This window comes from Brevibacillus invocatus (assembly GCF_003710915.1).
Lineage (GTDB): Bacteria > Bacillota > Bacilli > Brevibacillales > Brevibacillaceae > Brevibacillus > Brevibacillus invocatus.
On sequence record NZ_RHHR01000015.1, the window covers coordinates 287,305 to 339,862 of the forward strand.

The 52,558-nt window shown below is 48.3% G+C and carries 55 protein-coding genes, 2 pseudogenes, 1 riboswitch and 1 other annotated feature; of the genes and pseudogenes, 32 read left to right on the forward strand and 25 right to left on the reverse strand.

The window, feature by feature from the left end:
* Positions 1–20 precede the first annotated feature (20 nt).
* Together EDM52_RS11965 and EDM52_RS11970 are read left to right on the forward strand one after the other, a co-directional pair.
* On the forward strand, positions 21–962 hold the full coding sequence (locus EDM52_RS11965; RefSeq protein ID WP_245996817.1) for a GNAT family N-acetyltransferase: 942 nt from the start codon (positions 21–23) through the stop codon (positions 960–962).
* A 39-nt stretch (positions 963–1,001) separates the two neighbouring features.
* A complete protein-coding gene (locus tag EDM52_RS11970; RefSeq protein ID WP_122909202.1) occupies positions 1,002–1,838 on the forward strand; it encodes a pentapeptide repeat-containing protein in 837 nt (278 codons plus the stop codon).
* A gap of 28 nt (positions 1,839–1,866) precedes the next feature.
* On the opposite strand, the gene EDM52_RS11975 is transcribed toward EDM52_RS11970, so the two are convergent.
* The 7 genes and pseudogenes from EDM52_RS11975 to EDM52_RS12005 all read right to left on the reverse strand — a co-directional run bounded on the left by EDM52_RS11975 (position 1,867) and on the right by EDM52_RS12005 (position 6,586).
* On the reverse strand, positions 1,867–2,382 hold the full coding sequence (locus EDM52_RS11975; RefSeq protein ID WP_183185018.1) for a DUF6843 domain-containing protein: 516 nt from the start codon (positions 2,380–2,382) through the stop codon (positions 1,867–1,869).
* A gap of 19 nt (positions 2,383–2,401) precedes the next feature.
* Positions 2,402–3,112 (reverse strand): annotated as a pseudogene (locus EDM52_RS11980) (amidohydrolase family protein); the annotation flags it as partial.
* A gap of 116 nt (positions 3,113–3,228) precedes the next feature.
* A complete protein-coding gene (locus EDM52_RS11985) occupies positions 3,229–3,936 on the reverse strand; it encodes a DNA alkylation repair protein (protein ID WP_122909204.1) in 708 nt (235 codons plus the stop codon).
* 89 nt (positions 3,937–4,025) lie between these two features.
* Positions 4,026–4,595: an SF0329 family protein gene (locus EDM52_RS11990; RefSeq protein WP_122909205.1), complete on the reverse strand. Its 570-nt coding sequence runs from the start codon at positions 4,593–4,595 to the stop codon at positions 4,026–4,028.
* A 231-nt stretch (positions 4,596–4,826) separates the two neighbouring features.
* A pseudogene (locus EDM52_RS11995) lies at positions 4,827–5,144 on the reverse strand (DinB family protein); the annotation flags it as partial.
* A gap of 201 nt (positions 5,145–5,345) precedes the next feature.
* Positions 5,346–5,654, reverse strand: coding sequence for a hypothetical protein (locus EDM52_RS12000; protein WP_122909207.1), 309 nt, complete (start codon positions 5,652–5,654; stop codon positions 5,346–5,348).
* 419 nt (positions 5,655–6,073) lie between these two features.
* Positions 6,074–6,586, reverse strand: coding sequence for a VOC family protein (locus EDM52_RS12005; RefSeq protein ID WP_122909208.1), 513 nt, complete (start codon positions 6,584–6,586; stop codon positions 6,074–6,076).
* A 153-nt stretch (positions 6,587–6,739) separates the two neighbouring features.
* On the opposite strand from EDM52_RS12005, the gene EDM52_RS12010 reads away from it, so the two are divergent.
* On the forward strand, positions 6,740–7,561 hold the full coding sequence (locus EDM52_RS12010; RefSeq protein WP_122909209.1) for a helix-turn-helix domain-containing protein: 822 nt from the start codon (positions 6,740–6,742) through the stop codon (positions 7,559–7,561).
* A gap of 170 nt (positions 7,562–7,731) precedes the next feature.
* Here EDM52_RS12010 and EDM52_RS12015 read toward each other — a convergent pair whose 3' ends face one another.
* The 4 genes from EDM52_RS12015 to EDM52_RS12030 form a co-directional block, all read right to left on the reverse strand.
* A complete protein-coding gene (locus EDM52_RS12015) occupies positions 7,732–8,064 on the reverse strand; it encodes a transposase (RefSeq protein ID WP_122909210.1) in 333 nt (110 codons plus the stop codon).
* A 74-nt stretch (positions 8,065–8,138) separates the two neighbouring features.
* The gene (gene rlmD, locus EDM52_RS12020) at positions 8,139–9,533 is read right to left on the reverse strand and encodes a 23S rRNA (uracil(1939)-C(5))-methyltransferase RlmD (protein ID WP_122909211.1); all 1,395 of its coding nucleotides are present in this window, start codon (positions 9,531–9,533) and stop codon (positions 8,139–8,141) included.
* 126 nt (positions 9,534–9,659) lie between these two features.
* Positions 9,660–10,517: an alpha/beta fold macrolide esterase gene (gene mle / locus EDM52_RS12025; protein WP_122909212.1), complete on the reverse strand. Its 858-nt coding sequence runs from the start codon at positions 10,515–10,517 to the stop codon at positions 9,660–9,662.
* 334 nt (positions 10,518–10,851) lie between these two features.
* Positions 10,852–11,067 carry a hypothetical protein gene (locus EDM52_RS12030; RefSeq protein ID WP_122909213.1) on the reverse strand — a complete coding sequence of 72 codons (216 nt, stop codon included), beginning with the start codon at positions 11,065–11,067 and terminating at the stop codon, positions 10,852–10,854.
* Between the two features lie 421 nt (positions 11,068–11,488).
* On the opposite strand from EDM52_RS12030, the gene EDM52_RS12035 reads away from it, so the two are divergent.
* On the forward strand, positions 11,489–11,830 hold the full coding sequence (locus tag EDM52_RS12035) for a hypothetical protein (protein WP_122909214.1): 342 nt from the start codon (positions 11,489–11,491) through the stop codon (positions 11,828–11,830).
* Positions 11,831–11,930: 100 nt separating this feature from the next.
* On the opposite strand, the gene EDM52_RS12040 is transcribed toward EDM52_RS12035, so the two are convergent.
* The gene (locus tag EDM52_RS12040; RefSeq protein ID WP_122909215.1) at positions 11,931–12,302 is read right to left on the reverse strand and encodes a winged helix-turn-helix transcriptional regulator; all 372 of its coding nucleotides are present in this window, start codon (positions 12,300–12,302) and stop codon (positions 11,931–11,933) included.
* Between the two features lie 146 nt (positions 12,303–12,448).
* Between EDM52_RS12040 and EDM52_RS12045 the strand changes: the two genes are divergently transcribed.
* Positions 12,449–12,970 carry a DJ-1/PfpI family protein gene (locus EDM52_RS12045; protein ID WP_122909216.1) on the forward strand — a complete coding sequence of 174 codons (522 nt, stop codon included), beginning with the start codon at positions 12,449–12,451 and terminating at the stop codon, positions 12,968–12,970.
* A gap of 16 nt (positions 12,971–12,986) precedes the next feature.
* Here EDM52_RS12045 and EDM52_RS12050 read toward each other — a convergent pair whose 3' ends face one another.
* Positions 12,987–14,276 carry an eCIS core domain-containing protein gene (locus EDM52_RS12050; protein WP_221175546.1) on the reverse strand — a complete coding sequence of 430 codons (1,290 nt, stop codon included), beginning with the start codon at positions 14,274–14,276 and terminating at the stop codon, positions 12,987–12,989.
* A 282-nt stretch (positions 14,277–14,558) separates the two neighbouring features.
* Positions 14,559–14,828 (forward strand) — a binding site (T-box leader).
* Between the two features lie 83 nt (positions 14,829–14,911).
* Between EDM52_RS12050 and ilvA the strand changes: the two genes are divergently transcribed.
* From ilvA to EDM52_RS12065, 3 genes are all read left to right on the forward strand, one after another.
* The gene (gene ilvA / locus EDM52_RS12055; RefSeq protein ID WP_122909218.1) at positions 14,912–16,159 is read left to right on the forward strand and encodes a threonine ammonia-lyase IlvA; all 1,248 of its coding nucleotides are present in this window, start codon (positions 14,912–14,914) and stop codon (positions 16,157–16,159) included.
* A gap of 183 nt (positions 16,160–16,342) precedes the next feature.
* Positions 16,343–16,504 carry a protein YhfH gene (gene yhfH, locus EDM52_RS12060; protein WP_122909219.1) on the forward strand — a complete coding sequence of 54 codons (162 nt, stop codon included), beginning with the start codon at positions 16,343–16,345 and terminating at the stop codon, positions 16,502–16,504.
* 190 nt (positions 16,505–16,694) lie between these two features.
* Positions 16,695–17,222: an ankyrin repeat domain-containing protein gene (locus EDM52_RS12065; protein WP_122909220.1), complete on the forward strand. Its 528-nt coding sequence runs from the start codon at positions 16,695–16,697 to the stop codon at positions 17,220–17,222.
* Between the two features lie 93 nt (positions 17,223–17,315).
* On the opposite strand, the gene EDM52_RS12070 is transcribed toward EDM52_RS12065, so the two are convergent.
* Positions 17,316–17,630 carry a hypothetical protein gene (locus tag EDM52_RS12070; protein WP_183185020.1) on the reverse strand — a complete coding sequence of 105 codons (315 nt, stop codon included), beginning with the start codon at positions 17,628–17,630 and terminating at the stop codon, positions 17,316–17,318.
* Between the two features lie 147 nt (positions 17,631–17,777).
* On the opposite strand from EDM52_RS12070, the gene EDM52_RS12075 reads away from it, so the two are divergent.
* From EDM52_RS12075 to EDM52_RS12095, 5 genes are all read left to right on the forward strand, one after another.
* Positions 17,778–18,335 carry a hypothetical protein gene (locus EDM52_RS12075; RefSeq protein WP_122909221.1) on the forward strand — a complete coding sequence of 186 codons (558 nt, stop codon included), beginning with the start codon at positions 17,778–17,780 and terminating at the stop codon, positions 18,333–18,335.
* Between the two features lie 96 nt (positions 18,336–18,431).
* On the forward strand, positions 18,432–19,004 hold the full coding sequence (locus EDM52_RS12080; RefSeq protein ID WP_122909222.1) for a biotin transporter BioY: 573 nt from the start codon (positions 18,432–18,434) through the stop codon (positions 19,002–19,004).
* Positions 19,005–19,122: 118 nt separating this feature from the next.
* Positions 19,123–20,469, forward strand: a complete 1,347-nt coding sequence (locus EDM52_RS12085) for a cytochrome P450 (protein WP_122909223.1) — start codon at positions 19,123–19,125, stop codon at positions 20,467–20,469.
* Positions 20,470–20,609: 140 nt separating this feature from the next.
* Positions 20,610–21,146, forward strand: coding sequence for an RNA polymerase sigma factor (locus tag EDM52_RS12090; RefSeq protein WP_245996818.1), 537 nt, complete (start codon positions 20,610–20,612; stop codon positions 21,144–21,146).
* The gene (locus EDM52_RS12095) at positions 21,127–22,827 is read left to right on the forward strand and encodes a YcdB/YcdC domain-containing protein (protein ID WP_122909225.1); all 1,701 of its coding nucleotides are present in this window, start codon (positions 21,127–21,129) and stop codon (positions 22,825–22,827) included. The genes EDM52_RS12090 and EDM52_RS12095 overlap by 20 nt, the downstream gene beginning before the upstream one ends.
* 201 nt (positions 22,828–23,028) lie before the next feature.
* On the opposite strand, the gene EDM52_RS12100 is transcribed toward EDM52_RS12095, so the two are convergent.
* The 3 genes from EDM52_RS12100 to EDM52_RS12110 all read right to left on the reverse strand — a co-directional run bounded on the left by EDM52_RS12100 (position 23,029) and on the right by EDM52_RS12110 (position 25,870).
* Complete coding sequence (locus EDM52_RS12100; RefSeq protein ID WP_122909226.1) at positions 23,029–24,408, reverse strand: sensor histidine kinase; 1,380 nt, start codon at positions 24,406–24,408, stop codon at positions 23,029–23,031.
* A complete protein-coding gene (locus EDM52_RS12105; protein ID WP_122909227.1) occupies positions 24,409–25,128 on the reverse strand; it encodes a response regulator transcription factor in 720 nt (239 codons plus the stop codon). It abuts the gene before it with no gap.
* A 214-nt stretch (positions 25,129–25,342) separates the two neighbouring features.
* Entirely contained in the window at positions 25,343–25,870 is a 528-nt protein-coding gene (locus EDM52_RS12110) for a C40 family peptidase (RefSeq protein ID WP_122909228.1), read from the reverse strand.
* A gap of 4 nt (positions 25,871–25,874) precedes the next feature.
* Positions 25,875–26,013: riboswitch (cyclic di-AMP (ydaO/yuaA leader) on the reverse strand.
* A 316-nt stretch (positions 26,014–26,329) separates the two neighbouring features.
* Between EDM52_RS12110 and EDM52_RS12115 the strand changes: the two genes are divergently transcribed.
* From EDM52_RS12115 to prpE, 7 genes are all read left to right on the forward strand, one after another.
* Complete coding sequence (locus EDM52_RS12115; RefSeq protein ID WP_122909229.1) at positions 26,330–26,740, forward strand: LiaF transmembrane domain-containing protein; 411 nt, start codon at positions 26,330–26,332, stop codon at positions 26,738–26,740.
* A gap of 132 nt (positions 26,741–26,872) precedes the next feature.
* Entirely contained in the window at positions 26,873–27,586 is a 714-nt protein-coding gene (locus EDM52_RS12120; protein WP_122909230.1) for a PspA/IM30 family protein, read from the forward strand.
* A 96-nt stretch (positions 27,587–27,682) separates the two neighbouring features.
* Positions 27,683–28,240: a class I SAM-dependent methyltransferase gene (locus tag EDM52_RS12125; protein ID WP_122909231.1), complete on the forward strand. Its 558-nt coding sequence runs from the start codon at positions 27,683–27,685 to the stop codon at positions 28,238–28,240.
* Between the two features lie 35 nt (positions 28,241–28,275).
* The gene (liaF, locus tag EDM52_RS12130; RefSeq protein ID WP_122909232.1) at positions 28,276–29,136 is read left to right on the forward strand and encodes a cell wall-active antibiotics response protein LiaF; all 861 of its coding nucleotides are present in this window, start codon (positions 28,276–28,278) and stop codon (positions 29,134–29,136) included.
* Positions 29,137–29,149: 13 nt separating this feature from the next.
* On the forward strand, positions 29,150–30,301 hold the full coding sequence (locus tag EDM52_RS12135; protein WP_122909233.1) for a sensor histidine kinase: 1,152 nt from the start codon (positions 29,150–29,152) through the stop codon (positions 30,299–30,301).
* Between the two features lie 9 nt (positions 30,302–30,310).
* Positions 30,311–30,940 (forward strand): response regulator, encoded by a 630-nt coding sequence (locus EDM52_RS12140; protein ID WP_122909234.1) that lies wholly within the window; start codon positions 30,311–30,313, stop codon positions 30,938–30,940.
* A 96-nt stretch (positions 30,941–31,036) separates the two neighbouring features.
* Positions 31,037–31,858 carry a bis(5'-nucleosyl)-tetraphosphatase PrpE gene (prpE, locus tag EDM52_RS12145; RefSeq protein WP_122909235.1) on the forward strand — a complete coding sequence of 274 codons (822 nt, stop codon included), beginning with the start codon at positions 31,037–31,039 and terminating at the stop codon, positions 31,856–31,858.
* Positions 31,859–31,880: 22 nt separating this feature from the next.
* On the opposite strand, the gene EDM52_RS12150 is transcribed toward prpE, so the two are convergent.
* Positions 31,881–32,672 carry an N-acetylmuramoyl-L-alanine amidase family protein gene (locus EDM52_RS12150; protein WP_122909236.1) on the reverse strand — a complete coding sequence of 264 codons (792 nt, stop codon included), beginning with the start codon at positions 32,670–32,672 and terminating at the stop codon, positions 31,881–31,883.
* 151 nt (positions 32,673–32,823) lie between these two features.
* On the opposite strand from EDM52_RS12150, the gene EDM52_RS12155 reads away from it, so the two are divergent.
* The 7 genes from EDM52_RS12155 (at position 32,824) to EDM52_RS12185 (ending at position 43,202) form a co-directional block, all read left to right on the forward strand.
* The gene (locus EDM52_RS12155) at positions 32,824–33,054 is read left to right on the forward strand and encodes a YneF family protein (RefSeq protein WP_122909237.1); all 231 of its coding nucleotides are present in this window, start codon (positions 32,824–32,826) and stop codon (positions 33,052–33,054) included.
* Between the two features lie 21 nt (positions 33,055–33,075).
* On the forward strand, positions 33,076–33,258 hold the full coding sequence (locus EDM52_RS12160; RefSeq protein ID WP_122909238.1) for a hypothetical protein: 183 nt from the start codon (positions 33,076–33,078) through the stop codon (positions 33,256–33,258).
* A gap of 182 nt (positions 33,259–33,440) precedes the next feature.
* The gene (locus tag EDM52_RS12165; protein ID WP_122909239.1) at positions 33,441–36,128 is read left to right on the forward strand and encodes an ATP-binding protein; all 2,688 of its coding nucleotides are present in this window, start codon (positions 33,441–33,443) and stop codon (positions 36,126–36,128) included.
* 37 nt (positions 36,129–36,165) lie between these two features.
* The gene (locus EDM52_RS12170) at positions 36,166–37,008 is read left to right on the forward strand and encodes a CheR family methyltransferase (RefSeq protein ID WP_245996823.1); all 843 of its coding nucleotides are present in this window, start codon (positions 36,166–36,168) and stop codon (positions 37,006–37,008) included.
* A complete protein-coding gene (locus EDM52_RS12175; RefSeq protein WP_122909241.1) occupies positions 36,962–38,965 on the forward strand; it encodes a response regulator in 2,004 nt (667 codons plus the stop codon). The genes EDM52_RS12170 and EDM52_RS12175 overlap by 47 nt, the downstream gene beginning before the upstream one ends.
* 461 nt (positions 38,966–39,426) lie before the next feature.
* Positions 39,427–41,184, forward strand: coding sequence for an ABC transporter ATP-binding protein (locus EDM52_RS12180; RefSeq protein ID WP_122909242.1), 1,758 nt, complete (start codon positions 39,427–39,429; stop codon positions 41,182–41,184).
* Entirely contained in the window at positions 41,181–43,202 is a 2,022-nt protein-coding gene (locus EDM52_RS12185; protein WP_122909243.1) for an ABC transporter ATP-binding protein, read from the forward strand. Before EDM52_RS12180 ends, EDM52_RS12185 begins: the two co-directional genes overlap by 4 nt.
* A 62-nt stretch (positions 43,203–43,264) precedes the next feature.
* Here EDM52_RS12185 and EDM52_RS12190 read toward each other — a convergent pair whose 3' ends face one another.
* Positions 43,265–44,032 (reverse strand): TSUP family transporter, encoded by a 768-nt coding sequence (locus tag EDM52_RS12190; RefSeq protein WP_122909244.1) that lies wholly within the window; start codon positions 44,030–44,032, stop codon positions 43,265–43,267.
* Positions 44,033–44,227: 195 nt separating this feature from the next.
* On the opposite strand from EDM52_RS12190, the gene EDM52_RS12195 reads away from it, so the two are divergent.
* Positions 44,228–44,836 carry a superoxide dismutase gene (locus tag EDM52_RS12195; RefSeq protein ID WP_122909245.1) on the forward strand — a complete coding sequence of 203 codons (609 nt, stop codon included), beginning with the start codon at positions 44,228–44,230 and terminating at the stop codon, positions 44,834–44,836.
* Here the strand turns inward: EDM52_RS12195 and EDM52_RS12200 are convergent.
* Positions 44,767–45,444 carry a GNAT family N-acetyltransferase gene (locus EDM52_RS12200; protein WP_122909246.1) on the reverse strand — a complete coding sequence of 226 codons (678 nt, stop codon included), beginning with the start codon at positions 45,442–45,444 and terminating at the stop codon, positions 44,767–44,769. The two genes, EDM52_RS12195 and EDM52_RS12200, sit on opposite strands and share 70 nt — an antisense overlap.
* A 101-nt stretch (positions 45,445–45,545) precedes the next feature.
* Positions 45,546–46,739: a macrolide family glycosyltransferase gene (locus EDM52_RS12205; RefSeq protein WP_122909247.1), complete on the reverse strand. Its 1,194-nt coding sequence runs from the start codon at positions 46,737–46,739 to the stop codon at positions 45,546–45,548.
* A gap of 253 nt (positions 46,740–46,992) precedes the next feature.
* Here EDM52_RS12205 and EDM52_RS12210 point away from each other — a divergent pair, with 253 nt between their 5' ends.
* Entirely contained in the window at positions 46,993–47,790 is a 798-nt protein-coding gene (locus EDM52_RS12210; RefSeq protein WP_122909248.1) for a dioxygenase family protein, read from the forward strand.
* A gap of 28 nt (positions 47,791–47,818) precedes the next feature.
* Positions 47,819–48,256 carry a carboxymuconolactone decarboxylase family protein gene (locus EDM52_RS12215; RefSeq protein ID WP_276330112.1) on the forward strand — a complete coding sequence of 146 codons (438 nt, stop codon included), beginning with the start codon at positions 47,819–47,821 and terminating at the stop codon, positions 48,254–48,256.
* Between the two features lie 81 nt (positions 48,257–48,337).
* Here EDM52_RS12215 and EDM52_RS12220 read toward each other — a convergent pair whose 3' ends face one another.
* Both EDM52_RS12220 and EDM52_RS12225 read right to left on the reverse strand, forming a co-directional pair.
* Positions 48,338–48,883 (reverse strand): pyridoxamine 5'-phosphate oxidase family protein, encoded by a 546-nt coding sequence (locus EDM52_RS12220; protein WP_122909250.1) that lies wholly within the window; start codon positions 48,881–48,883, stop codon positions 48,338–48,340.
* A gap of 154 nt (positions 48,884–49,037) precedes the next feature.
* Complete coding sequence (locus EDM52_RS12225; protein ID WP_122909251.1) at positions 49,038–50,033, reverse strand: metal-dependent hydrolase; 996 nt, start codon at positions 50,031–50,033, stop codon at positions 49,038–49,040.
* Positions 50,034–50,193: 160 nt separating this feature from the next.
* Between EDM52_RS12225 and EDM52_RS12230 the strand changes: the two genes are divergently transcribed.
* Together EDM52_RS12230 and mutY are read left to right on the forward strand one after the other, a co-directional pair.
* Positions 50,194–50,481, forward strand: a complete 288-nt coding sequence (locus tag EDM52_RS12230) for a hypothetical protein (RefSeq protein ID WP_122909280.1) — start codon at positions 50,194–50,196, stop codon at positions 50,479–50,481.
* A gap of 15 nt (positions 50,482–50,496) precedes the next feature.
* Positions 50,497–51,582: an A/G-specific adenine glycosylase gene (gene mutY, locus EDM52_RS12235; protein WP_122909252.1), complete on the forward strand. Its 1,086-nt coding sequence runs from the start codon at positions 50,497–50,499 to the stop codon at positions 51,580–51,582.
* Positions 51,583–51,649: 67 nt separating this feature from the next.
* Here mutY and EDM52_RS12240 read toward each other — a convergent pair whose 3' ends face one another.
* Both EDM52_RS12240 and EDM52_RS24670 read right to left on the reverse strand, forming a co-directional pair.
* Positions 51,650–51,808 (reverse strand): YrzI family small protein, encoded by a 159-nt coding sequence (locus tag EDM52_RS12240; protein WP_122909253.1) that lies wholly within the window; start codon positions 51,806–51,808, stop codon positions 51,650–51,652.
* Between the two features lie 140 nt (positions 51,809–51,948).
* Positions 51,949–52,101 (reverse strand): hypothetical protein, encoded by a 153-nt coding sequence (locus EDM52_RS24670; RefSeq protein ID WP_183185021.1) that lies wholly within the window; start codon positions 52,099–52,101, stop codon positions 51,949–51,951.
* Between the last annotated feature and the right edge of the window lie 457 nt (positions 52,102–52,558).

Consider the following 52,558-nt stretch of genomic DNA (forward strand, 5'->3'; position numbering starts at 1 on the left):
GAGGTCGTGTTTTCCGTTTTGTGGTAAAATTCAAAACAGGCTTGCCATTGAGCCTTCAGAGAATGAACAAGGGGGCTGCGATTTTGCAGGAGATGATATACGCCAAGGGCTATCGACATGACGAAACGCTTCGTAAGAGCTTTTGTGCCTTGGCCAACGCGACTTTTGGCATTGATTTTGAAGAGTGGTACCAGAAAGGCTTTTGGAATGAGCGTTACATCCCTCATTCTTTCGTATGGCAGGGCCAGGTAGTGGCAAATGTTTCAGTGAATCTTCTTTCACTCGTAATCAATGGCGAGAAGAAGAAAGCGATCCAAATAGGAACGGTCATGACCCATCCCGACTATCGCAGACAGGGCTTGTCAGCTCGCCTGATGAATCAAATAGTGGAAGAATACGAGAATGAATATGAAATCATGTACCTTTTTGCCAATGAGTCTGTGATGGATTTCTACCCCAGGTTTGGATTTCGCAGGGTAGAAGAGCTCCAGTTTTCAGCGGATATCAAGCCGCGCCCAGCAGTAGACCAGACAGGCTTGCGACAGCTAGAAATCTCACGTCATGAAGACCTGGATTTTATAGCTCGCTTTGCTTCGCAGAGACGCCCTGTGTCGCAACGGTTCGGGACAGAGGATAGTGCGGGTATCTTTATGTTTTATGCCTTGTACGTCTACGGTCAGGATCTCTATTACCTGGAAGAAGAGGATGTGATCGTGATGTATCGGCATGAGAACGAGTGCCTGCACATGTACGATCTGGTCAGCAAAAAGGAAGTCGATCTGAAAGCGATCGTAGAGAAGCTAGCGAGCGTAGACACGACAAAGGTCGTTTTTTATTTCACACCGGAAGACGAAGGGATCGTAACAGATCGGACTGCATGGGATAATGGCCTTTTTGTAAGGGTCAATGGGGATCAGCTGTATCCGGTGAAAGTGAATCATCCTTTGACGTCTATTGCCTGAAAATAGAGGTTGAAAACCTCTGCGAAGGGAGCTTACAGAATGAAAGAGAATAATCGATTGACGCTGAAAGCAGACTGCGAAAACTGCTTTGGATTGTGCTGTGTCGCGCTGCCCTTCGCAGCTTCGTCAGATTTTGCCATCGACAAGGAGGGCGGGACGGCCTGTCAAAACCTGCATCCTGATTTTCGCTGCGGGATTCACAGCAGCCTTCGGGAGAGAGGCTTTCGTGGATGCACGGTGTACGATTGTTTTGGGGCGGGGCAACAGGTTTCCCAAGTGACGTTTGGGGGGAGCAACTGGCGGAAAGCTCCCGGCTCTGCGAAGCAAATGTTTGAGGTATTCCCGATCATGTGGCAGCTTCATGAGCTGCTCTGGTACGTCAGTGAAGCCCTTACCCTGCAGCCAGCCCGACCTATTCATACGTCACTCCAAGCGATGTTCGAGAAAACCAAACGATTCGCTGAACTCCCTGCAGATGATCTTAAAAAGCTCGACGTTGCAGCACATCGTGCCGAAGTGAATGAATGGCTTTTAAAGGCCAGCGAGCTCGTCCGGGATGAAGCCAGAAGAGGATTCAAAGGAATGAAAGGTAATCAGAAGAAGTACGGCAGGGGAGTGGATCTGATCGGTGCCAAGCTCAAAGGAGCAGATCTTCGCTGTGCAAATTTGCGAGGGGCATACCTGATTGCTGCTGATCTCAGAGGGGCTGACCTGCGAGTAGCGGATGTCATCGGTGCTGACTTCCGAGATGCGGACCTTCGGGGTGCTGACCTCACCGAATGTATTTTTCTCACCCAAGCCCAGCTCAACGCAGCGAAAGGCGACGGCGAGACCAAGATCCCGCCATCGCTTTCCCGTCCGGAACATTGGTCTTAAGGTTTCGTGACTGGTAATGAATGTGGAGCTATCCTTCTAACTGGGGACATCGTCGTTCTTCAACTTCTTCGGAACCAAATATTTGATAAAAGTGTTTTTGCTCAAACCCTCCCTGTTCCTGTACAGAGCCCGTAGCACCGAAGCGTATGTCTTCCTGCGGCAGCTCATCGATTTTCTTTCCATACCTGTCAACGTAAAAGGCTCTTGTGCGGTATGCACCGGAGCTGTTTTTATTTACCCATCCAAATTCCATCGGAGAGGACGTGCGAATCACACCGTCCTTTGGAACGCTGTAGATGATTTCATTGTTCACGATCTGCAAAGGAAGTGCGTCTTTATGGTCGTAGTAAATCACGACACAGCCTTCAAAATCCATCGGCAATAAAAAGGTTTGATCTACCCCCTTTTGCCCCACGCCCTTCGTGAAGATGAACGCGGCGATGCCTGCGAAGAGCAGGATGAACACTATAGCGACACTTATTTTGATTTTTGCCATGGTGGTCAATTTTTTGATGAGCACGGTGGTCAACATTTTGATTGACATTCACACTTTGTCTACAGTCTCAAAAAACAGCCAAAACGGAGGGGGAGGGGCATGTTTTGGCAATCAGCTTTCCATTTCTAAAGGAATACGTAACGACCGCTTGCTTGCGAATGGCTTCATATTCATTTTCTGCAGACAAGACAATGAAATTAGCTGGTTTACCTTTCTCAATTCCGTAATTCTCTTCAATGTGTAGTGTTTTGGCACTATTTTTCGTAATGAAATCAATGGAATTGACAATTTGCTCATAGCCCATTAATTGCGATGCATGGATGCCCATATGCAAGACTTGAAGCATGTTTCCTGTTCCTAGCGGATACCATGGGTCAAAGATGTCATCGTGGCCAAAGCAAACGTTGAGTCCTGCTTCCTGCAACTCTTTTACTCTTGTAAGTCCTCTGCGTTTTGGATACGTATCAAATCTGCCTTGAAGGTGAATATTCACAAGAGGATTTGATACAAAATTGATGGAAGAAAGCTTTTATAGGCGGAATAATTTATACGTATAGGCATCATTATAAGAGCCCATCGCCGTTGTATGGCTCGCTGTTGTGCGAGTACCGATTCCCCGTTCGTATGCCTCTTTTGCCACAACCTCAACAAAGCGAGATTGTTCATCATCAATTTCATCGCAATGAATGTCAACTAATCGATTGTACTTTTCAGCGAGGTCGAAGACGATTTTTAATGAATCCACTCCGTATTCTCTCGTAAATTCAAAGTGAGGAATACAATTTTTGGTTACACGGAATTACTTGATCCGATTCCTCTCCATTACTCTTAAAACCAGAATGAACAGGAAAATTTTTCGAATAGCTTAGCAGATGCGTGTGGTAATCAAAGGGATTAACATCTTACATGTTTCCGTTTGAAGCCGAGCTGTCCTTTCACTACTGCCTTTTGAATATTTTCGGAAGCGTTTAGGAACTTGCTTTTTGCTTTATCTTTTTGGACTTCGACCGGACCTACTGCCTTTGCCATTTCGACCGCCTTATCGTGGAGTGGCAAATAGGAAGTGCCCACGGTGTAAATAAAATGATTCATCGCGTATTTCGCTCGTTCGGGAGAATCGTGAATCGTATTTTTCACAGTTTGTAGCATACTGGCAATTTTGCTCTCGGAAAATTCATGATCCGGGCGGTTACCCAAAAGCCAGCAGTAACAACTCCAGCCCGCTGACATTCTCAGCTCTTCGCCGCTCGCGATCCAATGATCGGCGACTTCTTGTGCAATATCTGCTTCAGCCAAGGTTACTGCAACCACAAAATCGGACAGCATGTAAAAATAAGCTGTATCCATCCACCGCTCAAAATCAGCCTTGGTCATTGCATTTGGGTCTGCAATCACACCAGCAAAGTACATGGCATCGTAGTTCCCGGTGGCGTAGAGCTGCTCAGCCAAGGGCTGATTTATCTTGATTTTTCTCGCGATAGGCTTCATATTGCCTGTAGCCACGCCAAAAAGTGGTTCGTGAGCGCCATTGGATATATATATTTTCTTGGTTCGTTCCTTGCCGAGAGCCTCAAGCTCACGCATGATCATTTCAAAATCCATCGCATATCACTTCTTTCATTGGCGGGTTTCCTTAGTCTTTCCTGACTAAAAGTGAGCAACGCTCCACTTTCAATGAAAGCTATTTATTTTCATAATGTACTAAGCCGTAGTTCATAAAAATACTGGACGATTGGATGCTTTACCTTCATCTTCTCGGTCATGTTTAAAATTCGTTTTTTTCCAACTCGTCTGTCCACCAAAGCTAGAATATTCAATAAGACATCATGGCTCTCTAAGCTTTCTTCTATAGAAATAGATAGAAACTTATTAGCTACGACGAAAAAATTTGATTTACTTAATGAAGCCTGCGCTGACAATAGCTCCTTTGCATATACGGATATTTTTTTATTCCTTACAATTACCTTCAGTCGATCCTCTGGAACGTTTCCTTGGGTATCTTTTCTGGCTGCTTCAATTTCTTCATTGCTGATGGGAATTTGGATATCTGAATCGTTCTTAATTTCCAACTCCGTCTGATACCATTTGATTAAATTAGTTTTATCATTCATATTAAGAACGTTCTTTTTATCTACCGAAATATAACAAAGTCCTGCTTTATCAGGTAAATAACGGTAACCAGTTGCACGGTATTCGACTCTACCATATAACGCAGGGCAGAGAAAACTATCCAGCTGTTGCTTTAATTTGCTCCAGGACATGTATCCTCCTATGTTCTAAAAGCCCGACTAACCAGTTGTTGTGGCTGTCAGGCTATCTTTTCGAAACCATAATCTCTGTTTCATGGCATTATCATGAATCCCTCATGCCACTAGCTTAAGAGGGGAGAGGTATCAATAAATCCATTTTTGAGGCTCTCTAAGTATATATTATCACCATTAACCATTTAAAGTTATATGACTGTGTAATCAAAAATTTCCATCATGCTTAGGTTACATCTTCGGGGCTTCCATACCAAAATTAGCCCATTCTTCTTTTGACGGGCCATAAATACCTGGAACGGTTAAGCCTGCTTGTCGCATAAGAACCGTCATTTGTCCTCGATGGTGGTTTTGATGCAGAAGCAAAAACATCAAAAGAGACCCATTTGGCATTTTTTGACCTAAAAAGTCAATACGTTCTTCTAAGGTCTGATCGATCCATTGCGTTTTTAATGCCTGAACAAATGCACCACTGGCTTGATGGTAGCTGTCTGCAATAAATTGGGCCGAAGCAGGAACAGGCCAATCTTCAGCTGGGGCTTTAGTAGTCTTTGTGTTGCTCCGGCTTCGTACTCCCAAGATTTTAAAGGTTTTTGGATTTTCCTTCCAGTTGCCGATGAAAACACGAGAATCTATACCGACACGTTAGTTCAACTATATTCCCGTTACTTTAACAAACAACAAAAGAGCCGTGACGAAGCAGGCTCCTTAACTATCGTTCCCTTTGCTTTAATTACACCGTTTTACAAATCATGCTGCTCTGTCACGATACATATACAATGTAATTGCATTTAATAGGATTGTACCGATGAGCAGAATTGCTGGAACAGATGCAATAACACTTACTGTATCCATTAGAGCAGACCAATCCTCAGCCTTTACACGTTCATAGAAACTACAAATCTGGAGAAACAACGAAATAGAACAAGCACTAATGCTCATAATAGAAAGAGCAACCCAATTTCTAGAACGTTTATCATATCTAGATATAGTAATAGCTGGAAGAATCCATGCGATTGCTCCAAGCACGAGGCTACCAAGATTAAGCCAAGCAATCATATCTAATCCCCCTTTAATATTCATTTTCTTCTTTCTCGTTCGGCTATCCTGCCAGTTACTTTCATAATACGAGCATTCGGACAAAAACTGGGAAGAAACTTTAGATGTTATTAAAAGGTTAGCAGAGGAATCCAAGAGCTAAAAAGAGGGGCTGTCGCCCCTCTTTATCATTTCCGCCAATACATCGCATATCAATAATCTTTCCTCACTAACAGTGAACAACACTCTACATGTGTGGAATGCTTTATATGTTGTAAAACATTGGATGAATTACGCCTCCGTACTTATAGTCGGAAGTACGAGTCGAAGCAGCATTGGGAGCGAAACGGCTCCCGCCGTCTCAATCCCGCATGTCGCATACTTTTACAATGTGGCGAGTGTTCGCCTGCATCTTCTTGAAGCCTAGCCGTTAATTCCCGTTACTGGCTCTTACTCCATTCTGCCACTCTACGGTAGCTTTCTTCCTCAGAAATATCTTCAACCCGTGTCATGATAGACCATCTGATGCCAAACGGGTCCAGAATGCTGCAGTAACGATCGCCTGAAACAAAGCTCGCAACCTGCTCTCTGACTGTCGCTCCGTTGGCTACGGCCAAGGCAAAGGTCCGGTCAACGTCGGGTACATAAATCCCAAGCGAATAACACACGTTGCCTTCCCCCGTTGGTAAAACGAGTCGATAGGCTGGGTTTGCGGCACCGAGTTGCAAATATCCGTTGCCAAAATCGATATCTGCATGTACGATCATTTTGTTGCCGTCATCGCCAAATTCCGTTATGCTTTTCGCCTTTGCGTTAAATACGGTTTCGTAAAAGGCGATCGCTTCAGCTGGTTTGTTTACAACGATAAACGGCGTAATAGTGGTATATCCGTTTGGCGTTCCATTTTTGGTGAATTTCCCCAAAGATCCTGCATCGTTTTGGTGGTTGTCCATTGTTATTCCTCCAATTCGTCAAGTCAGCTGACAATTGCGACTTCATCGAAATTGAAATCGGATCGCAACTGCTATTCTTGATTATAGGCGTTTCGTACTTCCAAAGTATTGTAAAAAGGCGACATCGCCGACTTACCGGGAGGTTGACCAGGCATGAAGGAAAAAGACGGCTCGTCGACGCGCGGCATCTTGCATGCGACCGCCGGTCGAGACAAGTTTGCGTTATCCCGTTTCGAACCGGGTCCGTTGCTCGAACCGTTCATCGAGCATTACTGGACTATACACTTCGATGTGCACCCCGAAACGCCTTATTCCCAAACAGTCTTGTCGTATCCGAACGTGCATCTGGTTTTCGAGCACGATGACCTGGGACGCCGGGCGCTGCTGTATGGCATTCCGAAGCAGCCGTTCGTCCGAAAGCTGCGCGGAGTGGGGCGTGCGCTTGGCGTGAAGTTTCGTGCGGGCGGCTTTTACCCGTTTTGGCAGCGAGACGTCTCATTGTTGACCGGGGCGACGGTCAAGGCGTCCGAAGTGTTCGGTTCTGTGGCGGACGGGTGGAAGCACGCAGTGCTGGACGCTGGCGACGATGCAGCGATGGCCCGGCAGGCAGAAATCGCCTTGTCGACGCGGTTGCCGGAGCGCGATGCGCAGGCGGAACTGGCGGCTCGCATCGTGCAGGACGTAATGGATTACCGAGATATCATTCGCGTGGAGCAGATGAGCGAACGTACCGGACTGTCAATCAGGCAATTGCAGCGCCTGTTTCGAAAATATGTCGGCGTTACACCGAAATGGGTCATCAAGCGCTTCCGGTTGCAGGAAACGGCTCTTCGGCTCGAGTGGGACAAGTCGGCGCAATGGGCGGAACTGGCGGTGCAGCTGGGCTATTTCGATCAGGCGCATTTTATTAAAGATTTCAAGTCGGTCCTTGGCCTATCACCGGCAGAATATCGAAAAGGCTCGGACATCCTCTGAAGGGGATTGGCCGCAGGAAGGCAATCCCAGACACTCCGCAACTATTCCTGAGTGCTCTGGCCTTCATCCGCCAACCATCAATACCCCCTGTGTCAAAATAGTTGTCGTACCCCTCTAAAGAACACGTAGCACCAATTTGGCTGTATACCCCAGCTGTATCCACTTGTCGGCTATTTCCACTTTGTCCGATAAGCTGGGTTCACCTTTTTTACAAGATCACGGAGGATCGCGATTTCCAAATCCTTTTCTCCAAGTAGTTTCTTCAGTTGATCATTCTCGGTTTCCAATTCACGAAATTCTCCCGGGCTCGGAGTATAACTCTTTACCGCTTTGGCTTCGGCAGGAGTGTTTTTCCAATCCACATGTTTCGAATCACGTATCCAACGATACAACATTTTCGCATCGATCCCATGCAGTCTGGCAACTTGGCTTGCATTTCCTGCATCTTGGGCTTCTTGAACCAGCTGTTGTTTAAACTCGATTGGATAGCGTTTTCGTTGCATAAAAAATCCCCCTCTGTTCTTCTGATACCAGCTTAACAAGATAAGGGGGGTAGACTCAAATCCAATTTTGGGGCTTAAGAGGTATCTTTTCTTTCAAGTCTCACTGTCACCTCCACATGCGCCGTATGCGGAAACATATCCACCGGCTGCACACTCACCAGCTCATACTTCCCGAGCATCTTCCCAACATCCTTTGCCAGCGTGGACGGATTGCAGGAAACATAAACAATCCGTTTTGGCAGCACCTCCAGCAACGATCGGATCAAAGCATCATCCAACCCGGTTCTGGGTGGGTCAACTACGACGACGTCCGGGCGAACACCTTGCTGCTTGGCCCATTTGGGCATCAACACCTCGGCTTTGCCCACGTGGAAGCTGGAGTTGGTCGCGCCGTTGCGTTCGGCGTTGCGACGGGCATCCTCGACGGCTTCGGGGATCATTTCAATGCCGCGCACTTCACGTGCAAAGGGAGCCAGCCACAGACCGATGGTGCCTGTCCCGCAGTAAAGATCCAGCACAAGCTCCGTTCCCGTCAGTCCAGCCGCTAGCTTCACCTGATCATACAGCTTTTCGGTCTGCTCGGGATTCAACTGGAAAAAGGCGCGAGCGGACAGGTCAAATGACAAATCACCCAGCTTTTCTGCGATAGAGGGCTTGCCCCAAAGGGTGACCGTTTTCTCGCCAAATACGATTGAGGTCTTCTGCGGATTTACGTTTTGCGTGATGCCGATTAGTTGGGGGAGACGTGTCCGCAGCTCCAGCACGAGTTCCTTGACGCGGGGAATGTCTGGCGTAGCGGTGACCAGCGTCAGCTGAGTCTCTCCTGTAGCAAAAGCCACCCGCGCGACGATGGTGCGAATGACACCTTTGCGCTTTCGCTCGTCATACGAGGGGATGCCAAGCTCCTCAATAATTGTCTTCGCTGCCTGCACGATCTGGGTGGTCGCCTCATGCTGTACCTGGCAGCTTTCCAGATTGACCAGCTTATGGCTGCCAGTCTGATAGAGACCGGCTACCAGCTTACCGTCCTGTCTGCCTACCTGAAACTGTGCCTTATTGCGATACGACCATGGGTTGTCCATTCCGATAGTGGGAGAGACAGGAGGATGGTCGAGTTTGGCGTATTTGCGAAGTGATTCGATGACGATTTCGCGTTTGCTGGCGAGCTGTGCCTGGTAGTCCATGTGCTGCAAACTACAGCCACCGCATTCCTCGTAGACGGGACAGGGAGGCTTGACTCGGGCAGAGGATTTTTCTACTACGCGTAAAAGCCGGGCGATGGCGTACTTCTCGCGTGCTTCCGTAACTTCGGCATGTACGACCTCGCCGGGTAGCGCTTTATCTACGAAGACGATCTTTCGCTTGAAATAGCCGATGCCTTCGCCGTTGATGCCAAGGCTTTTGATGGTGAGGGTCATTTGCTGGCCGACACGGATGCTGGCGTCTTGTTCCTTTGGATATGGTTTCATCTGGTCCGTTCACCTCACGATTCGATTATGATCCTATTATAACGAGTTTTCCGGTTTTAAAAAGAAAAAGGGTTACACGTGGCAGAGCCGAATGTGTAACCCTTTTCGTATTTCGGTTTCGCCTATCTAGCTGGCAGTGTGTGCTGCGATGGCTTTGATGATGGTCTCCCAATCGTCTGGATGGAGCTCGTGCCCTGTGCCTTCCAGCGTGATCAGCTTGGCATCTTGCAATTCCCGGGCGAGGACAACACCGTGCTGATAGGGAAGGATGGTGTCATCTGTGCCGTGAATGACTAGAGTAGGCACACGAATATCCGCCACCTTCACCTCATACGATTCGTTTTCCTGCAGCAAAGCGTGGTTGAACATGCTGAGCAGATTACGGGCACGCTTGATCTCAGCTTTTACTTGCCTGTATGTCCGCGCCTCGTCCAACACATGCTTGGAGCCGCAAAGCATTCTCGAACCGGCTACCAGATAGTCTGCGACAGCCTCTTCGTCTGACCAGTCCAGTGCGGCGCCTCTCGCATGGTGAGCGAGGATTTCCTCGTCCATGGGCGGCAGCTCTGCCTCATTTACCTCATGAGCAGGCCCGTAAAATCCGGAGGCATGCAGCGTGATGCTCAACACCCTCATGGGATGCTTGACTGCCATGATTTGGGCAATCATTCCACCGAGCGACATGCCGACGAGGTGAGCCTGACTGATCCCGTATGCATCGAGTACACCGATGGCATCGTCAGCCATGTCTGCTACGGTATAAGGGGCTGTGCCTGGTTCATAGGTCGTCGAGCGGCCCGTGTCACGATTGTCGTAGCGGATGACGAATCGTCCAGTGTCCGCCAGGCGCTGGCAAAACTCCTCGTCCCAATAGACCATGGAGCAAGTCGCTCCCATGATGAGCAGAATTGCGGGATGGGCAGGATTTCCAAAACTCTCCGAACATATGTCAATACCTGAGATGGTGTGAATCTTTTCTTTCATAGCCAATCTCTCCGTTTCATTCGTTATTTTAGCAAATAAAAAGCATGTTCAAACAAACCCAAGCAAATGCGAGGAAAAACGCTGGGTTTTCTTGACAAGTATTTTTATCGCAAGCGAATGAAATGGATGTTCATCATGGCGTGATTCCCCTTTGTAACAAGGATTGGGCTTCGTACCCACCTTCGATTATAACAAATGGACATTCTTATTCAAAACCATTATATTTCTAGGAAATTTACCTGTAAAAAGCGGATGGAGTCAAACGAGAAGCGGTGATTTACGGGGAAGAGGGTTCACCTTTGAGTAGGTCGTCGGAGAAAAAGTTGTGGCTACATTACTTGTAGTAAGAGGTGGTCAGAGGGATGATAAATCCACTGTCATGCTCTTTTTTCAAGTTGATCGCAATGTTTTTCACACCAGTGATATCGACTTCGATTGTTTGCATGCCGTCACCTGACGAGAGCGATTCGATGGTTTTCAGAGTTGCATGGGTATCGTTGTCGGAAATCCGGATATCCTTGATCTCTGTTCCGAGTGCGGCTATTTGCAAGTACAGCTTCTGATACTTGCCATTCGGGGTGAAGGCGGTATATTCAATATTCGTACCGGCCGGGCTGATGAGTACTTCAGTGTAGGTTTTGCCCCCGAAGGTCGTATCGCTTGGATCCTTCGAATACAGGGTATTGTTATAATCCTCTTGATTTCCTGCAGGTGCGAGTTAGCCAATGCCCCAACACCCATCCCGCCAGTCGTTAGCAGAAACGACAGCTTCTTCAGTATCAACATCCCCTTCGTAATTTTTTGTTTTTTCAGACAAAGGAGACTATAACATAGGCAATTACGCATGAGCAAATGACTTTCGAATCAATTTCATCGAAGTTAATAGCTTCACAAATAATGGCAACTTCCTCAGTGAACTCCTTTTTGATATAATGGTGCGGAAGAAATGGATGAGGGAGTTGTGACGCTAGATGCAAGAGCTATTTGAAAAAATGAAAGAATATCTCAATATGGATACAGAGATTTCCTTCAATGAGTTTGACGGTTATTATAAAAAGGTGGTTGCGTTCTTGAACGACGAGTGGACTGAACTCAATCAGGATGACACGATGCACATGCTGTTCATCCTCGATAATCTCAAGTCCAATGGCGAGGACCGTGCAAAGCGCAAGGAAAAGGAAGCGAAAAAATACGCAAAAATGGCGCAACGTACCGAAATCTGGGCAAATGCGCTTATCAAACGCTTGCGTGATGAGGGTCTGAACGATGAAGAGATCGGCAAACGTTACGAAGCTATTTACGAAACGGTATAGGATCGCCCTATAGAAAAACGGGTTCCGTTTGGAGTGATTTACTCGAAAAGGGACCCGTTTTTGCGTGCTTTGAGGCAACCAGGGTGTGACTGTGAAACACCTAAGACATATGTGCCTTGAGTGTCTGCATGCGATTCTTGCCCCACTCATACATCATTTCCACGATCGGCAAAAGCGTCATTCCTAGCTCGGTCATGGAATATTCTACTTTGGGAGGGACTTCGGGATAGACTTCTCGATGAACAATGCCGTCCTCGATCAGCTCGCGGAGCTGGTTCGTGAGCATCTTGTGCGAGATTTTCGGGAAAAGCCGTTGCAAATCGCTGAAACGATGTGGTCCTTCCACACCGAGATGCCACAGGATGACAACTTTCCATTTACCGCTGATGACGGACATGGTGAGTTCCTTTTCACAGTTGTAATCGCCATTTTGTATTTTTTCTCTGATTTCTTTTCGTAGTGTATCTGACATGGAATCCATACGCCTCCTCTACCGATAGTAACATTTTTGTAACCTCCGTACAAAAAGGTGCATACTTCACGGGGCTGCAAGCAGGAGATAGAATGTGTGTAGGTTTTCAAAAACGAAGCTATTCGCTTACTGGGAGGGCTTTTCATATGAGTAAAAAAGCATTGCTGATCATTCCGCCGGATCGATTCAACGAGGATGAATTGAATCATCCAAAAGCAGAGCTGGAGCAAGCGGGAATTCAGGTAACCGTCGCCAGCACCAAAACGGGTGAAATCACGGGTGACAATGCAGGGAAAGCAAATGCAGAAGTGCTTTTCTCTGATGTCAGTGCTACGGATTACGATGTCGTGGCCGTGATCGGTGGATCGGGTACGATTGATTACTTGTGGGGCAATCAGGAGCTTCTTTCCTATCTAAAGGAAGCCTATGAGCATAACGTTCTTGTATCTGGTATTTGCGCGGGTTCCGTTGTGGTAGCGAAAACCGGCTTGCTCACAGGCCGCCAGGGTACCTGCTATCCTGTCGATGTGATGATCAACGAGCTTGCTGCCAACGAAGTCGAGTACGTGAAGCAGCATGTAGTGGCGCATGATGACATTATTACCAGCGATGGTCCAGATGGTGCCAGAGAGTTTGGGCAAAGTCTGGTCAAGGCGTTGCAACAATAAGGTCGAAATGAAGAAGTTAAACGAAAAGCCTTCGGATGTTGACTCCGAAGGCTTTTTGGCGGGATTGCTGGTATCTCGCTGCGAACAATCGGGGCTTTTTCAGCTCTTTATCCTCGCGCATCTCATCGTCGGAACTGAAATCGTCGTGCTCGATTTCCGACATGTTGTCGTAAATTCCTTGTTCATCTTCATCGAGATCATCGTAATCCAACTCTTCATCGATGACATCCTGAAAGCGGGCAACCTGCCGTCTGCCTTCGTCTGCACTCGCGATAAATCGGAAGGATTGCAAGAAATCGTCGAAGGTAATCTCTTCATTAATAACTTGTCGCAGGAGTGCGCGGAAAATTTTCCCCGCTCCTTGCTTGCGCCATTCTTCAGCCAGATAGACTGTCGTATTCAGCATGGCAGCGGCACGATGTTGGAGGTCGGTCGTCAGTTCAGTAGTATCGTTATCGAGAAGTGCTTGCGCCAAAACGGCATCATCACTATCATCATTGGTTCCATTCCGAAGACCGGTAATAAACGACGTGTAGGTCGTGCCCAGCTTGGCATTGTTGTAATCTTCTTCTCTTGAGGTAATGTAAGGTGCGCCCCGGTTGTGTCTGGCGGCAACCGGCCCGAATTCCGTGTTGATGGACAGACTGGTTGTCTGCCCGGTCGTCCAATTTTCATAGAAGGAATGTACGACGGAGTTAGAAGTAGGAGGATCATAAGGTTTGACCACTAGATCACCGTGAACGTATCCTACTTCTTCGTATAAGTCACCGGTCCTGGATAATTGATACAACTGCTTGCCTGACGAAGACAGTTCTCCGGTTAACGTTTTCAGATTGAGCTTGCCGGCTGCTGTCCCCTGAACCGATGCCCAGACTCCTTGTATGGGTCTGATCGCTGGTTGTGAAGAGGGAGCGAGGAGTGGCGAGAATGGATCATCTGGATTCGCTTTGCCCAATCTCAGTGCTTGTGCCCCCATCTGGTCGGCTTCCTTTTCCAGGCTGACCTCATCGTTGATCTGAATGTCTGATTTCATCTGTACGGTGGGTTTTACGCGCCCCTGCATCTGTTGGACGATGTGCCACCCTTCGTGGGGAAGATGATGCTCCTGACCAGGTCCGAGATGAATGTCGGTGCCTTGGGCATAAGCCAGCGCCCCGATCTGTTTGGGCTTGTCCGACTGATAGTGGACTTTTACATCCGACATATCCAGTCCAGATAGATTTTCCAGTCCAGTCTTGAGCGCATCAGGCAACCCGGTCTCGTTCTTTTTGGGCTGCAGCACCTGATCCTGTTTTTTGTCTTTCATCAGTTGGAGTACAGCCTGATTGCCAATGCTTTTTTGGAGCTGCATGACCCGATCGGGCAAGGTGCTGTGTGATGATGAACTTGATAAAATCTGCTGTTTGGTGTTTGGCTCGCGGGTTGGATGGTTTGATTCGGGGCTATAGCTTTTCAATAAAGACACCACCGATAGAAGAATAGAGTACATATTCGCAGTTTTTCCAACTGTTTTCCTGCATGTGGAGCAGAAGATTGACAACTTGCTGGTTTACCCGTAGAATGTTTTACTAATTCGAATAGTTCGTATTGGATAGCGTAGAAAAGGAAGAGTAAAAACAGAGAGCAGCGTGCAGAGAGCCGTCCACATGCTGAAAGGATGGCCGCCAGCCGGTTTTGAAAATCACCTTGGAGCTGTGTCCTGGAAAGGCCGGGAAAATGCATCTTTTTTCTGACCCGTGTAAAGGACAACGGATTCGTCCCCGTTACAGGACGGGAGTTCCTCGTTGAACTTCTTAAGTCTGTTTTTCGTGAGGGAAACAGAATAGCTGAGTGGTACCGCGATGCTCTCGCCTCAGCCAGCCATGCGCCAAAAGCGCTGCTGGCGAGGCGGGAGCTTTATTTTATTTCGGATCGAGACACCTCGGAAGGAGCAACCCCTATATGAGTACAGTGAGAGTGGAAGAGATCGTCGTCGCCAACCATGCGTTGAAGGACGTGGTGGAAAAAACGCCGTTGCAAAAAAACAAGCTGTTGTCCGAACGCTACGGGTGCCATGTCTATTTGAAAAGAGAGGACTTGCAGGTCGTCCGGTCGTTTAAAATCCGTGGAGCGTACAATTTCATTCGCAGTCTTTCGGCCGAGCAGCGGGCACGGGGTGTCGTCTGCGCCAGTGCGGGAAATCATGCGCAGGGAGTCGCTTTTTCCTGCAACCATCTGCAAATTCAGGGAACGATTTTCATGCCGACGACAACCCCGCGGCAAAAAATTACGCAGGTAAAGCTATTCGGCGGTTCTTATGTAGAAGTCGTGCTGGTAGGAGATACCTTTGACGATTCGTTCGCTGAAGCGATGAAATATTGTGTTCAGGAAGATCGGACATTCGTGCATCCTTTTGATGATCCGTTGGTCGTAGCCGGCCAAGGGACGGTTGGTTTGGAAATCATGAACGACATGGAGGAGCCGGTTGATTTTGTCTTCATGGGGATTGGTGGTGGAGGATTGGCTGCCGGGATCGGGACGTATGTAAAAGGAATCAGTCCGCACACGCGTATCGTTGGGGTAGAGCCAGCAGGAGCGTCTTCCATGCAGGCAGCGCTGGAAAAAGACGATCTGGTGACGCTGGACGAAATCGACAAGTTCGTGGACGGAGCAGCGGTAAAGCAGGTCGGACAGCTGACGATGGAGATTTGCAAGGAAGTGCTCGATGATATCGTGCCGGTGCCAGAAGGCAAGGTGTGTACGACGATTTTGGAGCTGTATAACAGCAGCGCCATAGTAGTAGAGCCTGCGGGTGCACTGTCTATCGCTGCTCTGGATTATTACCGTGACCAAATCGTAGGCAAGAATGTCGTCTGCGTGATCAGCGGAGGCAACAACGACATTGATCGCATGCAAGAGATCAAGGAGCGTTCCCTGCTGTTTGAAGGATTGAAGCACTACTTTATTCTCAACTTTCCACAACGTGCGGGAGCCTTGCGTGAATTTATGGAAAAGGTTCTCGGCCCTCACGATGATATTACGCGCTTTGAATATACGAAAAAAACCAATAAGGAAAACGGACCTGCTCTGGTGGGAATCGAGCTGAAATGCCAGGATGACTACGAGCCGCTCATCAACAGAATGAAGCAGCACGGGGTAGGCTATGTGGAGATTACGCATGATCCGTATCTGTTTAACCTATTGATATAAGGCGGTTGTGTTACAACAGCTGTTGAATTTGCAAAAATGTATGAATACAACGAAAACAGGAGCAATCGGTAGAAAAACGGAGCAGAATTTCAATAATCCGCCATAATGTATTATAACAAACTTTTATAAAACAGATGCTGTTGTATTACAATACAGTTAACAACAGCTCTGGAGGGAATAATCATGACACCGATCACTACCTTTTTTCGCAATCTCGAAGCAAAATGCTGCGCGTCTTGCGGCAAGGTGATTTCTGAGCAGGCTGAATCCTATGCGACGGAGTGCTTCTCCTGCCAGGATCAAGCGACAGCTGACTCTTACAAGCACTACTACAAAAAGAACTAATCAGGCTACGATGATACAACTGCTATAACAGGCATACCGCTAGGAAAGAATCCGGCGCGTATGCTTTTTTGTTTTGCAGGAAAATGTCGATTTTCTCCAGAAGAGTAAGGGGCGACCTCCAGATCGATTTCGTTAAAAAAGGTGATTTTCGAGAAGGCTGTCACAGAAAAAACAGAGGAGGGATTTCACTGTGAGCATAGCAGCGGTAATTCAAGCTGCGTTTGAAGCAGCACAATCCGGAAAAAAAGATCAGCTGGGGTCACTGTTACAGGAGCATCCATCGCTGGCAAATGCGGAAAATGAAAATGGCCTCACTCTATTGGGGTATGCGGCGCATTTTGGCCACCCTGAAGCCGTACAGATACTGCTCCGATCCGGAGCAGATGTCAATGCACGCTCCCATTCCAAGATTTCCTTTATCCCGTCCAACACGGCGTTGCATGCGGCGATTGCCGGAGAGCGAAATCTCGCCGTTATCCGTCTGTTATTGGAGAATGGGGCGAGGACGGATCTGTTCGATAGTAATGGCCATACCTGCTTGCATTCAGCCGCATTCCACGATGACCAGGAAGAACTCATTACGCTATTGCTGAAGCATGGTGCGCAGGTCAACGCTAGACAGGAAGGAAGGGAATCGGCTTTGGAGCTTGCCGTCGCTCAGGGCAACGATCGAGTTGCGCAGCTTTTACGTGAGCATGCCGCTGAGTCTGTGGAATAACGTATAGAAACGTCGCTCGGGATTCACCTGAGCGGCGTTTCTTTTTAACGTATAAACGAACCTATGAATTCTGGAGCGGGACAGGCCAGTGGTCTAGTTATTTGGGCGTGGTGCCCGCTTCTGATGTTCTGCTTGCTCCTTCACATAATCGATGAGGCCCAACTGAAAGCCTTCTTGCGTCAAGAGGCGCTGCGCTTCATAGGTCCCTGAGTAAAAGCTGAGTACGTTCGGATCGTTCTCCAGTACATGCCGACATGCATCATCAGCCGCCAGCTCCTGATACCATCCGGTCTGTTTGATCTGGGCTACCAGGTCTTCATAGGCAGGCTCTGGTTTTTTCCAGGGGTTCAGTCGATGGAGGATTTCTCCTGCAATCGCGACGAGGACGAGTATGGCAATTAAAAACATGGCAGTCACCTCAATGGTTGGATCATCTTCATGGTACCACTGTCGAGGGCTATAACGCTATGATCGAAGTGACATCCGCTTGCAAAAGAGCGTAAAACCGGGCATCCTAGACAGGAGAAGTCAGGGAGTGTGGAGGGAGAAAGGCAGATGTTTCATCCTTTAGTATTCGATAATATTCGGGTGGTCCTGGAAGGCGCGGTGTACGATCGTGATTTTGAAGGGGCGATCACCATTACAGGCCGATCCGACGTGATGGATATGGCTACCTTTCATCGATTGTTTCAAATCCATTTCGAGCTGGCGCAGATGGAGAGTCGCGAACAGGCTGTATGTGCCCAGATGCAGCTTCGGACCGGGCTGGCTGACATCGCTGCTGAACAGCTGGAGCAGCCGTTGACGGACCATATCGGTTGTACGATTTGCATCCATTTTCATCTCGTCATTCGTGAGGTGCAGGAAGATGTGAAGGCGATAGCTACGATACTCAATGACATTTGGGGTAGCCGTCCCTATATAACTCAGACCGTGTCGGCGCGTTTGGGCGAGCATCGCGTAGAGTGGCCGCCGCAGCAGTATGACAATCGAGTGACGTTGGATTTTCATCGCAAAATTGACGAAGGTAACATCGACGACCTGCGGGATTTGATCGAGCATACGGTACAATCTCTCCGTCAACTGCAGATTTTTTGCGACACGAAAAAATAAAGGCAAGCAGGGCATTTACATTTCTTCCGATCCATACTATTATTTTGTTAACTGATTTTATATTTTAGTTAACAAATAATTTGGAGGAAGAACTCTATGAGAAATGAACGTCTGCGTTGGCTGCTCTTATCTGCGATTTTTGCAGCAGTCACGGCTGTCTTGTCACAGCTCACCATTCCCTTGCCGATGATCCCAATTACGGGACAGACGTTAGCGGTCGGGTTAACGGCTACAATCCTGGGAAGCCGATATGGGACCTTGGCGATCCTGATCTATATTTTGCTGGGAGCTGTCGGAATGCCTGTCTTTTCGGGAGCGAGTGGCGGTTTCCAGGTTCTCGTAGGCAAGACTGGCGGCTATATTACCGGATTTATTCTTACCGCTTATGTGACAGGGCTCATTATGGAAAAAACGCGCTTTACCTATGTTACTGCCATCCTTGCAAATCTCGTCGGTATGGTCATTACGCTGATTTTCGGTACGGTCCAACTGAAATACGTGCTCGATATCCCGTGGGAGCAGGCGATTGCCTTTGGGGTGACTCCGTTCCTGATGGTAGGTGTGATCAAAGCTGTACTGGCTTCCCTGATCGGCATCAAAGTAAGGGAGAGGCTGATTGCCAACAGGCTGTTGCTTCCTCGCAGCTCTTCTGGAATCGCGCAGCCGTAAGTGTTTTCCTTCTAAAATAAAAGTCGTCCTCAAGAGGGACGGCTTTTTTCGTATAAACTCCATGGTCTGCCGGATACTATGGGGAAACATCCCAAGTGTGGCATTGAAGGAGGACAAGATGAACGAAACCGTTGCTGGCCCAAAGGGACTTCCGTTATCCGGCAATATCCTGGCTTTTCGACGTGATACACTGCAATTTATCCGCGATGCGGCAAAGGAATACGGCGACGTCGCGCACTTTCGTTTTGGGCCAAAACGTCATATCTACATGCTGAACAACCCCGATCAGATCAAAGAAGTGCTGGTCACCAAGCAAGCGCATTTTCGCAAAGCGAAAGGATTGCAGGTCGCGCGCGCAGTAGTAGGTGACGGTATTTTGACTAGTGAAGGAAAAAAACACATGCGGCAGCGAAGACTGATGCAGCCTGCGTTCCATCGAGATCGGATCGCAGGATATGGCGATGTGATGGTCCGTCAGGGTGTAGAGCTGATGAGCGAATGGAAAGACGGAGAAGTCCTTGATATCCATCATGATATGATGAAGGTTACACTCGCCATCATTACGGAAACCATGTTCGGAAAAACGGTCAAGGAGGGATCCGACAAGATTGCCCATGCGATCGATGTCGGTTTGAAATACGTCTCTTCCAAAGCCACTTCCTTTATCGACATTCCGCTTTCCGTCCCTACTCGCAGCAATCGTGAGTTCATCGAATCGAGTGAGGTGCTGGACAAGACGATTTACGCTTTGATTGAGGAGCGGCGTAAAAGCGGCGAGTCCGGACATACGGATTTATTGGCGATGCTGCTAGCTGCGCGGGATGAGGATGATGGACAAGGCATGACGGACGAGCAGGTACGCGATGAAGTCATGACGATCTTTGTCGCGGGTCATGAGACGACAGCCAACACGATGTCTTGGATTTTTTATTTGCTGGCCACTCATCCGGAGGCGGAGCAAAAGCTGCACGATGAACTGAAGGCAGTACTCGACGGCAGATTGCCCACTGTCGAAGATCTTCCCAAGCTTTCATATGCCAATCTGATCGTACAGGAGACACTGCGGCTTTATCCGGCGGCCTGGGTGATCAATCGGGAGGTGGTGGAAGAAGTGGAGATCGGCGGCCACACCTATGAGCCTGGTGACACGCTGATGATGAGTCAGTACGTCATGCATCGCATGGAAAAGTACTACGACGACCCGGATGCATTTCGCCCAGAGCGATTTGAGGGGGATTTGTTGAAGCGAATCCCGGCGTACGCCTATTTTCCATTCGGCGGGGGCCCGCGAGTCTGTATCGGCAACAACTTCGCGCTGATGGAGGCAGCTCTGCTGTTGGCCACCATTGCCCAGCAGTATAAGCTTCGCTTGGCAGAGCCAGAGAAACAGGTAGAGCCAGAGCCACTGGTTACCCTGCGTCCGAAGAATGGCTTGATGATGCGTTTGGAAAAACGAGGCTCATAAATGGGCAAGGATATGAAACACCGTTCTGCGAAAGCTCTTCGTGGATTCGGTGTTTTATATTTTTTTATGGAAAAAGGTGTAAGGGTAATTGGTGCATATCCGTCTATTATCATAGTGCAATTGATCGGGGGATGAGGATTTTGGATGGGAATCAGCAGGAAATCGAGACGTGGTTTACCTTGTACAGTAACGAGCTGTACAGCTTCCTGGTTTATTATCTCGGTCATCATGATGTGGAAGATCTCGTACAGGACGTGTTTATTAAAGCCATCCGAAAGCAAAGTCAGTTTTCTGGAAAGGCAACACGAAAGACGTGGCTTTTTAGCATTGCCAGAAATCATGCCATCGATCATCTACGTAAGGAACGGCTTAGAAAATGGGTCAAAGATCCCTTCATGCATGCTTTTTCCTCGAGTGAAAAAAGCGTAGAGGAGAGATATGTTCAAAAGGAAGAAATCAATCAGCTATACGAGGCGGTGTCACGTCTGAAGGTGTCGTATCGGGAGGTCGTGCTACTTTACGGAATTCAGGGCTTTTCGGCAGCTGAAACGGCCCAAGTCCTGAGGTGCTCAGAATCGAATGTCCATGTGACATTTTATCGTGCGAGAAAGCAGCTGCGCAAATGGTTAGAGGAAAATCAGGAGGGTGGTGATTTCTTTGAATCATTCGTTAAATGACGATGAGGATATCCTAGTGAGGCTCAGACAAGCGAGACGCTATCAGATGAATCAGAAGACTTCGGAGGAAATGCTGCAAAACCTAAAAGCTCAAGAACGAATTTGGACACATCAGCAGCGAATGAAAGTTCGGCTCCAATGGCTGTTCAAGGGTGCCTTGACCTGCCTGGTACTTCTAGTTCCAGCCTATATCGTCTTGAAAGATCGTCCTGCCCAACAGGTTGAAATCGCCGGAAGTGAGCAGTTGGCGCAACAAGATAAGAATGAGCGGGTCCTATCCAGATTAGCTGTCCTGTATCAATGGGTTCCGGAATTGCAACAATACGAGATCGAATCTGAAACCTTCGACGAGGTGTATAATCGCCGCCTAAAGCATGGTGAGAGCCAGCAGGCGGATATCAGGATTGATTCGAAAACGGGTGCCTTGCTCTGGTACCAGAACAATGGGAAGGGATTAGCTTCACATTCACAAAAGGCCATTTCAGAATCCCAAAAAGAGGGGATTGCCGCGACGTTTTTGCAAAGCATGATGGGCGAGGAGGGCTCGCGCTATCAATTGATCTCTAGATCCTCGGAAATGATCTATCGGCAGTTCCTGAATGGAGTTCCGTTGTTGGGCAGCGATATAGCGATCCGTGTCAATGAACAAGGAAAGGTCGTCCAATATTCGGCTTCTCATGGGGCACTCGGTTTACGGCTGTCTGACTTGACAGGACCGGCTCAGGCTATCACTGCTGAACAGCTGCAAGCAACCCTTCGAGAACATATGCGACTTCGATATATCGAAAATCTGGAGGCTGTAGATCCAGATACAGGGGAGATCACGCGGACAGGGCCAATGCTTGAGTACGCTCCAGCTGTTCGCTTTTCCGGTGCAGTGAGCTTGAATGCCGAATCGGGACAGATCATCTACACCTCCAATTACGATCGAGATACGAGTCGAGGCGTTTTTCCGATTCCAGTCAGTCCGCAAGAAAATAGTCCGCAGATCAAATCCAAGCAGGAAGCGGCCATATACTTCCGTCAAGCATGGGGGTTGCCTGTGGAGAGTGATATACAGATCATGGAGAAAGCTAGGGATAGAGGACCTCTCAAAGGCTATAAGATTTACAGCTGGGATGGAAGTGGCCGTTCGGCTATGTTGGCCGCAGATCCCGTCACCGGTAAAGTAGTTGAGTTGTCTCGGGAGCCGAAACGTGGCAATGGAAGACTCGCCCAAGAAGAAGCGCAGCGGGAGGCTGTCCGTTCCTTGCAGATTTACGTGGACCCGGCCATTTCCGAGGTGCAGGTGGCCCACACCAGCTACGAGCAGGCACAGAAGCTCTACACGTTTTATTTCATGGCAAGCTATGCCGGCATACCTGTAGTCAAAGAACCTGACCAAGACATCGCTTATCAGGTTGCCATCGATGGTACGACAGGCGAATTGGTAGCCTTCCGAAAAAACGCCGTACCAGATATGGGCAGCTTGCAAAAAAAACTTCCGCCGGAAGAGGAAATCATTACAACGGAGCAGGCGGTTGCACAATATGTAAAATACAACCCGTTTTCGCTGGTGTATCGTCTCGAAGAAGGCCGTACTGCTCCCGTTTTGGTGTACACCCAGGAGTATCGAGGAAACCAGGATTACCGGATCTTCATCGATGCGCAGACAGGAAAGGCATACTCAGCAAAGCGGTAAAAAAGGAGTCACTCACAAGCTGTGGGTGGCTTATTTCATGAAAAAAAGACAAAAAAAAGGCATCTAGTCACTTACGGTTTTGCCGCGTGTGTCAGATACCGGAACTGGGGGTTATTTATCACTGAAAGCAACATGCTTACGATGATTACTATAACAGTGAAAAATAAAGAAACAGTAAAATAAACATAAACTGAAATAAAATTAAGTGGTATAGAACGGAATGGTGAAGGAAAAGCTGCTTCCCACACCGAGTTCGCTGGCGACCGTGATATCACCACCGTGCCGTCGAACAATGCTTTGACAGATGTTCAGACCAAGTCCCGTACCACCGTGATCGCGATTGCGCGATTTCTCTACACGGTAGAATTTGGTGAAAATTTTTGTCTGATCTTCCGGAGCGATCCCTTCGCCCTTGTCGATGACGGAAAACAGCACATGTCCATCTCGCTGGTCACAGGTAATCAGAATGGAGCCGTCTGGTTTATTGTAGTAGATGGCATTGTTGATCAGATTTTCCATCACGCGCCGCAGCTTGGCCTCATCGGCTTCGATATGCAGCTCGTTGGAGACGCGCAGCTTCCATTGAAAGGAGAGTCCAGCATCCTTGATGCGTTCCAGATAGTCCTCGATGATCCCTTTCATGAATTGCTTCACATGGATGCGGCTAATTTTTAAACGGACCTCTGAGCTGTCCTTGCTGAAATCCTGCAATTCATCCAGCAGCTTTTCCAGATCGGAAGTTTTTTGCTCAATTTTTCGCATCTGTTTTTGTATGCGTTCCAGATCGGTCACACGACCAGAGCTGATATAGGAAGCGTAGCCTTTGATCGTGGTGAGTGGTGTGCGGAAATCGTGAGCAATCGCAGAGATCAATTCCGACTGTCGCTCTTCTACGACACGCATATCATCGACCATATCCCCAAAGTATTGAAACAGCTGACCGAATTCGTCGTGCGAGCGGTAGGAGAAGGAGATCAGCCGCTTGCCATTCCGAATATCCTGTGTGACGCGTGTCAATTCATTGACAGGATGCAGAACCCAGCGTACGAATAGAGCGAGCAGTACTAATCCGACGAGCGTGATACTGCCGTAAATGAATCCGAGCATCATCGTGACACCCTTAGACTGCATGATGTCATATTCATCGGTGTAGAAGTAGATAACCGTCTCCCCTTCTCTGGGAGGCTCCATCTGAAAGTGATATTCGCCAACGATTTTGAGGGAACTGTTGCTTTCCTCATTGCGTGGTGAAGTGACTTTCGGTTGTTTCACATCATAGGCTTTCGAGGTTCGCGAATCGATCACGTTGCCTCTTGCGTCTTTTATCACAATCCTGTACATCAGGTCTTCCGGCAGATGCTTGTCCAGCTCCAGCCGTTCAGTCGGGTCCTTGAAGTAATGCGAGCGCAACAGCTGCATGAACCGCACCTTCTCGGCCGTGTCCTTTTCGTACTGGTACTGGTTGTGTCGATCTGTTTTCAGCTGCTCTACAATGATGTCTTCAAAGACAAATTTAAATAGCAGGACATTGAGGAGTATCAGTCCTATAAAAGAAAGAAACAGTTTGTTGCGTAAGCTCATCTAGAGCTTCTCCCCGATAAAGACATAACCCGTCCCCCACTGCGTTTTGATGAATTGGCGGTCTGTTTCCAGTTTTTCGCGCAGATTTTTAATGTGCACGGTCACGGTATTCAGGGAGCCGTACCCATAACCCCATACCCGATCATAGATTTGCTCGCGGGTAAAGACGATTCCGGCGTTTTCTGCAAGGAACGTCAGCAATTGAAACTCCTTTGTAGAGAGCTCAATTTTCTGTTCGCTCACGAAAACGGAGTACGTTTCTTTGTGAATCTCCAGTCCTTTGAATTTCAGGATCGTGATTGGGGACGAAGAAGCTTCTTTTTCCGGCTGTTCCTCGGTGTGCTTGCGAATCCGCTCGTAACGGCGCAGGTGAGCGCGAATGCGGGCAAGCAGCTCTTCTGTATCAAACGGCTTGGTGATGTAGTCGTCTGCGCCGATCTCGAAGCCGACTACCTTGTCTACAGCTTTGCCTTTTGCGCTCAAGAATAAAATAGGCAAATCCCACTCCCGGCGAATCTGGGAGCAAAGCTCGTAGCCGCTCATGTTCGGCATCATGATGTCGAGAAGGATCAGGTTTGGAATTTCTCCTCGCTTTAGCTGCATCAGGGCCTCGGCACCGTTCTCGGCAGAGGATACCTGAAAGCCCTCGTTTTCCAATATATCTTCCAGCAATTCTATGATTTCTTGATTATCATCCACAATAAGAATATGATCTTGCACAGGATATACCCCCAGTTACTTCTATATAATAGTGAGCATTTTTTGCAGTGGATACTCATGCCTATCATAACATGACTTGAAGCGTTTTCGAAAAAAATAAAGCATATTCTGACAAAGTCCAAAAAAATAGCGTCACATCTTGACACCTGGTACTAAATGGAGTCAGAAAAAGCCAGAGATCAAGATCCCTGGCTTACATGGTGTTGATGGATGTTTAGTTTTGCGGCAACGAAGCGGCTTGAACAGCCTTTTCTTTTTCCGGAGTTGCCGGTACTTCCTCTGCCTTTGCTTCCAGAACAGGTACGTTGACACGCTTGGCACCTACGTAACGCTTGCTCCAGTAATAAGGGTCGTTCAACTTGGTGTTGACGACGCCGCGGCCAGATTCAGAATGAACGAATTTTCCGTCTCCGATGTAGATGCCTACGTGAGAGATGCTGCGGCCATTCGTGTTAAAAAAGACAAGATCGCCTGGTTGCAGATCCTTCTTATCAACAGCAGTACCAACCTTGTACTGGGCAGCAGAGCTCGCTGGCAATTCCACACCTAATTCCTTGAAGACATAGCCTGTGAAACCGGAGCAGTCAAATCCTTTTTTGGTCTTGCCGGAAGTTTTGTAAGGGACACCGTAGAGTTCACTGACAACATCTTGAAGCTTTGTTGTCTGCTCTTCCGCATGCGCAGCGCCGGCTCCCATCACAAGTAATCCAACAATCAGTAATGAAGCAAACAACTTGCGCAAAAGAACTGCTCCTCTCATGAGCCTACGAGGTTAGCTGAAGGGTTCGGTCGAAAGGACTCCCTAGACTGTCAAAGTAGACAGCCATTCACCCCAAATACATGGTTCCCCCGTTTCCGTCAAACGGAACTCGGCTATTTTCGATATTTTTTACACGAGCACTCCTACGTATTCCATGCTCATCCGGAATCTCCTTTTATTATCCTGTTTGTTCACAATTTCGTCACAATTTATTGTCAGATGGTGTAACCAAATCCCTTCGACAGAACAGGGCCTGATTCGGTCTGGGTCTTGAGGGTTTGTCGATCCTGCTCGTCCGATTGAGGCAGGAATCAACATCCGTCCGAGGGCGGAGGGAAAAACCAACCGCTCGCCCGTTATGGCAGGCAGGTGTCTGGGGCTAGAATAAAGGCATGAGGAAGACATCTGCATCAACAGATGTAGAGAGGAGGGAAACGCAAGATGGGAGAACGGTCTGGAAAGATTCTGCTCGGGCTGGTTCTGCTGCTCATTGGTGGATTGGTTCTGTTAGATCAGATCGGCATCGACAGTGGTGATGTGATCGGACTGCTGATACCGGCAGTGATCATGATCTACGGAGCTCGAAAAATCATGGGAAGTTCAGGGTCTCGCTTCTGGGGCATACTGATTTTTCTGTTCGGGTTCCTGATGCTGATTGGAAAGCTGCATCTACTGTTTACCAGCCTTCTGGCGGTCGGGGTCATCTATCTGGGATACCGGCTGATTCGTTCCAAGGATGATGTTTCCAAGGAGGCACCACCTGAATGGGAACGGCAATGGGCGCGTCGAGTATTAAAAGAAGAAACGTTGGATCAATGGGAAAGCAGAGTGAACAAAACAAAACGGTCGTAACCAAAATCGCTTGCCCCTCTCTGCATGGGGAAAGGATATACGGCCAACACGGTTCATTCAAAAAAGCTAGTAGGGTTGAACGAAGTACTTTGGAAGACCATTCTGATGTGATATGATGAGGAGGAAAAGAGAATGAGTATTTTTAGACGATTGCGTGACCTGACTGTAGCTTCGGTGAATGATGCATTGGATTCTATGGAAGATCCAGTAGTCATGCTGAATCAATATATGCGAGATATGGAAGTGGAAATTGGCCAGGTTGAAGTGGCGGTAGCCCGTCAGGTGGCACTGGAAAAGAAATTCCGTCAGCAGTGGGAAGAAGCAAATGCCTTAGTAGAGAAGAGAGATCGTCAGGTGAAGCTGGCGCTCGCAGAGGGTGAGGATGAGCTTGCCCGTCGAGCTTTGGCGGACAAGAAGCAGTTTGAAGCACGCGCGTTGGAATACGAGCAGCTCTATCTGACCGCTTCTGAAGCGGCGACACAGATGAGAGAAAAACTGAACGAGCTGAAGGAAGAGTTCTACAAAATGCGTGCGAAAAGGTTCACGCTGATGGCACGTGCACAGGTAGCTCGTACGCAAAAACAGGTGAATCACGCAGTAGTTGGCATTGGTACACAGACTGCAGGGCGTGGATTTGCCCGCATGGAAGAAAAAGTGATCCGCATGGAAGCAGAAGCCCAAATGAGTGGGCAATGGCGCCAGCCAAGCTACGGACTGGAGAATGCACTGTCCGAGCTGGAAAAGGATGAGCTGGATGCGGAATTGGCGAGCATAAAGGCGGCAATGGTGGATAAGAAGGAAAAGACAGATAAGCCAGCACCAGCTGTTAAAGCTGATCAATCCTGATCTAAGAGACCGTTCCGCCGAACTAGATAAGAATAGATAGTGGCAATTAGGCAGCCTGTCTCATCAGGCTGCTTTTCCCCTAGGAGGTACGGATTCTTGGCAGACTTTTTGGCCTTTTTACGGCGTTTTATTGCTGAGCCTGGACAGGTCGGTAGCGTCATCCCCAGTTCTCGGTTTCTATGTGAGAACATGCTGAGTCAAATCAACTGGTCGACAACGGATGTCATTTTTGAATTGGGGCCTGGAACAGGCGCTTTTACGCAGACGATCTACCAAAATATAAGACCAGATACAAAATACTTGCTGGTGGAACGAGATCAACAGTTTCGTTCTATGCTCCATTCTCGGTTTCCCGATCTTCTCATTCGGGAGGAAGCGACGAAGCTTCGTGAGTATCTGGAAGAATTGAACCTTCCCCAAGTAGACGTGATTGTTTCCGGTTTGCCATTTGCGAATTTCCCGCCAGAACAGCGCGCAGCTGTTTTGGATCAGGTTCAATCTGTACTCGCACCTGATGGCATGTTCATTACGTTTCAATATTCATTACAACTTCAGGCTGAACTGCAGGCACGTTTTTCTAGGGTCGAGACAGATTTCACCCTGTTCAATATTCCCCCTGCCTTTATTTATACTTGTCGCAATACATGTAAGTGAAACAATCAGCATGGGGCGTAGGAGAGGAGACTTTCGTGAAATTGTCCCGCTTGCACAAAATGATGGCCGGTGTCCTGATCATCTTGACGGGCATTGGACTCTTGTTAGACAGCTTGGGTATCATCTCGTTCGGATTATTTGATCTGTGGCCGATGGTGCTCGTATACTTTGGCTTACGACTGTGGGGCGAGAAAAAGAAAGTCCGCGGTGGTATCTTGTTTTTTCTCGGCGTCGTGATTGCTTTGGAAATGTGGCTCGGAATTGGAATTGAGGACATTTTCCAGATTGGCGTACCGCTTTTGTTTATTTACTTTGGATACAACCTGATAAGAGGCAAAAGCAAGTTTTCCCTGAAGCAAAAGGAGCGCTTCCCGGAGGAGGAGCTTGTTACAGAAGATTTGCCTTCAGAAGAAGCACCGCCCAAAAAGCAACCCCCTCACGAAGGGCATTACCGCTGGAAGGGAGCCCGACCTTCAGAACATGCGCGTGATGCAGATGCCCAACACGGCAGCGGGATTTTGTTGCCTAAAGATTCCCGAAGTTCACTGATTGGCGACTTTCATTTGACCTCGGGTCGTTTTGAGCTGAGCCATCTGCACGTTTGGCACGGGATCGGCGACGTCGTGATTGATTTGTCGCGGGCTTTGCTGGTGAACCAGGAAGCGAGGCTTTCCGTAGACGGGTGGATCGGTGATGTCACCATCTATGTGCCCGTAGATCTGCCTGTATCGGTTTCGGCAGAAGTGAGTGTGGGTGACCTGGAGATTTTCGGGCATCGTCAAGGAGGAATCAGCCGCTGTGTCATGGTGCGTTCCGATCATTACGACACGGCTGTAAATAAAGTACAACTTCATATCTCGCTGCTCGTCGGAGATATAAAAGTCAAGTACATCTAGGGGGTACTGACAAATGCGTCGACAGCGATTATCAAGTTTACAATGGCAGTGCATGCGCTACGGGCTTTTACTGGCTGTGAGCGTGGTTATTGTATCGTTTGTCTGCTTTTTTAGCGTCTATTTCCTGGCTCTGAAAGATCCTGTGATCAAGCAATGGTACGCCACGGTGGCGAATGATCCGCAAGCGAACAGCTATATGAAAGAGTTCACCTCGATCCCACTTCCCAATGATCCGGATTGGCTGATCATGGTCCTGGCGCTGATGATCTCCCTGCCAGTCGGTGCGATTGGCGGGCTGATCGCGTCATACGTATACGGCAACCTGTTGAAGAAGCGAATGAATGTCCTCTTGGAATCAGCGATGAATCTGGGGCGCGGCATTCTGTCCTATCGTGTGCCTGAGCTGGGGACGGATGAGGTTGGAGAGCTGGGGTGGCAATTGAACAGGCTGGCATCACAGTGGGAGGAGCAGGTGGCTTCTTTGCAGCGTTTGTCCAACCACAATGCTGCCTTGGCTGATCAGCTGAAGCATACGGCCGTGACGGAAGAGCGCCAGCGATTGGCTCGGGAGCTGCATGATGCCGTCAGTCAGCAGTTGTTTGCCATAGCGATGACGACAGCAGCGCTCAAAAGGCTGGTGGAGAAAAATCCACAACGGGCGGCTCAACAAATCGAGTTGGTGGAGGAAATGGCTGCCGCAGCGCAAGCAGAGATGAGAGCCTTGCTGCTGCATTTGCGTCCTGCCACTTTGCAAAATAAAAGCCTGAAGGAAGCCATTCTGGATCTCCTGGAAGAGCTGACGCAAAAAAACAGCATGCAATTGTCTTGGGAGATTGAAGCAGTCGAAGGCTTGCCGAGCGGAATTGAGGATCATCTATTCCGCATCCTGCAGGAATCATTGTCCAACACGCTTAGACACGCCAAAGCTACGCAAGTGGTGGTCAAGCTGTTCACGCTGCAGGGACAAGTACGGATGCGCATTACCGACGATGGCGTCGGATTTGATCCGGACGGAAAAAAATGGACCTCGTACGGGCTGCGAAGCATGCGGGAGCGGGTTGCAGAAGTCGGCGGTTCAATGGAAATTTATTCGGCAATTGGAAAGGGAACGCAAATCGAAGTGCGGATTCCCTTGGTTTCACAGTCGGAACGTGAAGAAGGGTGAGGGTAATCCGTGATTCGAGTTTTACTGGTAGATGACCATGAAATGGTGCGAATGGGCTTGGCGGCCTACTTGTCTACAGAGGACGATATCGAAGTGGTAGCGGAAGCAGGAAGCGGTGAGGAAGGCGTACGGCTGACTGTGGAGCTGCAACCGGATGTTATCCTGATGGATCTGGTCATGGAAGGGATTGGCGGTGTCGAAGCCACACGTCGGATCCGGGAGAAATGCCCAGCAAGCAGGGTCATCGTCTTGACCAGCTTTATCGATGATGAGAAGGTGTACCCCGTGATCGAAGCAGGAGCTTTCAGCTACCTGCTCAAAACATCTCGTGCAGCGGAGATTGCCAAAGCGATTCGGGCAGCAGCGGCTGGCGAACCGGTATTGGAATCCAGGGTTGCCGGGAAGATCATGGCCCGTTTTCGTCATGGTCAGGAGGCGCATCCACATGAGCAGCTCACGCCTCGGGAGCTGGAGGTGCTGAAGCTGATCGGGAAAGGCAAGTCCAATCAGGAGATCGCTGACGAACTGATCATCGGAATCAAGACGGTGAAGACGCATGTGAGCAATATCCTGGCAAAATTAGATGTGGAGGATCGGACGCAGGCAGCGATTTACGTCCATACCCACAACCTCGGTTGACAGCGAAAGCCGACTCACTCCAGAATAAAGGAGTGAGTTTTTTTTGTAGATGTGGTAAAGATAGTAAATAATCGAATCAAGAAGGGAGGGCAGACCGTGAGACATAAACCACAGACGCGTTCCAAGATTCTAAACGCAGATCATGGGGTTGATTTTGTAGGAGACGTACATGGTTGTTTTGATGAATTTATGGAACTCTTGCGGCTACTGGGGTACGAGCGCGGTTCGGACGGAACATACCGCCATCCTCAGGGTCGAAAGCTCTTATCCCTTGGTGACATCACAAGTCGCGGACCTGCTTCTATCAAGATGCTGCAATTTTTTATTCGCCACATCGCGTCAGGTGCGGCTGAGATGGTCGATAGCAATCACGGATGGAAGATTGCTCGCTGGTTGGATGGAAGACCCGTCACACTGGCGCATGGGGATGAAAAGGTGGATGAGGAGTTTCGGCGATTCCAGCAGGAGTTTGGACCGAAAAAAACGTCCTTGTTGAAAGAGCAGAGCCGTCGATTGTTATTCTCTTCGCCGTCTCATATGATGGTCAGACAAAATGACAAGCTGGTAGCGGTAGCGGTACATGCTGGGATACGGGATGATTACATTGGCATGGAATCCCCTGCGGTACATACGTTTTGTCGGTACGGAGATGTAGCCGGTACAGGACCGGATGGACGGCCGATTCGCAAGGACTGGGCAAAGGAACGGAAATTAAAAGAGCCTTTGATTGTGTGGGGTCATGACCCTCGTCCACAACCAGAACGATTGAACGGCACACTCAATATCGACCAGGGATGCGTGTTTGGCGGCATGCTTACTGCCTATCGCTTTCCCGAGGACGAGCTGGTGAGTGTGCCGGCCAGGAAAAATTACTCAGGTTTACAGGATACGCCTCTTACCCGTTACGGAACAGAGTGAGGACGTCAATGGCCATGTCTCTTTATTGTCCTCCCGTGATCTTCTCGTACATTCGTTTTAAGATCAGAGCTTCGGCCCAAAGCGGCAGCGGTTGGTCCACTCTTTGACGCCAGACCTCGTCGCTCAGGAAGCCTTGTTCGTACAACCAGTTAATACCTTCCAGTTTCCATTCGGGCACGTTATTGCCTCCTCCGTTACCTGGATTTTCTGGAGCGGGGGTAGTCGTAGGTGGTGTAGTTGGTGACGGTGGTGCAGCAGGCGGGCGATAGTTCAATTTGGCGTAGATGCAAAATGCTCGAATGACGGCTTCGGCCAGAGCCTCCCAGTTGGAGGCAAGTGTACTTGCATCCTGTGCGTTATCCGCAAAGCCGTATTCGACGATAACGGTTTCTACGCTGCCGGTCTGACGGTGCATGAAGTAGTAATCCGCTTTCGGGTTATTTGGGAGTGTACGTGTGAAGATTCGGCGATTGGGCATTCCCGCAGCCTTCAATTCTGCCTGGATGAGATTGGGAAGCTGAGGTGAGCCATAGATGGAGTAGATCACCTCTGACCCTCTTCCCCCGCCAGAATTGATATGATTGGAAATGCAGTAGCGCGCTCCACTTTCTCGTACCATTTTTGTGCGTTGGTCGGCTGTTAAGGTAACATCTGTCGTGCGTGTGATCGCGACGGGGATATTCAATTCCTGAAATCGTCTATATTGATAAAGCGAAATGTTGAGGTTCATGTTCTTTTCTGTGAACTGTGCATTGTTTCCGCCGCCGGGATCAACCCCTCCATGTCCAGCGTCAATGATCAGGATCGGAGCCATTGTTTATCATCACCTCTTTTCTAGCATATGAAAAAGAGTGAAAACATGCATAGGGCAGCCTCATCATTTTCCTAAGGAGTCATGTCATGAACGTTCAACTATGATACAATAAAAGGGCTTATAATTTTGCAAAGAGGATGGTAATGCATAGATGGCATGGTACAACTGGGTAATCCCCATCGTTACATTGCTCCTGGGCCTTGTAGGTGGTTTTTACGGAGCTACTTATTATTTGAAAAAACAGATGTCCAACATGCAGATGGATGATAAACAGCTGCAAGCAATGGCACGTTCGATGGGCATGAATTTGAATCAAAAGCAGCTCAAACAAATGAGCCGTACGATGAAAAACATGAAAATGCCGAACAAGTTCGGAAAATAAAGACGGAGGAGTGGTGTCGCAATGGGCCCAACCCGTCTGCGTTACACGATGATCGGTTTCATTATCGGTGTGTTTCTCGTGTATATGAAAGAGTTGCCCGTAGCAGAGGGAACTCGATTCGCAGCACCTTTTTACGGAGCGGGCATCGGCCTGCTGATTGACGGCATCATACTTCGTTTGAAACAGCAAAGAGGAAAAGAATAGGAAAGATTGGGAGCTTGGCATATTGCCAGGCTTTTTTGGTTTTATAGGATAATAATGGAAATTAAAGGTGAAAAAATGATAAAAAACGTACGAAGTTCACGGATTTGAAGGAGAGCAGGGTAACTATATCGAAAAAAGGAGACATAAGCTGGAATTTATGAATAGTAAACAAAGGAGAAGGTATGAGGTACAAAACCATTTTAATTACGGGCTTCAGTTCGATGGTTGTTCTCATGTTCGTGCTTCTAGCCATTTTATCGAGTATTCATGCGAACCTGAGTGAAAATATCACCGAAATCGTAGACGATCGCTATATGAAAGTAAAGCTGGCCAGTGAAATAGAAAACCAGGTCAATCGAATGAGCGGATTATTAACCAATATCGTTCTGGAAGAATCACAGGCAAACATTCAAAAGGAGAAAGAGAGTTTCAAGAAGGCTGCCTATGGTGTGAAGGCTGCCATGGACAGTCTCGCTCAATCCGTGAATTTGCAAGAATCAATGAAAATTTTAGAGACGACCGGCTATCTTTTTGAATCGTATGAAGAGAAGTCTGCTCTGGCCTTGGCTAGTGCTGAAGAAGGACAAAAAGCAGAAGCCAAGCAATTAATCGTACTGGAGACCAGAGTCATACGAGATCAATTGCTACGTTCTGTCGAAGATCTAAAGCAAGTGCAAGAGATGCTTCTTCAAGAAGCTTACACAAGAACGAATGATCAATATCAATACATACAAACGATCAGTACGATTTTTATTGTGAGTGGCTTGGTTTTCGGAGTTCTGGTAGCCGTGTGGACGATTCGGAATATGGGGTATCGCTTAAAGCGAATTACGTCCGTCATCTCCCAGGTGGCTTTTCGGACTCAAGAGAACCTCCCGCGTATCCAGATGGATACCAAAGATGAAATTGGTGACATTGCCCGTGCTTTCAACGAAATGGCAGAATCATTGGAAAATCACGCCCATCAAGAAAAAGAATACAAGCAGGCGATGCGTGACCATAGCTGGCTGAAGACGCAGGTTTTGGACGTAACGTCCAGCTGCCAAGGGATCCAGGACATCAACCAGTTGGCCCAAACGCTTGTGAATAAAATCACGCCATTGGTGAATGCGCAATATGCTGTACTCTATGTTCGCGATGGACAAGCAGACTCCCAGAGACTCTTCAAAGCAGGTACCTATGGCTATGACGCTGAAGAGATGCAGGTAAAAACCATTGAATTTGGAGAAGGTCTGGTCGGCCAATCCGCCCTGGAGAATAAAGCCATTGAATTGAGTCATGTCCCGGATCATTACATACAGGTAGGTTCCGGGCTTGGGCACGCTAAACCGGCTGAGCTGACGATCATGCCGATTTCTCATGAGGGACATGTACTGGGCGTCCTGGAGCTGGCTACTTTTCTTAGCTATTCGCCTCTGCAAAAAGAATTTCTTCAGGAAATTTTACGTGATATCGGAACCGTGATGAACAGCATTTACATTCATATGCAGGTCAGTAATCTGCTGAAAGAATCACAGACATTGACGGAAGAGCTGCAGAGCCAGTCAGAAGAGCTTCAGCTTCAGCAGGAAGAGCTGAGAAGCATCAACGAAAAACTGGAGGATCAGTATAAAAACGCGGAAACAAAAGCCAAGGAACTGGAGAAGGCCAAAGGGGAGCTGGAGCGTAATGCGGTACAGATCGAACAGGCATCGCGCTACAAGTCGGAATTCCTGGCCAACATGTCCCACGAGCTGCGCACACCACTGAACAGTCTTTTGATCCTGGCGCAGATTCTCGCGGAGAACAAGGATAAAAACTTGACGCCGCGACAGGTGGAGTTCGCGACCACGATACTTAAATCAGGCAATAATTTGCTCAATCTGATCAATGATATTCTCGATCTTTCCAAAATCGAATCCGGAAAAATGGAGATCGTGATCTCCAAGGTCGCCATTCGAGACATGGTTTCGTATGCCAAGCAGCATTTTCAGCCCATTGCATTGCAAAAGGGACTGGATTTTAAAGTCACAATGAGTGACGGAGTACCGGAGGAAATCGAGACGGATGAACAGCGCTTGCAGCAAATTCTGACCAATCTGTTGTCTAATGCATGCAAGTTCACCAAACAAGGAAGTGTACAGGTCGACATTTCCATGAAGCAGACCGATTTGGAGGCAGCAAGTATCGTATTTGCCGTGAAAGATACGGGAATCGGCATTTCACCCGAGAAGCAAGAAATTATCTTTGATGCGTTCCAGCAAGCGGATGGTACTACTAGCCGCAAGTTCGGCGGAACGGGTCTGGGCCTTTCCATCAGCAGGGAGATGGCCAACCTGTTGGGAGGCTATATTCATGTAGATAGTGAAGAAGGGGTGGGCAGTACCTTTACCCTCTATCTCCCGCTGGAACACGTAGCAGAATCAGTAGTAGATCAAACCTTTGCATATCTGGAGGTAGCAGCCACTGCATCAGGAAGTCCGGAGATCGTAGCTGTAACTGAGGAGGACGAGGGTCTGAAAGGCAAAAAGGCATTGGTTGTCGACGATGATATGCGCAATATTTTTGCTCTGACCGCAGCGCTGGAAGAGAGAAAGATGCAGGTCATCTTTGCTGAGAACGGCCGCGAAGGCATCCAGGCATTGGAGGAGCATGCGGATGTCGACATTGTGCTGATGGACATTATGATGCCAGAAATGGATGGATATGAAGCCATTGAAAAAATCAGAAGCAATCCGGATTGGCAGCAGCTGCCGATTATCGCCCTGACAGCGAAAGCGATGAAATACGATCGGGAGAAATGTATGGAAGCAGGTGCCTCCGATTACATTAGCAAGCCAGTCAACATGGAGCAGTTGATGTCGCTCATGCGAGTATGGCTGTACGGATAGGAGTTGAACCAAGATTATCGAATACAAGGAAGAAGAAGTGGATGAACTCGATGGTGATTTGCAGCATGACTTGGAGAGAATCGAGATCAAACTGTTGCTGGAGGGGATCTATCGTCAATACGGCTATGATTTCCGCAACTATACCTATTCCTCTATCCGGCGAAGAATCTGGCACCGAATTCGAATTGAAAAGCTGAATACCATCTCTGGCTTGCAGGAAAAGGTCCTGCATGATCCCAAAATGATGGAGAAGCTGTTTGCAGACTTCTCCATCAACGTGACGGAAATGTTCCGAGACCCAAGATTCTTCTTAACCTTCCGTAAAAAGATCATTCCACTTTTGCGGAATGAGCCGATCATACGAATCTGGCATGCGGGCTGCTCCACAGGACAGGAAGTCTTTTCGATGGCGATTTTACTTCATGAGGAAGGGCTGCTTCACAAGAGCAGACTATACGGAACGGACATGAATGAATCGGTGCTAAAGAAGGCGAAGCGGGGCAGCTTTCCGATTGAAAAGATGCAATTATACACAAAGAATTACATGCAAGCTGGAGGGACCACGGCTTTTTCCGAATATTATACGGTCAAAAACGGAATGGTTCAGTTCGAGCCTTTTTTAATGGACAATATGGTCTTTGCTCAACACAATTTGGTGACAGACGGTTCCTTCAATGAGTTTCAAATTATCATTTGCCGAAACGTCATGATTTACTTCAATGAACCCCTGCAAAATCATGTGCATGGACTAATCTACGAGAGCCTTTGTACAAACGGATTTTTAGGACTCGGTAATAAAGAAGGAGTTGTGTTTACTACCCATGCTAGCTGTTATGAAGAAATGGACGGAACCGAAAAGTTCTATAGAAAAATCAAATGATACTGTGATGGACGCGGTTTTTTTCCAAAAGGAAGATGAGGAGCAGAAGTGGGAGAAAAGAGTGAACATCTTGCTGGTGGATGATCGAAAGGAGAACCTGCTTTCCTTGGAGGCTGTACTGGACTCTCCATGTTATCGCCTGATCTCTGTACAATCAGGGGAGGAGGCGCTCCGATGGGTATTAAAGGAAGAGTTTGCGCTGATCCTGCTCGACGTTCAAATGCCTGGTCTGAACGGCTTCGAGACCGCCAAGCTGATCAAGCAGCGGGAGAAATCGAAAAACATCCCGATTATTTTTGTAACCGCGATCAGCAAAGCAACAGAACACGTGCTGGAGGGGTATGAATCAGGGGCTATCGATTATATTTTCAAGCCCTTTCACCCGGATACATTGGCGATGAAGGTAGAGGGCTTCGTCCAGCTATACCTGAATCAGCAAAAGATCGAGTATCAAAGCAAGATGCTCCAATCCCGGACACGCGCACTGGAGGAAGCCAATGAGCGCTATCATCGAACGGTCTTGGAATTGCAAAAGAGTGAGGCGCTTTCACGAACGATTTCGGAGACATCTGTCGATACGATCATAACGTTCGATGATAATCGGCTGATACTTTCTATCAACCCTGTATTGAGGACCATGTTTGGCTACGAGCCGGATGAAGTGATGCACAAGCCAATCAATCGATTACTCGCGTTGCCTTTTCAAACCAACGAATATGTACTGGACAAGATTATGGAGTCTGTCGCCATTCGCAAGGATCAGACCAGCTTTCCGGTAGAGATTCAGATCGGTAAAGCGATGATTGGGCAGCGCCATATATTCGTCTGTTCGATTCGAGACATAACCGAGCGCAAGCAATTGGAAATCGAGCGCAAGATTCACTACGAGCACCTTGAATTGCTGGTAGAAGAGCGGACACAGGAGCTTGTGGTGTCCCAGGAGCAATTTAAAAAAATCTTCCACTCTAGTCCTTGCTTGATAGCCATCCGCTCATGTGATGATGGGAGATACATAGACGTAAACCAATGCTGGCTAGACCATATGCAGTACTCCTACGACGAGATAAAAAACTCCTCGGAGGACAGGCTGATCCTGGTCAATGAACGGAATAGCAAGAACCGCTCCCTCGATCTGGAAGAAGCGATTCGCAACGAAAAAATTCAATACATAACGCATACGCATGAAGTCAGAGAGGGGTTGTTGTCCACCGAGATCATCAATATTCGAGGGAAGCGATGCATTCTCAGCGTCATTACCGATATTACGGAGCAGGTCTACCTAGAAAAGGAAATGGCTCGCTTGGATCGTCTGCACTTGATTGGGGAGATGGCTGCAGGGATAGCCCATGAAATCCGCAATCCAATGACAACGGTAAGAGGCTTCTTGCAATTAGCGCAGAAAACAAAGAACGGCTCTTCGTTCGAGTTTGTCGATTTGATGCTGGCAGAGCTGGACCGGGCCAACGTGATCATTACCGAGTTTTTGACACTGGCTAAGAACAAGACCAATGAAATGACAAAGCAACACCTGGCAGAAGCGCTGAAATCCCTGCTTCCTCTGATCGAAGCAGAAGCTGTATTGAGTGGTAAGAACGTACATATTGAGCTGTCAGAATGTCCTGAAATCTATTTGGATGGAAAAGAAATTCGTCAACTCTTTTTAAATCTCGCCTTGAATGGACTGGAAGCCATGCCGGCTGGCAAAACTCTCACCGTCAAGACGTATCAAAAGGATGATGAGGTCGTCCTGGAGGTAACGGATGAAGGCCCAGGGATTCAGGAAGAACTATTGGAAAAGATATGGACTCCGTTTTTCACAACAAAAGAAAAAGGTACGGGATTGGGACTTGCCGTTTGCTATAGTGTGGCCAACCGCCATCATGCCAAGATTGATGTAGAGAGCAGCAGCCTAGGCACCTCTTTTTATGTCCGGTTCAAGCATGATGCAATCGGATAGTCATCGTCATTTCATCGATATGATAGACGACTTCCCTCATGTAAACGCGATAAGAGAAAAAACCCTTGAAAGCCAAGAGTTTCTTCGCGTTTCGTATGTCTTCTTTATCCTTAGAAGCGGTACAGAAAAACAAATGTTGACAAAATTTACAGTATAGTGTTAAAGTTCAAAATGTATTTACGGAAAAAATTACCTGAATGGAAAGGGGTGAGGCGTCATGATGATCAACCTATTGACTCGCGAAGACAACTACATAGATGACGTAACCACTCCATTTCATCACCGTTAAATTCGCTGTCCGTCCAGTTTTTGAAACGACTCCAATGGCGTAGGTTACTCTTCTTTGCGTAACTTACGCTTTTTCTATCATTCACACGAGAAAAGGCATATTGCGTATCGCAGTATGTCTTTTTTGTTCCTAATTTTGGAAATTCCAGGAAATAACGAAGGAGATGACAGCCGTGTTTTCCGTGTTTACCAAGCTGGACTGGTTTTTCAAAGAAAATGGGAAGCGGTACACAGTGGCGATTCTGCTCTTGATCGTGAGCAGCATTATGGAGGTGTTGCCTCCCAAGATCATAGGGATTGCCATCGATGAGATGTATCTGGGAACATTGACGGCTGACAGACTGATGGATATTGTGCTCTTCTACGCTGTGCTTGCCATGGGAATCTATCTGCTCACTTACATCTGGGTATCCAAATTATTCGGGGGAGCCTACCTGTCTGAGAGAACCCTGCGGGCCAAACTGATGAAGCACTTTCTGCGGATGACCCCTACATTTTTTCAGAGGAATCGTACTGGCGATCTGATGGCCCGGGCGACCAATGACCTTAAAGCGGTCGCCATGACCACGGGCTTTGGCGTTATGACAGTGGTGGAAACGGTGAGCTATACGGGTGTCATTCTGCTCACGATGTTTTTCTTTATCAATTGGGAGCTAACCCTGGCCGCCATATTACCGTTGCCTGTGATGGCATTCATGATCAGCAGATACGGCAAGCGAATCCATGAACGCTTTTCCAAAGCCCAGAACGCCTTCGGAGCCTTGAATGATCAGGTGCTGGAATCGGTATCTGGTGTGCGGGTCATCCGCGCGTATGTGCAGGAGACGGCAGACGAGAGGCGTTTTCACGACATGACGGAGGATGTCTTTCAAAAAAATATAGCGGTGGCGAGGATCGACTCTTTGATAGAACCTACGGTCAAACTGCTGGTAGGGATCAGCTACATGATCGGGATCATGTACGGAGGGTACCTGGTCTTTCAACAAAAACTCACACTGGGTGAGCTTGTCTCGTTCAATGTCTACCTGGGCATGCTGATCTGGCCGATGTTTGGCATTGGAGAGTTAATCAACATCATGCAGCGAGGCAGCGCATCCTTGGATCGGGTCAATGAGACGCTGGCGTATCAGGCTGACGTGACGGATGGGGAAGAGACAGTGCCTATGGAGGTGCCAGGGGTTATTCGCTTTGATCGGGTGACGTTTCGCTATCCGTCGGCGCAGGGCGATCAGCTCAGCGATGTATCCTTTACCCTGCATCGGGGGCAGACGCTAGGTGTGGTAGGGCGTACCGGAAGCGGTAAGACAACGCTGATTCGCCAGCTCTTGCGCGAGTATCCGCTGGGAAGAGGAACGATTACGGTCTCCGATCTGCCATTGGAAAAAATCTCGTTGGACAACATCAAGAGTTGGATTGGCTACGTACCACAGGAGCAGATTTTGTTTTCCAAAACCGTCCGTGAAAATGTGCGCTTTGGCCGAGCTGGTACGGATGAGGAGCTTCAGCAAATCTTGCAGCAGGCTTCCTTTGCCCGGGACGTGAAGCATCTTCCGAATGGCCTGGAGACGATGGTGGGTGAAAAGGGTGTTGCCCTGTCTGGAGGGCAAAAGCAGCGGGTCTCCATCGCCCGCGCACTGATGATCAATCCGGAGATTCTGATTTTGGATGACGCCATGTCTGCTGTGGACGGGAAGACAGAAGCGGAGATGATCACCAACATACGGCGGGAGAGAGCAGGCAAAACCACCGTCATCACCTCGCATCGCATGTCTGCAGTCCAGCACGCCGATTGGATCCTCGTCCTGGATGAAGGCAGGGTCACGGAAGAGGGTACGCATGAACAGCTTCTCGCTCTAGGCGGGTGGTACAAGGAGCAGGTTGAGCGCCAGCAGTTGGAAGAAATTCTGAACAAAGAGCAGGTGAAGCCATGACTGTAGGAAAGAGATTATTTCTCGTAGCAGTACATTTCAAAAAAACAATCCTGCTCGCCTTGCTGATGCTTTCCATAGCGGTGGCAGCAGAACTGACAGGGCCGTTTGTGGCTAAAAAGATGATTGATACACACATCATGGGAATCGAGCTGCCCTGGTATGAGACTAGCGAGCAGCCTTACGCGGTGTCGTATCAGGGCAAGTGGTACACGCGCGAAGATCATTTGTCGGAGACGGATCAGCGTGGCAAGGAAGTGCGCATTTTGCAGGTGGGGCGCTTTTACGTCTTTGTCGATCGTCCGGTTCCATTGGATGGAGAGCGCGTTCTTGGCGATGCTGAGCTCACGATCGTCAAGGGAAATGAGCGGGCAGTGTATCCGGCACAGAAGCTGAGCAGTCAGGAAGTGTTCGCTTTCTTTCGCCCGGAAACAATGGGCCTGCTCGTATTGGCCGCACTCTATGGCGGACTGCTGGTGATCGCCTCGGTGTTTCATTACGGGCAGAAGTTCCTGCTGCAAAAATCAGCCAATCTGGTGATCAAAAAATTGCGGGTAGATGTGTTTGCACATGTCCAGCGGTTGCCCGTCACGTATTTTGACCATCTGCCTGCGGGGAAAATTGTCGCCCGCGTGACCAATGACACAGAGGCGATTCGTGAGATGTTCGCCAATGTACTCGCCTCCTTTTTTACCAGCGGCATTTATCTGATCGGTATTTTTATTGCCTTGTTTCTGCTGGATGTGCGTCTGGCGCTCGTCTCTTTGATTATTCTGCCGATCATGCTGGTCTGGATTCTCTTTTATCGCAGGTTCGCTACGCGCTTCAATCATGTCATTCGTACACGGATCAGCGATATCAACGGGATGATCAATGAGTCGATTCAAGGAATGCCGATCATTCAAGCCTTCCGCAGGCAAAAGGAAACGCTGCGCGAATTTGATGAACTCAATGACGACCTCTTCGCCTATCAAAACAAGATGCTTCGGCTCAATGCTACTGTATCGTTCAACATGGTCATGCTGTTGCGCAACGTGGCCTTCATCCTTTTTATCTGGTATTTTGGCGGGGCGTCTCTTGGTGTGGGTACGCTGTTCTCACTGGGCGTCCTGTATGCCTTCGTTGATTATTTGAACCGCTTGTTCCAGCCCATCACCCAGATCATGAATCAGCTTGCCAATTTTGAACAGGCTCGTGTCGCAGCCCATCGCTTGTTTGAGCTTATGGACGAACCGGGCATCGATGTCGAGAAGGGGAGCATTGGTCGATACCAGGGAAAAGTGAGCTTTCAGAACGTTTCTTTTGCGTATTTGCAAGATCAATATGTGTTGAAAAACATTTCATTTGAGGCTTCGCCAGGGGAGACGGTAGCTCTGGTTGGGCATACGGGATCGGGAAAAAGCTCCATCATCAATCTGCTCTTCCGCTTTTACGAAATCAACCGGGGAGAGATTCAAATCGATGGGCAAAACATTCTGCAGCTGCCAAAGCAATTCGTCCGCCAGCATATGGCGATCGTGCTTCAAGACCCCTTTCTGTTCACAGGGACAATAGCGTCCAACGTGAGCCTGAATGATCCCTCGATTTCCCGCGAAAGAGTGGAAAAGGCTTTGCAGGACGTAGGGGCAGACCTGCTCCTGCGCACGCTGCCCAAAGGGTTAGACGAACCGGTGATTGAAAAGGGAAGCACACTTTCTGCTGGACAGCGTCAGCTGATCTCTTTTGCCAGAGCGCTTGCCTTTGATCCTGCCATTCTGGTATTGGATGAAGCGACTGCCAGCATTGATACGGAGACAGAAGGCATCATTCAGCAGGCGCTTGAGGTGCTGAAAAAAGGGAGGACGACCTTCATGATCGCGCATCGCTTGTCGACGATTAAAAATGCGGATCAGATTCTCGTCCTGGACCGCGGTGAAATTGTAGAGCGAGGACGGCACGATGACTTGATGGAGCTGTGTGGAAAGTACTACCACATGTATCAATTGCAGCAAGGTAGCTCGGCGGTTGCCCCGGCAGGGTGAAGAAAGCACCCAACCATATAGAAAAAGTCAGCCTCGCACGAGTGGAGGCTGACTTTTTTAAATCAAGTAAAGATCAATTCATAAATCATTTTGGTAATCAATGCGATCGAGACGATCAGAAACAGCGGGCGAACGTAGCGTACACCGGTTTTGATTGCCATCCGTGCACCGAGGGTGGCACCTAGCAGCATGGCAACCCCCATCACCAGACCGGTCAGGAAGATCACTTTTCCTTCTATCATAAACACAGTCAGGGCGGCGATGTTGCTCGCCAGATTCAGGATGCGCCCATTCCCGGCAGCGATGACAAAGTCATAGCCGAACAACAGCACCATCAAAAAGACGAAAAAGGAGCCAGTTCCCGGTCCGAAAAAGCCATCGTAAAAGCCGATGAGAAACGTGAGGGGAATCCCCAACCCGAGTGAAAAGCGGGTAAGTCCTTTGTAATTGGAATCCTGCCCAAAGCGCTTGTTAAACAGGGTATAAACAAAAATCAAGGCCATCATCACGATGACGAGAGTCTTCAACAGCTCTTGCGGAACGAAGAGTACCACCTTGGCTCCAAAATAGGCTCCGATCAGCGAGACCGGGAAGAGGATGATCATCAGCTTCTTGTCAAACTTGCCACTGCGAATGAAGGTAATAGAGCTAGTAGCTGAGGAGATCGTACCTGCTAGCTTGTTCGTGCCCAATGCGAGGTAGGGAGGAATCCCCAGACCAAGTAGGGCGGGCAGTGAGATCAGGCCGCCACCGCCTACGGTGCTGTCGATGAACGCGGCCACAAAACCAAAAAATGCGAGAAAGAGAACGGTGGATAATTCCATTTCCATACACAATCACCTAGTTTTCTAAGGAGTAAAAGTAATACTCCAAGTCTAGCACTCTCTATCATGATTTCAATAGAGAATTGACAACATTGTGATAGATTACGAAACTTAGCATACCGATTTGTTGTAAAAGTGTCTCTCTTGCACTATAATAAAGGTGTGGCTTGACCCATACATATTCTAAGGAGGAATGTTACAATGGCACATCAACTTCCTGCATTGCCATACGCGCATGATGCGCTGGAACCGCACATCGACAAATTGACTATGGAGATCCACCACGGACGTCACCATGCGACTTACGTGAACAATCTCAACGCAGCGTTGGAAGCACATGCTGACCTGCAAGACAAAAGCGTAGAAGAGCTGATCAGCAACCTCGACGCTTTGCCTGAAGGTATCCGCACTGCCGTTCGCAACAACGGTGGCGGACATGCGAACCACACCCTGTTCTGGGAAGTTCTTTCTCCAAATGGTGGCGGTGCGCCAACAGGTGAACTGGCTGACGCAATCAACGCAGCTTTCGGAAGCTTTGACAACTTCAAAGCTGAATTCGCGAAAGCAGCAACTGGCCGTTTTGGTTCCGGTTGGGCTTGGCTGATCGCAGATGGCGGTAAAGTAGCTATCACTTCTACTCCTAACCAAGACAGCCCTGTCATGGAAGGTAAAACACCTATCCTCGGTCTGGACGTATGGGAGCATGCTTACTACCTGAACTACCAAAACAAACGCCCTGACTACATCGCTGCTTTCTGGAACGTTGTAAACTGGGATGAAGTAAGCAAACGTTTCGCTGCTGCGAAATAAGCATAATAGAAGCTAGGGAAAAAGCTTGTCGCACAACATGGCGACAAGCTTTTTTTCGTGGATTGCGACCCTTTCACATAATCAGATTTGATCATTCCATATTGCTCGACGTCTTCAAAGCTTCCCCACTTTCGTACATGCTGGGGGAAAGTGCCTTCGTGTTTCATCCCGATTTTTTCCATACCCTTATAAGAACCTGAATTTTTCGTCATCGCTATGGCGAATATACGGTTTAAATCCAAATCTTCAAATCCAAATTGCACCACTTTTTTGGCAGCTTCTGTTGCAAATCCTTGTCCCCAATAGGGATGACCCAGCCAATAACCAAGCTCAGCACGCTGATGATCTTTGGAAATATCTAAGAGCATACATCCAATCAACTCATCTTCCTCTTTTTTTACTAAAGCAAAAGCATAGCTGTCTCCTTTTTCGGCAGCATGATGAGTGGCTTGAATCCACTTTTCAGCTGCTCCCTCGGGGTAAGGATGAGGAATGGAGAGTGTAGTGCGTGCTACTTTTTCGCTCCCAGCTAATCCTTGAACCATTTTTGCATCCGACAGTTCGAAAGGTCGAATCCATAATCGATCTGTTTCCAATCTCAGTACCATGTTTTGACCTCCTTTTTTTAACAGATAAATCGAATCCATTCATAAAAATGCCAGTCAACTCGAAATATAGGATATGACTGGCTTTGGCATATTTAGATAGGTTATTGACTTTTACATTCAAAAATCGCATCGACAGCTTGCTGATACCCACCTGCTCGCCGAAAGGATTCTCTAATCGTTGCAGCAGCTTTGTTGAAAGATGGGTGGTTTAAAACATGATCAACGGATTCACGGAGTTGATCTGCAGTCAAGCTTTGCATGTGTAAGGTAATGCCTGCTCCGAAACGGGCCACTTGCCCGGCTATGATTGGCTGATCCGCGCTTAGTGGAATGACAACGAGCGGAACTCCGTAATAGAGCCCTTCATTGGTGCTGTTCATTCCACCATGTGTAATAAATAATTTTGTATATTGTAGTACTTCAATTTGTGGAACATAGCTTTTTACAATGAAGTTTTCGGGGATTTCTCCTAGATCGGAAATGTGGACTTTATTCCCAATGGACATGACAACGGTATGATCCGAGTTTTTTAATGCCTGAATACATAGCTTATAGAAATCAAGCGAATGGTTTAAGACGGTACCCAGAGAAATGTAAATGGGGCTTTTTCCCTTGATCGCAGTAAGGTCGAAGTTTTCCTGTGGTATACGCGTAGAGATGGATGGACCAACAAATTTATAAGTTTGGTCGAATGCTTCTCCAAAAGGTTGAAACTCCCTAGTGGTATACACGATTGTAAGAGGTGCAGGATTACAAAAAACTTCATAAGGAGAATGGATCTCCACGTCATATTTTTCCTTCACCCTTTTCGTCAGTCGTTGATATTCATCCTGTATGGGTTGAAGGATTTCTGCAGGAACTTTTGCAGATAGCTGATCCAACATGTTATTGAATGAGGCTTTTGACTCCGCAAAAGAAGTACAAGAATTAATGGCGGGAAGCTTAAGAATCTGGGCCAGCAACCGTCCACATCCAAACATGGAATCGTGGATGATGTAATCAAAATGCTCTCCTTTGATCTGTTCCAGAACGCTTGGGATCACGATATCTGTTGTATGTAAAAGACCGTTGACCCGCTCAAGCAAATAAGTTCTTCCACCTGAGATAAACGCTTCTATAAATTTTTGACCGTCAATGGTTCGTACAATAGCTCCCGTCTTTTCCATACGCTCTCGAAAAGCTGCTATCGTAAAGTACACGACCTCTTCTCCACGCGAAATAAGCTCTTCCACCACTCCAATGGTGGGATTGACATGTCCTTCTGATCCAGCATTAATAAATAATACACGTGCCATATCTACCGCTCCTTAGGGTAAGTTGTTCTGGATCCATTGTGTTCGCTGGCACATCTACCGAACCAGCATCAACAAAGGAATGATATACGATATAATTCCAGTCTAAACCATTATTTTTACGTGCTAACACTATATTTTTCAGTTTGATCCTTTATTTTCAACGAACAGATAGAAAAATACGTATGGTTCATGTATAATACTTATAACTTACTAAAAGTAACCTAGTATAAAAAATAAAGGAGTGTGTTAGATCATGATGCCATCCCTGTTTATCGCGCATGGTGCGCCATTGCTCGCGATTGAAAACAATATGTATACACAGGCGCTCAATCAGCTTCCGCAAATTTTACCACGCCGCCCGCGTGCGATCGTCATATTCTCTGCTCACTGGGAATCCCCTGTCCAGGAAGTGGGCTCGATGGACGTCTACCCGACCATTCATGATTTTGGCGGTTTTCCTCAAGAGCTGTATGAGATCCAGTATCCTGCCAAAGGCGATCGGGAAATTGCCGAGGAAACCTACGAGCTGCTAAAGGCTGCTGGAATTCCTGTCAGAGCGAATGAAGATCGGGGATTGGATCACGGACACTGGGTGGTGCTTCGCATGATCTACCCGAATGCAGACGTGCCGGTCGTCTCCTTGTCCGTCAACCCACAGCTCTCCGTGGAGCAGCAGTACGCTATCGGCCGTGCCTTGTCTGTGCTTCGTGCCAAAGATGTGCTGATCATCGGAAGTGGCAGCACGATCCACAACTTCTCCTATATCAACATGCGGGAAACGACTGGAGCTGCCTTTGAGTGGGCTGTCGAATTCGAGGAGTGGCTCAAGGATACGCTGACCAAGTGGAATGTAGCAGATCTCGCTCAATACCGTACCTTGGCTCCGCATGCAGAGAAGGCCGTTCCGGTATACGGAAGTGAACACTTCGTACCGCTCATCTACGCGATGGGTGCCGCAGATGAAGTGCGAACGGCTGAGCGTCTTCATATCAGCTTTCGCTACAACAGCTTGAGCCATACGATCTGGCAGTTTGGGTTGCCTGCACAATGAGCATCCAGATGGAGGATGTGTACCGCGAATACAAGCCATTAGAGAGGCTAATCCTGAGGCATTTCACGCCATGCTCCATATGGAGAAGTATGTAAAGGAGAGCGGGGTTGAGCCCAAATGGCTCGAACTGATCAAGATTCGCGCCTCACAGTTGAACGGATGTGCCTTTTGCCTGGATATGCATACGAAAGACGCGAGAAAGCTCGGAGAAACAGAACAGCGAATCTATCTGCTGAACGTGTGGCGTGAAGCGGCTGTTTATTCGGAAACGGAAAGAGTGATTCTCGCACTGACGGAAGCAGTGACGCTGATTGCAGACCGCGGCGTTCCCGAAGACGTGTACGCGCAAGTGAGAGCGCATTTTGACGAGAAGCAGACTGTCTCGCTGATCATGGCCATCAACGTGATCAATAGCTGGAACCGACTCGCCATTTCGACAGGGATGACAGCGCCAGCCCAATTGTAGAGTCTCCAGGTAACATAGAAAAGACACGCCATTCACGGGAATAGGCGTGTCTTTTGCTGTTCTGTACGACTACGATTACGATTACACATCCATCTCTACCTTCCGACCCGGGTAGAACTTCTTCTCCTCGCCAGCCAGGTTCCCCTTGGCGGTGATGGTATCAGGCGTAATTCGAAAGACAGCAGTCGTGCTGCCCATGCTGGAACGGTACTTCAGCACATGTTGCAAGGGAAGCGGCTCTGAGAAATAGCCGGGCACGTATTTGTCCAGCATCGCTTGCATGGCTCCCCGCATCTCTTCCGCTTCTTCCACACGCTCGATGGTACCAGAGAGAAAAACACTCATATAAGCCGTATCGACATGGGCAGGGACGGGATCAGCCACTGTCCCGTATTCTTCACAGACGCTGAAGCAGACGCGATTGTTGGCAGAAATCATCTCAATTTTACGCCCGGAGTCGGCGCCGTGAAAGTAGAGGTTGCCCTGCCACCAGCAGAAGTTGAGGGGGATGATATACGGCTCGATGCCATTTGTCATGCCCAGGTGCCCGGTTTTGGCTACTGCTAAAAAGTGGTCGATTTGTGCTTTGTCTGTAATATCTCGCTTCGAATAACGAATAGGAATCATGGCATCCATTCTCCTTTGAGCCTGTTTTTGTTTCAGATGATTCTGATAGACCCATCGTAACGTCTACCTGACTCGCTAGAAAGGTGCAGTTTTCATCATTTGAAGCAGGTCAAAAAATAAAACCCGCTAAATCAAGGCGGGTTGATGTACGAGTTTAGTTAAGTTGTTTATCCGGGTCCAGCTTTTTGTTCAGCTGTTCTTCGCCGCGATGAATCCAGCCGACGAATGAATCACGAATGTTCAGCTCGTAATCGAGATAGACGACCGCAACGAACATGTAGTGACTTTTACCCTGAAAGCGGGAACGATAACGCAGGTCGATCCATTTTACTTCGTAGCCGAAAGGACGCTCTCTCGTCTCGACATGGACGTGATGCGTGAAGGCGAGAAAAGATTTCACACGAAACGACTCTTTGGCTGCGGCGATGATTTCATTCTCCGTTTTGACCTTGAAGGTGTCCAGCACGATCACGTCACCGGAATTGACTTCTCCGACGTACCAATGCTGCTCTGTACGGGCGACAAAGGTCCAGTGTGTCCAAGACAACGTGGGAATGATGGTATAGGTACCGGGGCGGCCAATCTTTTGGCGAACCAGCTCAGTCGTGCGTTTTTGCACGTGGTAACGCCAGTAGTAATAACACGCGATCAGCAGGTAAATGCCGAGAAAGACTTTTCCAGGGTGAAAGCCCGACGCCCATAGCATGAATCCCAGCAGATGAGCGGAAAAAATCAGCGGATCAAAAATGAAAATGGTGTTTAGCGCGATCCACTTGTCACGAAACGGATACAAGCCCTTGGTACCATACGCATTGAACAAATCAACGAACACGTGGAGACACACGGCCAGAAAGATCCAGCCGAGGAGGTGAAACCAATTCGTTTGTGGCATGAAGAGTTGAATCAGGGCAAAAATCGCTCCTGTCCATAGAAAGACGGCAGGTACAGAGTGGGAGATTCCTCGATGGTTGCGAATATAAGCTGCGCTGCCGCGAATGCGGACAAGGCCATCCAGGTCGGGAGCCTGCGAGCCGATGACAGTACCTAGCATGACAGCTTCCATCAGGCCTGGTGTCGCTGCCACGACTGGATCGAGATGGGCTAACCCCGCCAATCCAAATCCCATGGCAAAGTGTGTAGCGGTATCCATGAACCTCTCGTCTCCCTCCTTCCAGACTGTTCTTATTGCTTATTATAACGTTCCAGGGCAGGTATTTTCCTTTGAAAATGAAAAAAATTGTGTGCTTGTTCCCTTTTCACCTGGATTGTATGATGAAAAGAAGTTGCCGCGCAAGGGAGGATATGACCAGATGATGACTGTTTTTATCGAGTATAAGCTGGTTCCTGAGAAGCGTAAACAGGCACTTGCCCTGATTGCGGAGATAGAAGCTCGCATGACCGAGCAAGGGGCCAGCCAGTTTCGTTGTTTCGAAGGCTATGACCAGCCTGATCTATTCGTCGAAACTTTTGACGTGGACCATGTAGAGCAATACGAACAAATCAAGCAGGATCGCTTGTCGGATGAAGCGTTTTGCGACTGCATTGCAGGAGGAAGCAGCAAGCTGAACATTTGGGCATTTTGCCCTGTTAAGCGATAGAAAAAGGAGAAAAGCATGCGTTATACATTACCGGAAGAGTTTCATGTTTTTGGCTTTGCGAAAGATTTACTCGATTGGTACGATGCCCAGAAAAGAGACCTGCCGTGGCGGATCAATCGCGATCCGTACCGCGTATGGGTGTCGGAAATCATGCTCCAGCAAACGCGTGTCGATACCGTAAAGCCCTACTATGCGAATTTCATGGAAAAGTTTCCGACGGTTCAGGCATTGGCCGAAGCCTCTGAGGAGGATGTGCTGAAGGCCTGGGAGGGGCTTGGCTATTATTCGCGTGTACGCAATTTGCAGGCAGCGGCTCGGGAAGTGCAGGAGCGCTATGGGGGAGTAGTCCCAAAAACACCAGAAGAGATTCGGACGTTAAAAGGGGTAGGGCCATATACCGCAGGTGCGATCCTGAGCATTGCCTACGAAAAGCCAGAACCCGCTGTGGATGGCAATGTGATGCGGGTCTTTTCCAGACTTCTCTACCTGACTGACGATATCGCCAAGCCAGCGACGCGCATCAAAATCGAGCATCTGGTACGCCAGGTGATTCCTGAGGGAAGAGCCGGGGATTTTAATCAGGCTTTGATGGAGCTTGGAGCGATGGTCTGTTCCCCGCGTTCACCACAATGCCTCACATGTCCGGTCTTTGATTACTGCATCGCACGCAGAGAAGGTGTTCAGGAAGAGCTGCCGAACAAAGGCAAGGCGAAGCCACCTCGACCGGTGCATTTACAGGTTGCCCTGATCGTGCGTGATGGAGCCGTCATGATCAACAAACGGCCAGAGCAGGGGCTTTTGGCAGGTATGTGGGAATTTCCGATGGTAGAGACCGATGTGGAAAGCGAGGCAGCCAAGAGGGAACTGGTGACCCAGCAGATGAACGAGCGCTTTGGCGTAGAGGTGGAAGTGCAGGAGAGGATCGGAGAGGTTCAGCATACTTTTTCTCATCTGCAATGGAATATGCAGGTGTGGCTCTGCGACTGGATTTCGGGAGATGAGCTTCCGCCGACAGCACGCTTTGCAGCCGTCGAGGAGCTGGATGACTACACGTTTCCGGTGGCGCATCATAAAATTAGGCCGATGTTGGACAAGAAATAGAAGGAAAGCAAAAAGGTGGAAATCATCCACCTTTTTTTGCTTTCTATTGATGATACAAGCCGTTTCCTTAGCGAATACAGTATTCAGGAAACTGCGAGTAGACCTGATGTTTCTGCTCTTCCCACTGAGCAATGGCTTTCTTTTGCTGATATCTTGCCCATTTTTGCTCAGGTGTTAACTTCCGCCGTTCGATCGTAATCGAGAAAAAGATCATGGGAATGTACATGTTATATACGCCTCCCTTCCGTAAGAATTCGGTGCAGTCAGCTGCCATCTATCGATTTGACTCCTGTAAATCTCATCATCTGACGTCTTTGTTTGTTATTCATTTACAACCCCTCCTTAGGATTAAAAAGTATGAGTTCCTTAGATGCGTGAATTCCATTGCGCTGCTTCCAGAGCGTGTGCTTCAGCTCGTTGTTCCAGGTAGAATTCGCGTTCTTTCTTCGCGATGCGTTGTTCCACGCTTTCCTGGTTACGCTCAATTTTGATGGAGAAATACAGAAAGTTGAGTACCATACTTATCACCTCCTTCCAAAAAATAGAAACAAAAAAACCGCTGGCGAAATCTGCGGTCTTTTCATTGCACAAGGAAACGAAAAGACCACAAGCACGACGCCTGCGGTCTGTAATCTGACGAGTTAGGAATAATGAAGACACGTATTGTGTCTTAGGCTACAATTCGTCGGTCCAGGAGGCGCTGCTATATGAAGTTTGAACAACAAGCTGAAGAGCCAGATCCATGTGAACATCTGCGGTGAAACGGAAGAATGTGGTCATCATTTGTTGTAGCCTCCTTTCCTTCTTTGTAGTGTGTGAATCCTACACATAGAATATGGCAATTTTTTCATGATGGAATCAATTTCATAATTGCTCATCTTAAAAATATACAGACTGCCCCAATCTCTTCTTTATCCTTTTTTAAAAACTAAGCCGCGACTGGCTTCTTGTTTTCCAGTGCGTTACGAATCCGATC

Coding starts and splice junctions, on each gene's coding strand:
- mle (WP_122909212.1), bottom strand. CDS start 10,517: ATGAAAGAAAAGATTCACACCATCTCAGGTATTGACATATGTTCGGAG.
- EDM52_RS12205 (WP_122909247.1), bottom strand. CDS start 46,739: ATGGCACGTGTATTATTTATTAATGCTGGATCAGAAGGACATGTCAAT.
- EDM52_RS12190 (WP_122909244.1), bottom strand. CDS start 44,032: ATGGAAATGGAATTATCCACCGTTCTCTTTCTCGCATTTTTTGGTTTT.
- EDM52_RS12195 (WP_122909245.1), top strand. CDS start 44,228: ATGGCACATCAACTTCCTGCATTGCCATACGCGCATGATGCGCTGGAA.
- EDM52_RS12050 (WP_221175546.1), bottom strand. CDS start 14,276: ATGAAAGACAAAAAACAGGATCAGGTGCTGCAGCCCAAAAAGAACGAG.
- EDM52_RS12165 (WP_122909239.1), top strand. CDS start 33,441: ATGAGGTACAAAACCATTTTAATTACGGGCTTCAGTTCGATGGTTGTT.
- EDM52_RS12175 (WP_122909241.1), top strand. CDS start 36,962: ATGAAGAAATGGACGGAACCGAAAAGTTCTATAGAAAAATCAAATGAT.
- EDM52_RS12230 (WP_122909280.1), top strand. CDS start 50,194: ATGATGACTGTTTTTATCGAGTATAAGCTGGTTCCTGAGAAGCGTAAA.
- EDM52_RS12210 (WP_122909248.1), top strand. CDS start 46,993: ATGATGCCATCCCTGTTTATCGCGCATGGTGCGCCATTGCTCGCGATT.
- EDM52_RS11975 (WP_183185018.1), bottom strand. CDS start 2,382: ATGTCAATCAAAATGTTGACCACCGTGCTCATCAAAAAATTGACCACC.
- EDM52_RS12075 (WP_122909221.1), top strand. CDS start 17,778: ATGTTTCATCCTTTAGTATTCGATAATATTCGGGTGGTCCTGGAAGGC.
- EDM52_RS12070 (WP_183185020.1), bottom strand. CDS start 17,630: ATGTTTTTAATTGCCATACTCGTCCTCGTCGCGATTGCAGGAGAAATC.
- EDM52_RS12225 (WP_122909251.1), bottom strand. CDS start 50,033: ATGGATACCGCTACACACTTTGCCATGGGATTTGGATTGGCGGGGTTA.
- ilvA (WP_122909218.1), top strand. CDS start 14,912: ATGAGTACAGTGAGAGTGGAAGAGATCGTCGTCGCCAACCATGCGTTG.
- EDM52_RS24670 (WP_183185021.1), bottom strand. CDS start 52,101: ATGGTACTCAACTTTCTGTATTTCTCCATCAAAATTGAGCGTAACCAG.
- EDM52_RS12160 (WP_122909238.1), top strand. CDS start 33,076: ATGGGCCCAACCCGTCTGCGTTACACGATGATCGGTTTCATTATCGGT.
- EDM52_RS12005 (WP_122909208.1), bottom strand. CDS start 6,586: ATGGACAACCACCAAAACGATGCAGGATCTTTGGGGAAATTCACCAAA.
- EDM52_RS12240 (WP_122909253.1), bottom strand. CDS start 51,808: ATGTACATTCCCATGATCTTTTTCTCGATTACGATCGAACGGCGGAAG.
- EDM52_RS12155 (WP_122909237.1), top strand. CDS start 32,824: ATGGCATGGTACAACTGGGTAATCCCCATCGTTACATTGCTCCTGGGC.
- EDM52_RS12015 (WP_122909210.1), bottom strand. CDS start 8,064: ATGCAACGAAAACGCTATCCAATCGAGTTTAAACAACAGCTGGTTCAA.
- EDM52_RS12080 (WP_122909222.1), top strand. CDS start 18,432: ATGAGAAATGAACGTCTGCGTTGGCTGCTCTTATCTGCGATTTTTGCA.
- yhfH (WP_122909219.1), top strand. CDS start 16,343: ATGACACCGATCACTACCTTTTTTCGCAATCTCGAAGCAAAATGCTGC.
- EDM52_RS12200 (WP_122909246.1), bottom strand. CDS start 45,444: ATGGTACTGAGATTGGAAACAGATCGATTATGGATTCGACCTTTCGAA.
- EDM52_RS11970 (WP_122909202.1), top strand. CDS start 1,002: ATGAAAGAGAATAATCGATTGACGCTGAAAGCAGACTGCGAAAACTGC.
- EDM52_RS12085 (WP_122909223.1), top strand. CDS start 19,123: ATGAACGAAACCGTTGCTGGCCCAAAGGGACTTCCGTTATCCGGCAAT.
- rlmD (WP_122909211.1), bottom strand. CDS start 9,533: ATGAAACCATATCCAAAGGAACAAGACGCCAGCATCCGTGTCGGCCAG.
- EDM52_RS11990 (WP_122909205.1), bottom strand. CDS start 4,595: ATGTCCTGGAGCAAATTAAAGCAACAGCTGGATAGTTTTCTCTGCCCT.
- EDM52_RS12120 (WP_122909230.1), top strand. CDS start 26,873: ATGAGTATTTTTAGACGATTGCGTGACCTGACTGTAGCTTCGGTGAAT.
- EDM52_RS12185 (WP_122909243.1), top strand. CDS start 41,181: ATGACTGTAGGAAAGAGATTATTTCTCGTAGCAGTACATTTCAAAAAA.
- mutY (WP_122909252.1), top strand. CDS start 50,497: ATGCGTTATACATTACCGGAAGAGTTTCATGTTTTTGGCTTTGCGAAA.
- EDM52_RS12035 (WP_122909214.1), top strand. CDS start 11,489: ATGCAAGAGCTATTTGAAAAAATGAAAGAATATCTCAATATGGATACA.
- EDM52_RS12040 (WP_122909215.1), bottom strand. CDS start 12,302: ATGTCAGATACACTACGAAAAGAAATCAGAGAAAAAATACAAAATGGC.
- EDM52_RS12010 (WP_122909209.1), top strand. CDS start 6,740: ATGAAGGAAAAAGACGGCTCGTCGACGCGCGGCATCTTGCATGCGACC.
- EDM52_RS12100 (WP_122909226.1), bottom strand. CDS start 24,408: ATGAGCTTACGCAACAAACTGTTTCTTTCTTTTATAGGACTGATACTC.
- EDM52_RS12135 (WP_122909233.1), top strand. CDS start 29,150: ATGCGTCGACAGCGATTATCAAGTTTACAATGGCAGTGCATGCGCTAC.
- EDM52_RS12220 (WP_122909250.1), bottom strand. CDS start 48,883: ATGATTCCTATTCGTTATTCGAAGCGAGATATTACAGACAAAGCACAA.
- EDM52_RS12150 (WP_122909236.1), bottom strand. CDS start 32,672: ATGGCTCCGATCCTGATCATTGACGCTGGACATGGAGGGGTTGATCCC.
- EDM52_RS11985 (WP_122909204.1), bottom strand. CDS start 3,936: ATGGATTTTGAAATGATCATGCGTGAGCTTGAGGCTCTCGGCAAGGAA.
- EDM52_RS12045 (WP_122909216.1), top strand. CDS start 12,449: ATGAGTAAAAAAGCATTGCTGATCATTCCGCCGGATCGATTCAACGAG.
- EDM52_RS12000 (WP_122909207.1), bottom strand. CDS start 5,654: ATGATTGCTTGGCTTAATCTTGGTAGCCTCGTGCTTGGAGCAATCGCA.
- EDM52_RS12115 (WP_122909229.1), top strand. CDS start 26,330: ATGGGAGAACGGTCTGGAAAGATTCTGCTCGGGCTGGTTCTGCTGCTC.